General features: G+C 60.5%; 49 protein-coding genes (1 of these 49 running past the window's edge). 26 read left to right on the plus strand and 23 right to left on the minus strand.

The genetic code is table 11. From position 1 onward, the window contains the following. The 3 genes from MHK04_RS06540 to purT form a co-directional block, all read left to right on the plus strand. Nucleotides 1–2,099: VaFE repeat-containing surface-anchored protein (locus MHK04_RS06540; protein WP_239227029.1), on the plus strand; the 2,099-nt coding region annotated here is incomplete at its 5' end. Nucleotides 2,100–2,254: 155 nt separating this feature from the next. Next, nucleotides 2,255–3,109, plus strand: coding sequence for a class F sortase (locus MHK04_RS06545; RefSeq protein WP_239208113.1), 855 nt, complete (start codon nt 2,255–2,257; stop codon nt 3,107–3,109). Between the two features lie 151 nt (nt 3,110–3,260). After that, nucleotides 3,261–4,613, plus strand: coding sequence for a formate-dependent phosphoribosylglycinamide formyltransferase (gene purT / locus MHK04_RS06550; RefSeq protein ID WP_239208112.1), 1,353 nt, complete (start codon nt 3,261–3,263; stop codon nt 4,611–4,613). A 23-nt stretch (nt 4,614–4,636) separates the two neighbouring features. Here purT and MHK04_RS06555 read toward each other — a convergent pair whose 3' ends face one another. Continuing rightward, nucleotides 4,637–5,119 (minus strand): GNAT family N-acetyltransferase, encoded by a 483-nt coding sequence (locus tag MHK04_RS06555; protein WP_239208111.1) that lies wholly within the window; start codon nt 5,117–5,119, stop codon nt 4,637–4,639. A gap of 3 nt (nt 5,120–5,122) precedes the next feature. Then, a complete protein-coding gene (locus MHK04_RS06560) occupies nt 5,123–6,484 on the minus strand; it encodes an FAD-dependent oxidoreductase (RefSeq protein WP_239208110.1) in 1,362 nt (453 codons plus the stop codon). Nucleotides 6,485–6,712: 228 nt separating this feature from the next. Here MHK04_RS06560 and pta point away from each other — a divergent pair, with 228 nt between their 5' ends. Beyond that, nucleotides 6,713–8,074 (plus strand): phosphate acetyltransferase, encoded by a 1,362-nt coding sequence (pta, locus tag MHK04_RS06565; protein WP_239208109.1) that lies wholly within the window; start codon nt 6,713–6,715, stop codon nt 8,072–8,074. Beyond that, nucleotides 8,075–9,298 carry an acetate kinase gene (locus tag MHK04_RS06570; RefSeq protein ID WP_239208108.1) on the plus strand — a complete coding sequence of 408 codons (1,224 nt, stop codon included), beginning with the start codon at nt 8,075–8,077 and terminating at the stop codon, nt 9,296–9,298. It abuts the gene before it with no gap. 131 nt (nt 9,299–9,429) lie between these two features. On the opposite strand, the gene MHK04_RS06575 is transcribed toward MHK04_RS06570, so the two are convergent. Genes MHK04_RS06575 through MHK04_RS06585 form a run of 3 tightly spaced genes read right to left on the minus strand, consistent with a single transcriptional unit; the run spans nt 9,430 to nt 14,458 of the window. Beyond that, nucleotides 9,430–12,003: a serine/threonine protein kinase gene (locus MHK04_RS06575; RefSeq protein WP_239208107.1), complete on the minus strand. Its 2,574-nt coding sequence runs from the start codon at nt 12,001–12,003 to the stop codon at nt 9,430–9,432. Then, a complete protein-coding gene (locus MHK04_RS06580; RefSeq protein ID WP_023019976.1) occupies nt 12,000–13,013 on the minus strand; it encodes a glutamate ABC transporter substrate-binding protein in 1,014 nt (337 codons plus the stop codon). Before MHK04_RS06580 ends, MHK04_RS06575 begins: the two co-directional genes overlap by 4 nt. Next, a complete protein-coding gene (locus tag MHK04_RS06585) occupies nt 13,013–14,458 on the minus strand; it encodes a GlnX family signal transduction membrane protein (protein ID WP_023019975.1) in 1,446 nt (481 codons plus the stop codon). The genes MHK04_RS06580 and MHK04_RS06585 overlap by 1 nt, the downstream gene beginning before the upstream one ends. Nucleotides 14,459–14,528: 70 nt before the next feature. On the opposite strand from MHK04_RS06585, the gene MHK04_RS06590 reads away from it, so the two are divergent. Genes MHK04_RS06590 through MHK04_RS06600 form a run of 3 tightly spaced genes read left to right on the plus strand, consistent with a single transcriptional unit; the run spans nt 14,529 to nt 16,834 of the window. Further along, nucleotides 14,529–15,023, plus strand: coding sequence for an NUDIX domain-containing protein (locus tag MHK04_RS06590; protein WP_023019974.1), 495 nt, complete (start codon nt 14,529–14,531; stop codon nt 15,021–15,023). Between the two features lie 29 nt (nt 15,024–15,052). After that, nucleotides 15,053–16,048 carry an ABC transporter ATP-binding protein gene (locus MHK04_RS06595; protein WP_239208106.1) on the plus strand — a complete coding sequence of 332 codons (996 nt, stop codon included), beginning with the start codon at nt 15,053–15,055 and terminating at the stop codon, nt 16,046–16,048. Between the two features lie 6 nt (nt 16,049–16,054). After that, nucleotides 16,055–16,834 carry an ABC-2 transporter permease family protein gene (locus MHK04_RS06600; RefSeq protein ID WP_200288607.1) on the plus strand — a complete coding sequence of 260 codons (780 nt, stop codon included), beginning with the start codon at nt 16,055–16,057 and terminating at the stop codon, nt 16,832–16,834. 131 nt (nt 16,835–16,965) lie between these two features. On the opposite strand, the gene cls is transcribed toward MHK04_RS06600, so the two are convergent. From cls to MHK04_RS06620, 4 genes are all read right to left on the minus strand, one after another. Continuing rightward, entirely contained in the window at nt 16,966–18,429 is a 1,464-nt protein-coding gene (gene cls / locus MHK04_RS06605) for a cardiolipin synthase (RefSeq protein ID WP_023019971.1), read from the minus strand. Next, nucleotides 18,430–19,239 carry an exodeoxyribonuclease III gene (locus tag MHK04_RS06610; protein ID WP_239208105.1) on the minus strand — a complete coding sequence of 270 codons (810 nt, stop codon included), beginning with the start codon at nt 19,237–19,239 and terminating at the stop codon, nt 18,430–18,432. Between the two features lie 88 nt (nt 19,240–19,327). Continuing rightward, complete coding sequence (locus MHK04_RS06615; RefSeq protein WP_023019969.1) at nt 19,328–20,317, minus strand: N-acetylglutamate synthase, CG3035 family; 990 nt, start codon at nt 20,315–20,317, stop codon at nt 19,328–19,330. Continuing rightward, a complete protein-coding gene (locus MHK04_RS06620; RefSeq protein WP_023019968.1) occupies nt 20,317–20,940 on the minus strand; it encodes a peptide deformylase in 624 nt (207 codons plus the stop codon). Before MHK04_RS06620 ends, MHK04_RS06615 begins: the two co-directional genes overlap by 1 nt. On the opposite strand from MHK04_RS06620, the gene MHK04_RS06625 reads away from it, so the two are divergent. The 3 genes from MHK04_RS06625 (at nt 20,939) to MHK04_RS06635 (ending at nt 23,358) form a co-directional block, all read left to right on the plus strand. Continuing rightward, nucleotides 20,939–21,214 (plus strand): DUF3263 domain-containing protein, encoded by a 276-nt coding sequence (locus MHK04_RS06625; protein WP_239208104.1) that lies wholly within the window; start codon nt 20,939–20,941, stop codon nt 21,212–21,214. The genes MHK04_RS06620 and MHK04_RS06625 overlap by 2 nt on opposite strands. Before the next feature lie 23 nt (nt 21,215–21,237). Beyond that, complete coding sequence (locus tag MHK04_RS06630) at nt 21,238–22,041, plus strand: LytR C-terminal domain-containing protein (protein WP_239208103.1); 804 nt, start codon at nt 21,238–21,240, stop codon at nt 22,039–22,041. 180 nt (nt 22,042–22,221) lie between these two features. Then, entirely contained in the window at nt 22,222–23,358 is a 1,137-nt protein-coding gene (locus tag MHK04_RS06635) for a glutamate--cysteine ligase (RefSeq protein ID WP_023019965.1), read from the plus strand. 35 nt (nt 23,359–23,393) lie between these two features. Here MHK04_RS06635 and MHK04_RS06640 read toward each other — a convergent pair whose 3' ends face one another. From MHK04_RS06640 to MHK04_RS06675, 8 genes are all read right to left on the minus strand, one after another. Then, a complete protein-coding gene (locus MHK04_RS06640) occupies nt 23,394–24,863 on the minus strand; it encodes a glycosyltransferase 87 family protein (protein WP_239208102.1) in 1,470 nt (489 codons plus the stop codon). Nucleotides 24,864–24,878: 15 nt separating this feature from the next. Beyond that, entirely contained in the window at nt 24,879–25,259 is a 381-nt protein-coding gene (locus tag MHK04_RS06645) for a monovalent cation/H(+) antiporter subunit G (protein WP_023019963.1), read from the minus strand. Then, nucleotides 25,256–25,531, minus strand: coding sequence for a monovalent cation/H+ antiporter complex subunit F (locus tag MHK04_RS06650; protein WP_023019962.1), 276 nt, complete (start codon nt 25,529–25,531; stop codon nt 25,256–25,258). Before MHK04_RS06650 ends, MHK04_RS06645 begins: the two co-directional genes overlap by 4 nt. Next, a complete protein-coding gene (locus MHK04_RS06655; RefSeq protein ID WP_239208101.1) occupies nt 25,531–26,058 on the minus strand; it encodes a Na+/H+ antiporter subunit E in 528 nt (175 codons plus the stop codon). The genes MHK04_RS06650 and MHK04_RS06655 overlap by 1 nt, the downstream gene beginning before the upstream one ends. After that, nucleotides 26,051–27,877 (minus strand): Na+/H+ antiporter subunit D, encoded by a 1,827-nt coding sequence (locus MHK04_RS06660; protein ID WP_239208100.1) that lies wholly within the window; start codon nt 27,875–27,877, stop codon nt 26,051–26,053. Before MHK04_RS06660 ends, MHK04_RS06655 begins: the two co-directional genes overlap by 8 nt. Further along, a complete protein-coding gene (locus MHK04_RS06665; protein WP_023019959.1) occupies nt 27,870–28,370 on the minus strand; it encodes a Na(+)/H(+) antiporter subunit C in 501 nt (166 codons plus the stop codon). Before MHK04_RS06665 ends, MHK04_RS06660 begins: the two co-directional genes overlap by 8 nt. Continuing rightward, complete coding sequence (locus MHK04_RS06670) at nt 28,371–31,352, minus strand: Na+/H+ antiporter subunit A (RefSeq protein WP_239208099.1); 2,982 nt, start codon at nt 31,350–31,352, stop codon at nt 28,371–28,373. It lies immediately after the preceding gene. Between the two features lie 330 nt (nt 31,353–31,682). Then, on the minus strand, nt 31,683–33,050 hold the full coding sequence (locus tag MHK04_RS06675; protein ID WP_239208098.1) for a M20/M25/M40 family metallo-hydrolase: 1,368 nt from the start codon (nt 33,048–33,050) through the stop codon (nt 31,683–31,685). Nucleotides 33,051–33,278: 228 nt separating this feature from the next. On the opposite strand from MHK04_RS06675, the gene MHK04_RS06680 reads away from it, so the two are divergent. From MHK04_RS06680 to MHK04_RS06705, 7 genes are all read left to right on the plus strand, one after another. Further along, the gene (locus MHK04_RS06680; RefSeq protein ID WP_239208097.1) at nt 33,279–35,249 is read left to right on the plus strand and encodes an OPT family oligopeptide transporter; all 1,971 of its coding nucleotides are present in this window, start codon (nt 33,279–33,281) and stop codon (nt 35,247–35,249) included. A 232-nt stretch (nt 35,250–35,481) separates the two neighbouring features. After that, nucleotides 35,482–37,128: a chaperonin GroEL gene (gene groL, locus MHK04_RS06685; RefSeq protein ID WP_023019954.1), complete on the plus strand. Its 1,647-nt coding sequence runs from the start codon at nt 35,482–35,484 to the stop codon at nt 37,126–37,128. 662 nt (nt 37,129–37,790) lie between these two features. Continuing rightward, complete coding sequence (locus MHK04_RS06690; RefSeq protein ID WP_239208096.1) at nt 37,791–37,964, plus strand: hypothetical protein; 174 nt, start codon at nt 37,791–37,793, stop codon at nt 37,962–37,964. A gap of 44 nt (nt 37,965–38,008) precedes the next feature. Further along, nucleotides 38,009–38,143: a hypothetical protein gene (locus tag MHK04_RS12200; RefSeq protein WP_023019952.1), complete on the plus strand. Its 135-nt coding sequence runs from the start codon at nt 38,009–38,011 to the stop codon at nt 38,141–38,143. 171 nt (nt 38,144–38,314) lie between these two features. Beyond that, nucleotides 38,315–39,214, plus strand: a complete 900-nt coding sequence (gene ppk2 / locus MHK04_RS06695) for a polyphosphate kinase 2 (RefSeq protein ID WP_239208095.1) — start codon at nt 38,315–38,317, stop codon at nt 39,212–39,214. Nucleotides 39,215–39,459: 245 nt separating this feature from the next. Further along, nucleotides 39,460–40,632, plus strand: coding sequence for an alpha/beta hydrolase (locus tag MHK04_RS06700; protein ID WP_239208094.1), 1,173 nt, complete (start codon nt 39,460–39,462; stop codon nt 40,630–40,632). Between the two features lie 106 nt (nt 40,633–40,738). Then, nucleotides 40,739–42,385: a metallophosphoesterase family protein gene (locus tag MHK04_RS06705; RefSeq protein WP_239208093.1), complete on the plus strand. Its 1,647-nt coding sequence runs from the start codon at nt 40,739–40,741 to the stop codon at nt 42,383–42,385. 22 nt (nt 42,386–42,407) lie between these two features. Here the strand turns inward: MHK04_RS06705 and MHK04_RS06710 are convergent, their stop codons facing one another. The 3 genes from MHK04_RS06710 to MHK04_RS06720 are packed head-to-tail and all read right to left on the minus strand — an operon-like array spanning nt 42,408 to nt 47,103. Continuing rightward, complete coding sequence (locus MHK04_RS06710) at nt 42,408–46,310, minus strand: Pls/PosA family non-ribosomal peptide synthetase (RefSeq protein WP_239208092.1); 3,903 nt, start codon at nt 46,308–46,310, stop codon at nt 42,408–42,410. Then, nucleotides 46,311–46,769, minus strand: a complete 459-nt coding sequence (locus MHK04_RS06715) for a MarR family winged helix-turn-helix transcriptional regulator (protein ID WP_239208091.1) — start codon at nt 46,767–46,769, stop codon at nt 46,311–46,313. A 37-nt stretch (nt 46,770–46,806) separates the two neighbouring features. Further along, entirely contained in the window at nt 46,807–47,103 is a 297-nt protein-coding gene (locus MHK04_RS06720; RefSeq protein ID WP_005325643.1) for a rhodanese-like domain-containing protein, read from the minus strand. A 433-nt stretch (nt 47,104–47,536) separates the two neighbouring features. Between MHK04_RS06720 and MHK04_RS06725 the strand changes: the two genes are divergently transcribed. Continuing rightward, nucleotides 47,537–48,364 (plus strand): hypothetical protein, encoded by an 828-nt coding sequence (locus MHK04_RS06725; RefSeq protein WP_239208090.1) that lies wholly within the window; start codon nt 47,537–47,539, stop codon nt 48,362–48,364. A 290-nt stretch (nt 48,365–48,654) separates the two neighbouring features. On the opposite strand, the gene MHK04_RS06730 is transcribed toward MHK04_RS06725, so the two are convergent. Then, nucleotides 48,655–49,311: a LuxR C-terminal-related transcriptional regulator gene (locus MHK04_RS06730; protein ID WP_023019944.1), complete on the minus strand. Its 657-nt coding sequence runs from the start codon at nt 49,309–49,311 to the stop codon at nt 48,655–48,657. 3 nt (nt 49,312–49,314) lie between these two features. Next, nucleotides 49,315–50,007 carry a sensor histidine kinase gene (locus MHK04_RS06735; RefSeq protein ID WP_239208089.1) on the minus strand — a complete coding sequence of 231 codons (693 nt, stop codon included), beginning with the start codon at nt 50,005–50,007 and terminating at the stop codon, nt 49,315–49,317. A gap of 110 nt (nt 50,008–50,117) precedes the next feature. Between MHK04_RS06735 and MHK04_RS06740 the strand changes: the two genes are divergently transcribed. From MHK04_RS06740 to MHK04_RS06750, 3 genes are all read left to right on the plus strand, one after another. Further along, on the plus strand, nt 50,118–50,804 hold the full coding sequence (locus tag MHK04_RS06740; protein WP_023019942.1) for an ABC transporter ATP-binding protein: 687 nt from the start codon (nt 50,118–50,120) through the stop codon (nt 50,802–50,804). Then, nucleotides 50,801–52,201, plus strand: a complete 1,401-nt coding sequence (locus MHK04_RS06745) for an FtsX-like permease family protein (RefSeq protein ID WP_023019941.1) — start codon at nt 50,801–50,803, stop codon at nt 52,199–52,201. Before MHK04_RS06740 ends, MHK04_RS06745 begins: the two co-directional genes overlap by 4 nt. Nucleotides 52,202–52,367: 166 nt before the next feature. Beyond that, nucleotides 52,368–52,730, plus strand: coding sequence for a S41 family peptidase (locus MHK04_RS06750; protein WP_239208088.1), 363 nt, complete (start codon nt 52,368–52,370; stop codon nt 52,728–52,730). 210 nt (nt 52,731–52,940) lie between these two features. Here the strand turns inward: MHK04_RS06750 and MHK04_RS06755 are convergent, their stop codons facing one another. Continuing rightward, nucleotides 52,941–53,414, minus strand: a complete 474-nt coding sequence (locus tag MHK04_RS06755; RefSeq protein ID WP_239208117.1) for an inorganic diphosphatase — start codon at nt 53,412–53,414, stop codon at nt 52,941–52,943. 82 nt (nt 53,415–53,496) lie between these two features. Between MHK04_RS06755 and dacB the strand changes: the two genes are divergently transcribed. The 4 genes in view from dacB to ftsH are tightly spaced (at most 12 nt apart) and all read left to right on the plus strand, a layout consistent with a single transcriptional unit that may run on beyond the window. Beyond that, complete coding sequence (gene dacB, locus MHK04_RS06760) at nt 53,497–54,783, plus strand: D-alanyl-D-alanine carboxypeptidase/D-alanyl-D-alanine endopeptidase (protein WP_239208087.1); 1,287 nt, start codon at nt 53,497–53,499, stop codon at nt 54,781–54,783. After that, nucleotides 54,773–55,723 (plus strand): tRNA lysidine(34) synthetase TilS, encoded by a 951-nt coding sequence (tilS, locus tag MHK04_RS06765; protein ID WP_239208086.1) that lies wholly within the window; start codon nt 54,773–54,775, stop codon nt 55,721–55,723. Before dacB ends, tilS begins: the two co-directional genes overlap by 11 nt. 12 nt (nt 55,724–55,735) lie before the next feature. Next, nucleotides 55,736–56,323, plus strand: coding sequence for a hypoxanthine phosphoribosyltransferase (hpt, locus tag MHK04_RS06770; RefSeq protein WP_023019936.1), 588 nt, complete (start codon nt 55,736–55,738; stop codon nt 56,321–56,323). A 12-nt stretch (nt 56,324–56,335) separates the two neighbouring features. Further along, nucleotides 56,336–57,671, plus strand: partial view of an ATP-dependent zinc metalloprotease FtsH gene (gene ftsH, locus MHK04_RS06775; protein WP_239208085.1) — the 5' portion only. 1,022 nt of this gene lie beyond the right edge of the window; the window shows 1,336 of its 2,358 coding nt (coding positions 1–1,336); it begins with the start codon at nt 56,336–56,338; the stop codon falls past the right edge of the window.

The raw sequence follows: 57,671 nt of genomic DNA on the forward strand, positions 1-57,671 counted from the left end.
CGTTTGAGGAGTTGACTTCTACTGCGGTCGATGAGTTCGGTGAGGAGACTCCGGATGCTTCTTCGGATAATCCGAATGAGATTGCTGAGCACAAGGACATCGATGATGAGGATCAGACTGTAACTTCTAAGCAGACTCCGAAGATCAGCACGAATGCTGATTTTGAGGATGGTTCTCATGAGGTTGTTGCTGGTGCCAAGATTGTTGATGAGGTTTCCTACGAGGGTCTGGTTCCGGGCAAGGAATACACTCTGAAGGCTGAGCTCATTTCCAAGGCCGATGGCGAGACTGTCCTGGGCAAGGGTGAAGCTACCTTCACTCCGGAGAAGTCCGAAGGCAAGGAGCCTGTCACCATCACCGTCAACGATGATGTGACTGAGCCGGTTGAGGCTGCGGTTGCGTTTGAGGAGTTGACTTCTACTGCGGTCGATGAGTTCGGTGAGGAGACTCCGGATGCTTCTTCGGATAATCCGAATGAGATTGCTGAGCACAAGGACATCGATGATGAGGATCAGACTGTGACCTCCGAGGATGAGCCGGAGACCTCTGCTCCGGAGACCACCACCTCGAAGGAAGAAGTTCCGGGTACGCCTGGTGACGGCGACGAGACTTGTGAGTCTGAGGAGCCGGGTAACTCTGAGAGCGAGAAGCCTTCCGAGTCTGAGGAACCGTCTTCCTCTGAGTCCAGCGAGCCGTCTGAGTCTGAGTCTGTAGAGACCACGTCCTCTGAGGCTTCCGAGACCTCTGAGTCTGACGAGCCTTCGGATTGCGGTTCGACTACTCCGGAGAAGCCGGGCGAGCCTTCTGAGTCGACCGAGCCTAACGAACCGGGCACCCCTGGTGACAACGACGAGAAGGACACCCCGAAGGTTTCCACTAATGCGGACTTCGAGGGTGACCTGCGTGAGGTTGTTGCTGGTGCCAAGGTTGTGGACCAGGTTTCCTACGAGGGTCTGGTTCCGGGTAAGCAGTACACTCTGGATGCCCAGCTGATTTCCAAGGAAGACGGTAAGACTGTTCTGGGTGAGACCAAGGGTCACAAGTTCACTCCGGATGAGGCTAATGGCACTGAGGCTGTCACCATCGTTGTCGATGAGAAGGTAACTGAGCCGGTTGAGGCTGCGGTTGCTTTCGAGACGCTGACTTCCACTCAGGTGGATAAGCACGGTGAGGATAAGCCTGCCGATGAGGACAACCCGAATCCGGTTGGTGAGCACAAGGACATCAACGATGATGACCAGACTGTGACCTCCGAGGGCTCTGAGAAGACCCCGAAGATCACCACTAACGCTGACTTCGAGAAGGGTTCCCACGCAGTTATTGCTGGTGCCAAGATTGTTGATGAGGTGACCTACGAGGGTCTGGTTCCGGGTAAGGAATACACCCTGAAGGCTGAGCTCATTAACAAGAAAAATGGCAAGTCTGTTCTGGGTACCGGTGAGAAGACCTTCACTCCGGAGAAGTCCCACGGCATGGTCCCTGTGACCATTACCGTGAACGATGATGTGAAGGAGCCTGTCCAGGCTGCGGTTGCCTTCGAGGAGCTCACCTCCATCGAGGTCAACGACAAGGGTGAGGAGACTCCGGGTACTACTCCGGAGAAGCCGAACCACATCGCTGAGCATAAGGACATCGACGATGATGACCAGACCGTGATTTCCCACGAGGTTGAGGATCAGGACAATCCTGACGATGACACCTCCAACGGTGGATCCTCTAACGGTTCCTCCAAGGACAATAAGTGGTGGCTCATCCTGATTCCGGGCATCGGCTTGGGCAAGATCATCAAGGATCACTTCGACCACAAGGATCATGGCAACCACAACGGTGGCCACGGTGACAACACCAGCAGCCACAATGGCGGCCACGGTGACAACACCGGCAACCACAATGGTGGCAATGGTCACGAGGTCAAGGGTCAGGACGCTCCTAAGGGCGGCAACTCTGACAATGGAAACGGCCGCGGCGTCGAGGTCCAAGGTCAGGAACCTGAAGAGACTGGTAACGCACTGCCATCCAACGCCGAGCGCGTTGAGATTAAGTCCGTACCGTCCGGCGCAACCGAGCTTGAGCCGGGTATGCAGGATTACATCAAGTAGTCCATAAGCATCGGTGAGGCGGCCTGCGGGTCGCCCCACCGGGGTTGAGACTTAAACACCAAAAATCCCCTCCAGGGTGTGACTGCACACGCTGGAGGGGATTTGCATATAACCTGCACAGGGTAGACAAATCGAGGAAGTAGAGGAAGCTAGCTATGGGAAAGCACAGGGAGCCAGAGCAGCCGGAAGACAATGGAATGTCGCAGTTTCCGGCGAGTGGGGAAGAAGGGGGCGTCGGCAAGCGGGGCATGGGTCGTGGCAAGCTGATCGCTATTATCGCGGCCATCATTGTGGTGGCATTGGTCTTGTTGCAGGTAGTGCTGTACCTGGCGCGCGATGATGAGGATGAGGCCGGCTCGGCGCCGGAGACGGTGGCCAGCGAGAGCGCACAGGACTCTGCACCGAAGTCCGATGCTTTTGTGGATGATTCGGGCCAGCAGGAGCACGAGTATGAGGCCGCGCCTGGTGAATTCAAGGGCTTTGAAGGCATGTCCGTGGGCATCGATGGCGAGTACGCGGCCGTAGACCCCGTACAGGTCACGGACCAGGGCGTGCTGCTTCCGCCGCACGACGTCACCCGCGTGGGCTGGTACTCCGCCTCCGCAGTGCCGGGTGAGCCGGGCAATGTGGGCTCGAGTGTGATTACCGGCCACATTAACTACCAGGGCCAGGGCACCGGCTATGCGGAGAAGTTCACCAAGCTGAAGAAAGACCAGGAATTTACCGTGGTCATCGACGGCCAGGAGCGCACCTTCCGCGTGACCGAAGCACCGTACCGCCTGCCTAAGGGTTCCGGCTTCCCGGACGTGGTCAACGATAAGCAGGGTAAGAACCGCCTGGTTCTTATTACCTGCGGCGGCCAGTTCGTTGGCGGCGCGCTGGGTTATGAGGACAACATCATTACCGTGGCGGAGCCAGTCGGCGAGCCAGAGCAGCCCGCCGAGCAACCGGCGGGGGAGGCGCCGGCTGAAGCCCCAGCCGAGGCCCCGGCTGAGGCCCCTGCGGCCTAGGCGGAAGCCTTTCAGGCGCCCTGTGGAATTGCCCACAGGGCGCCTTTTCTTATCCGTGGCACCTGGCATGTGGGTAGTGGGGCTGGGGCCTAAATATGAAATAATTTAAGGCAGTAACCGCCGCTGCCTGCGGCTTAGAAGGAGCATTTTCATGGATAATCCAGGCGAGATCGCCGGTCATATTGGCACGCCGCTGACCAGCAATGCCACCAAGGTATTGCTGCTGGGCTCAGGCGAGCTGGGCAAGCAGCTGGCCATGTCCTTCCAGAACCTGGGCCTTGAGGTCCACGCGGTGGACTCGTATGCGGGCGCGCCGGCGCACCAGGTGGCGCAGTATAGCTACGTCGCCGATATCAAGGACGCCGGGCGCATCCTGCAGCTAGCGAAGGAGATTCGGCCGCATTTTGTGGTTCCGGAGGTAGAGACCGTAGCGGTAGAAGCGCTGGAAGAGATGGAAGCGCAGAGTGACGCCATCGTGGTCCCCTCGGCTCGCGCCTGCGCCATGACGCAGGATCGCCAGTGCGTGCGCGAGGTGGCCGAGAATATTGGATTGCCGGTCTCCGCGTATCGCTTTGCTAGCTCATTGGAGGAGCTAGAAGAAGCAGTCGGGGAGCTGGGCTTTCCGTGCATCATTAAGCCGGATGTCTCCACCTCCGGCAAGGGCCACATGATTGCCCGAGATGAGGACGATGTGCGTGTGGCCTGGGAGACCGTGCGGCGGGTGTCCTCGGACTCGCAGCGCGTGGTGGCCGAGCGTTTCGTGGACTTTGATCTTGAGGTCACCCTGCTAGCTATCCGCTCCATCGACCCGGCCACGGGCAAACTGGCCACGTGGTTTAGCGAGCCCATCGGACACCGCCACGAGCGCGGCGACCTCGTAGAGGAGTGGCAGCCTACTGGAATGAGCGAGATTGCGCTGGAAAATGCCCGCTCTGTGGCGGCGCGCATCTCCAATGAGCTGGGTGGTCGCGGCGTGTACTGCGTGGAGCTTTTTGTCGCCGGCGATGACGTGTACTTTTCCTCCGTCTCCCCGCGGCCCTCGGATACAGCGATGCTTACCGCCTACACGCAGCGCTTTTCCGAGTTTGACCTGCACGCGCGCGCGATTTTGGGCTACCCCATTGACGCCACCCTGGTCACCCCGGGTGCCAGCGTGGTCATCCACGCGGACGAGGAGCTGAATGAGGTGGCCTATACCGGCGTCGCCGCGGCCCTTAGCTATGCGGAGACGGACGTGAAACTCTTTGGCAAGCCGGGGGCCTACAAGGGCCGCCGCATGGGTTTGGTCTCTTCTACTGCAGAAAATGTGGAAGAAGCGCGCGACCGTGCGGCTCTAGCGGCACACAAGATCGAGGTGACCACCACGCCGGGTCTGCTGGCGCAAGGCGGCGCCCGCGGCATCGATCCAGAAACCGAGAATGTTCCCGATATTGAGGTCGTGGAGTACGAAGGCGGCGTGGAGCTCGATCCGAAGCTCGCCTCCGGCGTGGACGACGCCGACTAGGAGGCGGCCAGCTGTCCAAGCGTCTAGCTGGCGGGGCGCAGCATCGGCTGGTGGGGGACTCCTTCGTCGTCGAATAGCTCGCCTACCGGAGTAAAGCCAAAGCCGGCGTAATAGTCCACGAGGCCGGCCTGCGCCTCTAGGTAGAGCGGCTTGCCTGGGTGCATGCGGTCGCCTAGGTCGACGGCCGCCTGGAGAAGTTCGCGGCCGAGGCCCGTGCCGCGCGCGGCGGGCGCGAGCGCGAAGCGGCCGATTTGTGCGCCGGTGGCGTCGGCAAGCGCGGCGTCAGTAGGCGCAGCCGGAAAGACGCGGGCCGTGCCGAGCAATTCGTGGGAGTCCGTATCCCAGGCCAGCAGGTGCACGGTCTGGGGGTCGGCGTCGGTGGCGTCAATCTCGGCATACGGGCAGCGCTGCTCGTGCACAAAGACATCCACCCGCAGCTTGTAGAGCTGGTGGACGTCCAAGGCTGCCAGTTGACCCAAGGGCGCGGCGGAAATGAAATGCGGCATGGGCTAGGCCTGCGGACCGGCGTGCTTGACCATCTCGTCCCACTCGACGATCTTGATGCGCTCGCGGCCGTGCGGTTCACCGGCGGCGCGCTCCGCGGCATCCAGGCGGTGCCAGCCTTCCCAGGTGGTCACGGCGATATCGCGGGAAGCCAGGAAGTCCAGGATGTCCTGCGGATCGCGCTTGGTGGCAGGCTCCAAGTCACCGGCCTTGTAATCGGCGATGAGCATGGTGGTGGTGTCCTTGGCATCGGACTTGGTATTGCCAATCAGGCCTACTGGGCCGCGCTTAATCCAGCCGGTGGTGTAGAGGCCAGGCAGCTTTTCGCCGTCGACATTGGCCAGCACATGGCCGCCGTCGTTTGGCATGGTGGCCTTGGTCTCGTCGAAGGGCACACCGTCGACGGACTGTGGGTGGTAGCCCACCGCGCGGTAGACGGCCTGGACCGGCCACTCGGTGTACTTGCCGGTACCGGTTACGGTGCCATCGCCGTTGAGCTCAGTGCGCTCGGTCTTGATGGCGGTGACATGACCGTCTTCACCCAATACCTCTACCGGGGATTCGAAGAAGTGAATGTAGAGCTTGTGCGGGGCATCGCCCGGCTCGCGCATAGCGTAGGACTCTAGCGTCTGGCATACCAGGTCGGTGGACTTGGCGGCGCGGCGTGCCTCCTCGGAGGCGGCGTCATATTCGATGTCCTCGGGGTTGACAATGACCTCAATGGTCGGGGACTCGTCTAGCTCCTTGAGCTCCTTCGGCGTGTACTTGGCCTGTGCCGGGCCGCGGCGGCCGAAGACGTGGACCTCCTTGGCGCGGTTTTTCTTCAGCGCTGCGTAGACATTATCCGGGATCTCGGTAACGAGCAGCTCGTCGGCGGTCTTGGCCAAGATACGAGAGACGTCGAGGGAGACATTGCCCACGCCCACGACGGCGACGGATTCTGCGGAGAGATCCCAGTCGCGCTCGAAGTTGGGGTTGCCGTCATAAAAGCCTACGAACTCGCCCGCGCCGTGATTGCCCTTAAGATCCTCACCGGGGATGCCCATGCGCTTATCGGCGGTGGCGCCGGTGGCGAAGATGATGGCGTCGTAATACTCGCGCATCTCCTCGACGGTGATGTCCTTGCCCACCTCGATATTGCCCAGGAAGCGGATCTCTTCTTTTTCCATAACGTTGTGCAGGGACTGCACAATGCCCTTAATGCGCGGATGATCTGGTGCCACGCCGTAGCGGATCAAACCGAACGGCGTTGGCATCTTTTCAAAAAGATCGATCTGCACATCGAGGTCGGATTTCACTAGAAGGTCAGAGGCGTAAATGCCTGCCGGGCCGGAGCCGACCACGGCGACGCGCACTGGGTTAGTCATGTGCTTAGGGTGTCCTTTCTTTCGTTGTGCTGCATATTCTACGCGGTCACTATGCGATAAAAACCACAGCATTACTAACCCCAGTTTAGGGCGGTCACGATAGGGCATAGGAGGGGGTAAATCGCGTACAGTGGAAGAGTCACCGCGTGTTAATAACTGTGATGGAGGACATGAAGTTATGACACGCGTTAATTGTGTTCAAGTGACCGTGAATGAAAGGTAATTTGCATGTCTGCATCCCATTCCGCAGTTATCAGCACTATCGGCCGTGGCTTTGATGGCCTCGACGTGTCGGCCCTAGCCCAAGACTTGGGGGCGGAGTTCATCCGCCTCGAAGACTTTGACGCCACCGTCGCCGCTGTACTCGCTGAGGCGCCTGCTGCCGAGAACCTCGTGGCGCAGGGCACCGGCGATATCGCTTTTGATGCTGAGGTAGCTGCCGCCCTCGGCCTGCCTCTGGCCATCATTTCCGGCGCCCCGCAGCGCACCGGCGAACTGGCCCAGCAGAATGCGGAATCCTTGGGTGCCACCGTCGCTGGCATCTTCACCGATCTGGAGGCGGTTCCGGGCGCACTTGCCTCGCTTGGCGACGTCACCCCGGTCATGTCCGCAGACCTCTTCCAGAAGCAGCTCATTGACCAGGCCCGCGCGGCTGGCGCACACATCGTCTTGCCGGAAGGCGACGATGACCGCATCCTCGAAGCCGCTCATGTGCTGCTGCGCGATAAGGTTGCCAAGCTGACCATTCTGGGCAACGAGGCCGATATCAAGGCCCGCGCCGAAGAGCTCAAGCTCGATCTGGCTGGTGCCGAAATCATCAATCACCTCGAGTCCCCGCTGGCGGAGGAATTCGCCGCCGACTTTGCCGAGCTGCGCAAGAAGAAGGGCGTTACCCTCGAGCAGGCGCGCGAGACGATGCAGGATATCTCCTACTTCGCCACCATGATGGTCCACAAGGGCTTGGCCGATGGCATGGTCTCCGGCGCTGCTCACACCACCGCCCACACCATCAAGCCTTCCTTCCAGATCATCAAGACTAAGCCGAATGCTTCCGTCGTCTCCTCCATCTTCCTGATGGTCATGCGCGGCCGCCTGTGGGCCTTTGGTGACTGTGCCGTCAACCCGAACCCCACCGCCGAGCAGCTGGGTGAGATCGCGATTGTCTCCGCACAGACCGCTTCCCAGTTCGGCATCGACCCGCGCGTGGCCATGCTGTCCTACTCCTCCGGTACTTCCGGTTCCGGCCCGGACGTCGAGCGCGCCGTGGCCGCCGTAGAGGCCGCCAAGAAGCTGGATTCCTCCGTCAAGGTGGATGGTCCGCTGCAGTTCGATGCCGCCTGCGATCCAGGCGTTGCTGCGAAGAAGATGCCGAATTCTGAGGTTGCCGGACAGGCAAATGTTTTCGTCTTCCCGGACTTGGAGGCTGGCAATATTGGCTACAAGACGGCACAGCGCACCGGCGGCGCGCTCGCCGTGGGCCCGATTCTGCAGGGTCTGAACAAGCCGGTTAACGATTTGTCGCGTGGTGCGACCGTTCCGGACATCATCAACACCGTTGCAATCACCGCTATTCAGGCTGGAGAGAAATAAATGTCATACGTTCTGGTCCTTAACTCAGGTTCTTCCTCCGTTAAATTCCAGCTGGTCGATCCCGAATCCAGCGCCACGGATACCCCGTTGGTTTCTGGTTTGGTCGAGCAGGTTGGCGAGCCCCTCGGCGCTGTCACCGTGAAGACTGGTGGCGAGAAGTACAAGGAAGAGCTGGAAATCCCTACTCACTCCTTTGGCCTTGAGCGCGCTTTTGCCATCATGAGTAAGCACAACGTGGGCCCGACCGACGTGGATGTCATCGCCGTTGGCCACCGTGTCGTCCACGGCGGACGCCTCTTCTCCGAGCCGCAGCTCATCGTGGACCAGATCGAGTCCATGATTGAGGACCTCATCCCGCTGGCTCCACTGCACAACCCGGCTAACTTGGACGGCATCCGCGTGGCTCGCAAGATGCTGCCGGATATCCCGCACGTTGCCGTCTTCGATACCGCCTTCTTCAACACCCTGCCGCCGGCAGCCGCGCTGTATGCCATCAATAATGAGGTGGCATCCAAGTACGATATTCGCCGCTACGGCTTCCACGGCACATCCCACGAGTTCGTCTCTCAGCAGGTTCCAGGCCTGCTGGGCCGCGATCCGATGCACACCCACCAGATCACCCTTCACCTGGGCAACGGTGCCTCCGCTGCGGCCATCCGCAACGGCCGCGCCATTGATACCTCGATGGGCCTGACCCCGCTGGCCGGTTTGGCCATGGGTACCCGTTCTGGCGATATTGACCCAGGCATCATTTTCCACCTTGTCCGCCAAGCGGGCATGAGCGTAGATGAGATTGACAACCTGCTCAATAAGCAGTCCGGTGTCAAGGGCATCTCCGGTGTCAATGACTTCCGTACGCTGCGCGAGCGCATCGACAACGAGGACCAGGACGCGTGGCTGGCCTACAATATCTACATCCACCAGCTGCGCCGCTTCATCGGTTCCTACATGATTGCCTTGGGCCGCGTTGACGCAATCACCTTCACCGCTGGTGTGGGTGAAAACGATACCGAGGTGCGCCAGGATTCCCTGTACAACCTGGATATGTACGGCATCCACTTTGATAAGGAGCGCAACCTGGTCCGCTCCGACCAGCCGCGCATGATTTCCACTGAGGACTCCCCGGTTAAGGTCTTTGTCGTTCCGACCAATGAGGAGCTGGCTATCGCCCAGAAGTCTGCCGAAATCGCCGCTATGGCGCGCGAGGCTGGGCTCTACAAATAAGAAGGTTCCTCCCCGGCCAGTGAAAACGGCCGAGCAGTGAACAAGGGGGCGTGCGGTAAAGAAGACCGCACGCCCCCTTCTTTTGTTTTCTGCGCTGTGCGAGCAGATGCGAGCAGATGCAAGAACGCAAGCTAGAAGGTGGTCACGGGACGGACCTGGTTGGCAAGGTCCACGAGGGCGTAGCGGTGGCGACTAAACGGTGCCTGGCGGGCGAGGGCGCGGAGGGTCTCGGACAGGCCGGTGCGCAGGCCGCGTTGGGTGAAGGCGTATTCGAAAAGATCGTTGGGGGAGGCGGCATGGGAAAGATCCGCGTTGCGCAGGAAGTTTAGGCCGGCGGAGATGACGGCGATCTTAATCTGGAGGAAGCGCGGCTCGTTGGTGGGGACCTCTTCGAGGCGTCGGGCAGCGCGGCGGATGCGGGACTCGGAGAGATCGTGGACGATGAGCTGAAGGATCGTCGTCAAGCGGGCCATGCGGTAATGCCGCGAGGCATTAGGAACCTTGTCTAGTACGGTGACGGCGACCTCCACCTCTCCCTCGGAGCGCAGCTGGCGGCCGAGGCCAAAGGAGGAGGACACGGTCGTGGGGTTGGTGGACCACACGATTCCGTAGAGGCGCATGGAGTTAAACCGCAGGGCAGCGGGGTCTTGCGTGACGTGGTTCCAGATTTCTGGCTGGCCCTCAAAGGCGGAGTTGGGGAGATCGGCCAAGGTGGAATGCATATTGGAACAGGCCCGGGCCACCGTGGGATCAATGAGCGAGATATCGCTGTAGTCCAGCTGCTGCAGGATGAGTTCGTTGATGGCGGCGATGGCGAGTTTGGGTGCCGCCTCGCCCGGAAGGAGATCGAGGACGGCGGAGAAGTATTTCTGGGCGTCGCGGTAGTCATCGAGGAGCAGTTCCGTGATGCCGGCATACCACTGGAAGCGCCAGTCCCGGCCGAGGCGGTCTTCGATGGAGCTGAGCCACTGCCGCGCCTGGCCGGTATAGCCCAGGTCGATCATGGAGCGCACCACGCCGAGTGGAATTTCGGCCGAGTGCTCGTACTCGGGGGTCTGCATGGCCTGGCGGAGGGTTTCGAGGGCTTCTTGTGGCTCCGCGTAGGAAGCACCCTGCAGCAGGCCGGCGCCCACATCGTCGCGGTCTAGCAGCGGGGTGGGCAGGGCGGAGACTACCTCGGGGGCGGTGATCTGGACGGTGCGATCGATGCCGTCGATAAGCTGATCCGTGCGGAAAACCAAGTGCTTGGTGCCAAAGGTGGTACGTTGCGGCGAAAAGAGCGAGTGCTGGGAAGGATATTGCAGGCCGTCGCGGATGGCAATGACCTCGCGCAGCACGCCGTAGAGCTGGGTGCGCAGCTCCTTGATGGAGGTAAAGCGGCGCTCCGGATCCGGGTCCGTGGCGCGCTGTAGCAGGCGGTATAAGGACAAGAAACGGCGCAGTTCCGGCTCCTCGGTGGGGGTGGGGATACCTGGCAGATAAACGCCGTCTTCGGTAGGAAGCTTGAGGCACAGCGAGGCTAAGGTACGGCCGATGGTGTAGATATCGCTGGCGATGGAAGGCCCCTCGGTGGCGACTTCCGGGGCCTGATAGCCCTTGGTGCCGTAGATATAGCCAAAGGCGCCGATGCCGGAGACCGCGCCCAGGTCAATGAGTTTAACCTGGTCCTCGGTGACGATGATGTTATCGGGCTTTAAGTCGTTATAGACCACCCCGCGCGAATGCAGGTACTCCAGCGCGGGCAGGACTTCCAGGATATAAGCGATTGCGATATCGACCGGCAGTAGTTTGTCCGTCTGCTTTTTCCGCCTGTTTTTAAGCGACGGCCCGCCGACGTACTCCATGACAATAAAGCCGCCGGGTACCCGGGGGTCATCGATGAAGTTGAAAATCTTGACGATGCCCGGGTGGGTAATATCCGCGAGGAACTCGCGTTCTGCCACCGCAGCGGCGGTTTCATCGGCCGATTTTTGGGCCTGCATACCTTTGAGGACCACCACTCTTCCAGAAACAAAGTGGTCATTGGCCAGGTAAATCCAGCCCATGCCGCCATGGGCGATGACGCCCAAGATTTCATATTGGCCGGCCACCATGTCACCAGGCTGTAACTGCGGTGGCGGGATCTTTTTACCGGAGGATGCCTCGTGTGGGTCGATCAGGGCGTCGGTCGGCTCGGAGGGGGTGATAAACGGCAGCCGCACCATGCCATCGGCCACGCGGCGCTCGGTGCGGTGGGTGCCACGGCGCTCGCGGAAGGTATCGAGTGCGCGGCGGCGCGAGCGCTGCGAGGAGTCCTCCTGGGCCTGCTGGGCGCGCTGCTGTTCGCGCTTAGCCCGGATATTGTCTAGGTCCGCCAAGAGGCTAGAGATATGGTCCGGGTCGATGGAACCATCGCCATCCTCGTCATCGTCTGCGAAGGGATCGAAGGCTACCGCGGAGGTGCCGGTATCACCGTCTGCTTCATCCTCGTCAGCGAAGGGATCAAAGGCCACCGCCGCGGTTGCTTCCTCGTCTTCGTCCGCAAACGGGTCAAAAGCTACGGCTGCGGTGGCGGGGCCGTCGTCCGAGGGGGCATCGCCTAGCGCATCCGGCTCCTGCGCGGAATTGGTGGCATTGGTGGGCTGGCGGAAGGCACGCTGGGTATCAAGGTTTTCCGGCTCGATGTATTCGAGCTCATCATCGCTAAAGTTCGGGTTATGGCTCATGGTTTAGCCTCCTCCTCGATATACTTTCCGGCCGGCAGCGTGGGCTCTTCTAAGTAGGCACCGAGCCACTCCTCAAAAAGGGAAGACCACGTGCCATCGCGGCGTATGCGCTCTAGCGTGGAATTTATTTGGCGCAGCAGTGGGCGGGTGTCATGCTGCTTGCTGGGCAGGCGCACGGCCACGCCGTAGTTTTCGGTTTCCAGCGGTTCGCCCACGATGGAGGTATAGGAATCCTGGGCGGCCATGCCGGAGAGCAGGGCATCATCGACGACGATGCCATCGGCCTGGTTGAGCTGCAGTGCCATGAGGCAATCGCCCCAGGAACGGGTGACCAAGATATCGGCTTTCGGGGCGTGCTCGCGGATGGTATCGAGTGCGGTGGATTCGCCCACACCGCACAGCGTCTTCCCAGCGGTGTCCTTGATGGATTTGATGCCAGATTTGCTGAGCACCAGCATGCGGGTTTGGGTACGCATATAGGGGATGGAAAAGGCCACCTCCCGCTCTCGCTCCGGGCTAATAGTCATCGTGCGCACAATCATGTCCACCGCGCCGGAATTAAGGGCATCGACTCGGTTGGAGGATTCCACGAAGCGGAAGTCCACCTTATTGGGATCACCAAAAATATCGCGGGCAACCTCGCGGGCGATATCTACCTCGAAGCCGCGTACTTCACCCGAGGCGGCGTCGCGGTAACTCAGCAAGTTATTGGAACGGTCCACACCCACGATGAGCCGGCCGCGCTTGACGATGTCCGGCACCCGTTCTTTCGCTTTCTTGTCATCTGGGCGGTAGCTGCCTTTAATGTCTTCACCAGAGGCGCGGTGCGCGGGGGTGGTTCCTGCCTTTTCAATCTTTGCCCCATCTGGCAGCGGCGGGCCCGGCTTTGCGTCAAGGGCCTGCTCGGCGGGCGCCTCCAGTGGCGGGGTAGAGCGGACATCGCAGGAAGCCAGAGGCAGCGCGGCGCAGACGCAGGCAAGCGAAGCGAGGACGAGGCGTGGGCGGCGCATTAGAGGTACTCCTGCAATCGGGGACGGATGCCCAGCCACACGGCGATAATGGCGCATAAGGTCAGCAAGAATACGGCCGAGGACACCGCGGTCATGGCGGTCAGGCCGCGTTCCAGGTAGCTGCGCATAGCGACGCGCGCCTGACTAATGAGATCGGAGAGCTCCGCGTCGAGCTCGTCATAGGAACGCGCCGTGGTCATCTCACCGTCCTTGGGCTCGGTGGCCGTGGCCTGGTAGATGGCTTCATCATAGTCGCCGTCTTTCAGCGCGCCCATGAGCTTATCGTGGGTGCCACGCCACTGCTCGGCGGCCGCCCGGGCGCTGTGGATGAGTTCGGGGTCGGTGACCTCCACGTCCTCATCATTGAGGGCATCCTCATAATCCTGCAAGGCCATTTCGATGGAGTTAATCGAGCTGGAAAAGCGCACCATCGTATCCTCCTCGGAGGAACGCAGCACCAGCGCCAGGGTTTCAGAGGTGCGCGCCTGCTGCGCCTCAATACGCGAGGCCGTCAGCGAATCCCATGGGCGCGAGGCTGTCTCAAAGCCCTGGTGGCCGGTGGACCAGGTAGCGAGGTTGGATAGTGCTACCCAAGAAATGGCTAGGAAGAGCAGCACGCTGGCCGTCAAAAAGCCACGATTAAAACGCCGGCGGGTCTGGCGCCACAGCCACCACTGGGCCACAACGAGGAAAAAGAGCGCGGCAAAGAGGCCGGAGAGCGGCACCCACTGCGGCGAAGTGAGCTTTTGCTGCTGCTGGTTTACCTTGGCGGTGGTCAGTTGGAAAAGCTCGGAGGCGGCCGGCAGGATATGCTCGCGCATTAGTGCAGAGGCATTGGACATATAGGAGTTAGCTACCGCATTGCCCGCCCGGTGATTAGAACGGGCCTTTTCCACCATCGCGGTATAGACGGGCAGCTCGCGCTGGATAAAGGTCACCAGCTCGCGCACACGGCCATCTTCCTGTGTGGTACCCAGCACGGATTCGGTGGCTGCCACCGAAGCGGCATCAATAGCTTCGTTATAGCTATCGCGATTTTGCTCTGATTCCACACCGGCCTGTACGAAGCCGGTGGTGGCCACGGTATCGGCCACCGAAAGCGAACTATAAAGGTGGTGCGCCGCATTCGACATCGGTTCGGTAGTGCTTAGCAGCTCGTCCAAATCGGAGTGGCGGGCGGCGGAAGATTGGGACATCGATAAGCCGGCAGCGCCCAGGGCCACGGTGAGGATGAGCGTGACCGTAAAAAGCTTGCCCGGGGTGGTGGAGGCAAAGTAGTAAAAGCGGCGCATCAGGCGCGCCGGGCCTGCGAACCATTGCATGGCGCGGCTGCTGAGCCCGCTGAAGGCCGGGCCGGTGGGCGCGGTGACCTCATCGAGCCAGTGATCGCTCGGGTGAGCGTGCTCGTTGTGCACGCTTTCTGCCCGGACTGCCTGCTCGGTCATTAACTCAGAATAGCGTCCGCAGTGTGCTGGGCGCCACCATATACCCGCGTGTGTGGCTAGGATAGGCAGCATGCATAATCCTCACAGTGGAGACGGCTGGGCGGCAGGTCCTGGCGGCATTCGGGTCTGGGGAAAATTCGGTGCCGCTGGCCTCTTTCTTGTTGCCGGGCGCAAGGTGCTTCTCCAACACCGTGCCGCGTGGACCAATCACGGCGATACATGGGGGATTCCGGGTGGCGCCCGTGATTTTACGGAGACGCCGACCCAGGCCGCGTTGCGCGAAACTCAGGAAGAATGCGCGATTGCGCCCCACGATGTAGAGGTACTCGATGCGCAAGTCACGGCCGGGCCTTATCCCGCAGCGGGGGATCTACCGGGGGAGTGGACCTATACCACCGTGCTCGCGCGCACGCGCACCGGTGTTCCGCTTCCTACTACAGCTAATGAAGAGTCCTATGAGCTGCGCTGGGTGCCTTTCGACGAGGTGGAGACCCTCCCATTATTGGCTGCCTTTCGTCGCTCCTTTCCCACCCTGCGGGAGAGTATGGAGGCATTGAACAGGTAAAGTTGCCAGATTTATGGCACTCTAGTGCCATGATCGAAGTAGAAGGACTGACTAAACAATATAAGTCTGTCCGCGCCGTTGATGATCTCACCTTTCAGGTAAAACCCGGCATGGTCACCGGGTTCCTAGGCCCCAATGGCGCGGGCAAATCCACCACCATGCGCATGATCCTCGGCTTGGATGCTCCTACGGCCGGCAAGGCGCGCATTAACGGCAAGCACTACCACGAGCTCAAGCAGCCCCTGCGTGAGGTGGGTGCCTTGCTCGATGCCAAGGCAGTGCACCGCAACCGCAGCGCCGCTAATCACCTGAAATGGATCGCACAGTCCAATGGCATTTCTACTTCCCGCGTTGACGAGGTCTTGGGGCTGGTAGGGCTTTCCGACGTCGCCGGTAAGAAAGTCGGCGGCTTCTCCCTCGGCATGGGCCAGCGCTTGGGCCTCGCCGGCGCACTGCTCGGTGACCCGGGCATCCTCATTTTGGACGAGCCGGTCAACGGCCTTGACCCGGAGGGCATTCGCTGGGTCCGCCAGCTGGTACGTGCCCTAGCCAAAGAGGGCCGCACCATTTTGATTTCTTCCCACCTGCTGTCGGAGATGTCCCAAACCGCAGATCACCTCGTGGTCATTGGTAAGGGCCGCTTGGTAGCGGACCAGCCCACCTATGACTTTGTGAAGGACCACTCGGAGTCCTCCGTGCTGGTGCGCTCCGATCACCTCGATGCCTTTGGCTCTGCTCTGCGCGCCGAGGGAATCTCCTTTACCGAGTCCACCGACGAGGAAGGCCGCCCCCGCTTGGTGATTGCCAACCAGACCACGGATTTCGTGGGCCAGCTGGCGTACTCCACCGGTGTGCCGCTTAATGAGCTAAGCCTCAAGAGCGCCTCCCTAGAGGACGCTTTCATGGAGCTTACTGGCGACGCCGTCCAGTACCACGGCTCCACTGGTGCCCCCACCGCCGGCGGTGCTACTGCCGGTGCCGGTGCTGCCACTCCGTTCGCTCGACCCACCCAGCAGGAGGTTTAAGTCGCCATGCTGAATACTTTGAAGTCCGAATGGACCAAGCTGCACACCACCCGCTCCTTCTGGTGGACCACCTTCATCTTCCTCTTCTTTGCGTGGGGTTGGGCCATCCTCAATGCCCGCCTGACAAAACCGGCAGAAACCCCCGAGGATGCAGCGTTTGGTATGGGTGTTATCACCCCGGATGGCGCGGTGTCTTTTCTTTTGGCCCTCGGCCTGCCCGTGCTCATGATCCAAGCCATTATGATCGTGACCACCGAGTACCGCTTTGGTACGCAGACCATCACGTACATGGCTACCCCGCGTCGCTGGTCGGTGGCCTTGGTCAAACTGCTCATGTACGCGGTCATCGCGGCCGCGCTCAGCTTCATCGCGGTGGCCGGTTCCTACTTGCTTACCGAGCTTTTTGCCTACGATGAGGTAGCCGCGCAATTCCAGCCTTGGGACGATGAGATGGGGCAGAAGCAGCTGTGGAAGTACCCACTGGCAGCGGCTCTTATCGTCCTTTTCTCCCAGGGGCTCGGCCTGTTATTGCGCTCTACCGCCGGCTCCGTGGCCATCGGGTTGATCCTCTTCCTTGGTTTGGACGGTTTCGTGTCTATGATCCCCAAGGTGGGCGGGAAGCTGGTGAACTACATGCCATTTAGCGCGTTTCAGTCGTGGCTAATGGATCAAACTCCCGCAGATGCTCCGTGGAAGGAATCCTGGGGATTTGGGCTGGTATTCCTCGCTTGGGCTCTCCTTTTGTGGGTCCTAGGCGTCATCGTCCTGCAAAAGCGCGACGCCTAAACACCTCCAACGCTTAAGCCCCCATTGCTTAGGCGCTTCACCGCCTCGGCCGGCAGCTCATTCGCTGCTCACCGGGGCGGTGTCTTGTTTCCGGACCGTTTTCGTTGCAGCCGCGGTGGTCCGTGTTCGCTCTACTGCAGCGCGGAGGTAAGTCGCATGACATTATCCACGTAGCGGCGGATAAAGCCGCGCTCATTCCATTCCTCCAAAGTTAGCTCGTGACACACGGCGCGGTAATTGGCTACGAGCTGGTTGAACTGGTCAATGAGGTCTCCCTTGGCCACCAGCATGGTGGACTCATAGTTCAGACCAAAGGAACGCGGGTCCATATTGGAGGAGCCGAACATACACAGCGGATCGCGGCCGGGATCGTCCGGGTCGGTAATAATGAACTTGGAGTGAAGCACAAAGGGGTAGGGGAATTGGTAGATGTGTACGCCGGCCTCTAGCAGGGCCTGGTAGTAGGAGGACTGGGCATGGTTGACCATAAATTGGTCCGCCTTTGCCGATACATAAAGCTCCACATCCACGCCGCGGTAGCAAGCGGTGGTCACGGCCTCTAGCAGGGACTCATCCGGGACAAAGTAGGGCGAGCACAAAACTAGCCGGTCCTTGGCGTGGTGAACCAGGGAGTTGAACATGCGCAGGTTTGGCTCAGTGGTATAACCAGGTCCGGAGGGGATGATTTGGAGGTGATTGGCGTCGGCAGTCTGGGCGTCGTCATAAGGCAGCTCATCGAGGGGAAGGTTCTCGTCTGCCTCTAGGTACCAATCCACGGCGAAGACCGCGGACATAGAAGTCACAATTGGCCCAGAGAGTTCCACCATGTAGTCGATCCAGTAGCGGTCCTTGGTTTTGTACTGGCGCTTAATCATATTCAGCGAGCCGATAAAGCCCACCTTGCCATCGATGATCACCAGCTTGCGGTGGTTGCGCAGGTCCGGACGCCGGAAACGGCCCTTGTGTATCTGAATGGGCAGCATGAGATGCCAGTCCACGCCTATCTCTGTCAGCTGCTTGCCCAGCTTGAAATAGCCCTTGTACTTAAAACTGCCGATCTGATCCAGCAGTAGCCGCACCTTCACGCCGCGGGCGGTAGCCCTGCGCAGTGACTCGAAGAAGACGTCCGTGACCTCGTCCCAGGACTGGATGTAGATCTCGATGGACACGTACTTCTTGGCGCGGTCAATGGCGGCGGCGATAGCGCGAATGGATTCGTCATAATCCGCGTGCAGACCCAGGTTGTGGCCCACCAACGCTGGGAATCCGGTCAGCTCGCGGTTGAGCCGGATGACCGACTCAGTTTCTGCCGAAAGTATGCCCTGTGGGTGGTCAGGGGTGTGGGCCGTGACGTTTTCAATCTTCTCATTTGCTTGCTGCTGGATGCGGTGGCGGCGCCGGTTGATATACGGCGAGCCCATAAGCAAAAACAGCGGCAGACCGATAAACGGCAGCACCAAAATAGCCAGCAGCCACGCGGTGGAACTGGACGGGCGGCGGCCTTCGGGCACGAAGCCGACGGCAATAATCTTGATGCCGTAATCCAGGATTAGGAATAAAAGCTGCCAGAAGCTGAGATCAAGCGACCAAGACATTTATCGCACGGAATCGAAATCGGGCAGATTGAAATCTGCGAGAAGCGGGCAGTGATCGGAAGTTTTATCGCCGGCGCGCTCAACCAGGTCTACCTGTGCGCCGGTTACGTGTTGGGCAAGTGGGGCGGAAGCCAACTGGAAATCGATGCGCATGCCTTCGTTCTTTTGGAAGCGCATGCCCTTGTAATCGAAGTAGGTATAGCGTTGGTCCTCCGTGAACCGGCGGGTGACCTCCTCGAGCCCGGACTCTTCCAGCATCTGGAATGCGGCGCGCTCTGGCTCGGTGACATGCGTCTTGCCGCGGAAGGCTTCGATGTCCCATACGTCTTCATCGCGCGGAGCAATATTGAAATCACCGGTCAAGAGAAGTTTAGACTGCGCATTATTTTCCGCATAGTGCGCCAGGTGATAGAGAAAGTCCAGCTTGTAGTCATAGTGGCGGTCCGTGATCTCGCGGCCGTTGGGCACGTAGAGGGACCACATTTCTACGCCACGGATTCGGGCCCCTAGCGCTCGTGCTTCACGGTCTTGTGGCTTATCTGGATCTTTGGCAAAGCCGGGTTGTCCCGGGAAACCTACAAAGACCTCCTCGGGCGCGTCTGTGGACACGATGGCCACGCCGTTCCACTGGTTGAGCCCGTGGCACGTGACGTGCAGACCCGCTTCCTCGAAGGGCTCGCGTGGAAACTTATCGTCTTTTACCTTAGTTTCCTGCAGGCACAAAACGTCGATATCGTGCTTGGAGATAAGGTCCAGCGCCCGCTGTGTGCGGGTACGAACGGAGTTAATATTCCACGTGGCGATGCGCATGCCACATACAGTACCTGCCCGCTGCAGCGAGGTCAGTGGGCAGTCCCATAAGGCTCACCACCCAGCCCGAAAGGGTGCTGCGCGGGGCCTAGCCCCGCAGGCGGGCGTAGACGCGGCGGTGTTGCTCGATGAAGCCGAGCTTCTCAGCCAGCCGCACTCCTGCGGTATTGGAAGCCGGAACGGTGAGGTAGGCATGCTCCGCGCCATTATCGCGGCCCCAGCGCAGCAGGTGCTGGCCTAGCAGGGTGCCGAATCCGCGGCGGCGGGAGTTCGCAGCTACCTCCACATTAGAAAGGCCCAGCCACGCGGTGCCATCGCCGGATTCGCTAATGGCACCGCGGGCAATGGCGACGGTTACGCCTTCGAGCGCTAGGCGGCCAAAGCCAAGTGTGCCCTCGATGGGGGCGCTCAGGTGCTTCAGTGCCTGAGGCGAAAGGGTTCCGCTGCGGGAGTGATACATCTCCAGCCACTGGTCATCGGGGTGGTCTTCGACATGGAAGGTGGGGGAAGCAGAGGGGGCTTCGGCAAGCGCGGGCAGATCGCGCAAGACCATAGCGAGCGTTTCTGGTTCGGTTTCCGAGGCGGCGTCGGCAAGCAGGCGCTCGGCGGGTTTGCCAATGCGCTCTGGAACCAATAGGCGCACCGGCAGGTCGCGGCGGGCGAAGAAGTCCTTAATCTCTTCCATCGGCACCGGGGTAAAGCCGGCCGAAGGGCCCAAAGGCACGGCCGAATTGGAGCTGCCGGTAGCCCCGTCGCCGGCGCGCAGGAGCCAAGAACCATCGCTAGTCCAGGCGTGCTCCCCGCCGGGGAAAGCCGCGGCCGCCGCAACCTCCACGGCGCGGATATCGGAATTGCGGACCATGCGCGGGGAGAGCCGCTTGATGATTTTCAGCTGTTCCGGCGGGATCTCTACCGCATCCAGGTCAGAGGGGAAACCACCGACCTCCTGCGGGCGGATAACCAGCGGATTGAGGCTCAGCACGTGCCCGATGACGTCGCTATGCACGCCGCCGAAATCGCGCCGGGCCACCACGCGCTCGCCCACCTGGACGGCATCGGAGCGGAAAATACGTGACATTAGTCGTCGTGGCCGAAGGGATCGGCGTCCTCGCCCGGTACCCAGGAATAACCCGGCTCGGTCCACCCATTGCGTTTGATGGCCTTTTTGGCCTGGCGCTTATAGCGGCCGATGAGGGTATCGGTGTACAGGAAGCCATCGAGGTGGCCGGTCTCGTGCTGCAGGCAGCGGGCGAAGAAGCCATAGCCTTCGACGGAGATGTCGTTGCCGTTTTCGTCCTTGCCGGTCACGCGCGCCCAGTCGGCGCGGCCGGTGGGAAAGCCTTCGCCTGGAACGGAGAGGCAGCCTTCGTCATCGGAGCCGTCGTCGGCCGGCATGGTCTCCGGAATTTCGGAGGTCTCCAACACGGGGTTAATAACGCAGCCCTTGCGCATGCCTGCCTTTTCGGACGGCAGCTCGGTGCCATTGGGCCCGTCCGTATCGGGGCAGTGGTAGACAAAGAGGCGCTTGCCAATTCCTACCTGGTTTGCAGCTAGGCCCACGCCATGGGCGGCATCCATGGTTTCATACATGTCCGCGATGAGTTGCTGCATTTCCGGGGTGGAAATTTCGGATTCTTCCACCGGTTGGGTGGGATTGTGAAGCACGGGCTCGCCGTGGATAACGATGGGGCGAATAGTCATGCCTTACAGTTTAGGCATGGACCCCTTGTCTGACCTAGACGCCGCCATTTTGGACTTTGAAGAAAACGCGCCGCGCAGCATCGGCCGCAAGGAAGAGGCCATCCGCGCGCAACTGGATATCTCCCCGGTGCGCTACCATCAGCGCCTTAACCTGCTTCTCGACGCCCCCGCGGCCGCCCAATCCCATCCCCTCCTAGTCGCCCGGCTGCGCCGCCTGCGCGAGGAGAGAGAAAACACGCGGCGCGCCGCGCGGGGAAATACCCCTTCTAGTTAATTCTGGGTACTAGTGTTGCGTATGTGACTAATGTGAATCCGGAAAATTCGACCGACAAGGTACCCGACGAAACCCGCGCCGGCTCCGCTGCCGGTGCGTCCGCTTCCCGTGCCGCTAAGCGCCCCGCTGGTGGCGGCGCGCACGCTAAAAAGGGCGGACTCCCGCTGCGCGGCCTGGCGATGGTCCTCATCGCGGTGGCCGTCATGCTCGGCCTCTGGGCTTTGTACTCCATAACCTCGGGCGACGATGATTCCACCGTGGCCTCCGAGAGCAAGCAAGAAAACTCCACCGGTTCCACCATTGGTGCCGCACCCGAAGGCTCCGCTGGTCCCGATGCCGCAGGTTCCCGTGCCCCCGGTGCCCCAGGCGCTTCCGAGGGTGCAAGCGCTCTTTCCCCTGCACCGGCGCCAGGAAAGGGCGATGCCCCACGTGATTCGGCTGCTTCCGGTGCTGCCGACGAGGCTGCTGCGCCTCAGGGCAATGACGCTGCAGGAGAGGAAAACGCCCACTCCGCCGCGCGCGACCGCAAAGATATTAAGGTCAGCGTCCTCAATAACTCCGGTGAGGTAGACAAGGCCAAGAAGGAAGCCGATTCCCTCAAAGGCGGCGGCTTCAAGGTGGGCTACGTGGGCAACCTGCCTGGCGATGTCCTTACCGTCCCGAAGACCACCGTCTTCTACCCGGAAGGCGATACCTCTGCTGAAGCACTGGCCAAAGAGGTAGCCGCTCGCTATCAGGCCGATATCGCGCCCATGAATCGCGACCTGCCTAAGGAAGCAACCGATGACGGCGCCGTCGTTGTCGCCCTAGCGGTGCCGCAGGCCTAAGCTAGCTGCGTACCTGACCTAAAGTCCAAGGGCATCCGGCCAGAAAGAAACTTTATTGTTCTGTGGCCGGATGCCCTTGGACTTTTATGATCTGAGATATTGCCTACCCGCACGGCCGCCGCTGAGAATGGGTTAAATAAAATTCACTTCTTAATACCTGTCAGCCGTTAAGCTGAATGGGTGAAGATCCCGGCAGAACAATTCGCCCGCTCTCCCGAACCAACGCTAGGTGTGGAATGGGAGGTAGCGCTCGTGGACCGCGAAACGCGCGACCTCGTCCCGCGCGGTGCGGAACTTATCGATCTGGCCAATGCGACCTATCCCGATATCCATCTGGAAAAGGAATTTCTCCAAAATACGGTGGAGCTAGTTACAGGCATTTGCCACACCGTTCCGGAAGCAATCGCTGACCTGAAAAATTCCCTGAACGCGGTGGAAGAAGCCGCCGATAAGCTGGGGGTAGATGTCTGGGCATCCGGTGGGCACCCATTTACGGATTTCCGCGAGAATCCGCTTTCGGATAAACCCAGCTATCAAGAAATCATCGCGCGCACCCAGTACTGGGGCAAGCAGATGTTGCTTTGGGGCACGCACGTGCACGTGGGCATTAGCCACGAGGACCGCGTGTGGCCCATCATCAATGCGCTAATGACCAAGTACCCCCACTTGCTGGCCTTATCAGCGTGCTCGCCGGGGTGGGAGGGCCTGGATACCGGCTATGCTTCCAACCGCACCATGCTCTACCAGCAGCTGCCTACCGCAGGCATGCCATATCAATTCCGCGATTGGGCCGAGTGGCAGTCCTATATGCGCGACCAAGCGATTTCCGGCGTTATCAACCACACCGGCTCCATGCACTTTGATATTCGGCCGGCCGCCAAGTGGGGCACGGTGGAGGTGCGCGTGAGCGATGCGACGTCGAATCTGCGCGAGCTTTCCGCCATCGTTGCGCTTACTCACTGCTTGGTGGTCTACTACGACCGGCTTATCGACGCCGCGGAACCCCTTCCCACCCTGCAGCCCTGGCACGTGGCAGAAAATAAGTGGCGCGGCGCCCGCTACGGCATGGATGCGCTGGTAATTACCTCCCGCGAGACCGATGAAGCCTGGGTCAAAGACGAGCTAGCGCAGATGGTGGAAGAACTCGCCCCCATCGCCCGCGAGCTGGGATGCTTTAATGAGCTGCAGCTTATCCACGAAATTATTGATGGCGGCGCCGGCTATGAGCGGCAGCGCCGCTTGTTCAAAGAAACTGGCAGCTGGCGCGAGGTGGTTGAGGAGACCTGCCGCGAGCTGCGCACCTTCCGCCCGCTCTAAAGCGGGAGGGCAGGGGGCCGGTAGCCGCCTCGGGCTTAGTCCTCGGAGCGCGAGTGGCGCCCATAAGCCGGGGTATCGGGGATATCGGTGATGTCCTGGGACGCGGGGAAAGCGCGCGTTTCGGGACCCACCGCGGGCATTTCTGCCGTTTCATCGCTGATAGTGCGCGCTGCCAGTGAATGACCACCACGGGTCGTAGACTCGGTGTTCACTGAATGCGCCGGATGGGCCGCGGTCGTGGTGGCAGCAGGTTGCGCGGCAGCGGGCTGCTGGGGGCTACCAGGGGTGGTCGTTTCCTTGGCCGGTTGGGTGCCAGGGATAAATCCCCACACCGCGTAGAAGGCGATATAGATAACGCCGGCGCCGGTAAAGGCCAACATGCCCCAGGGCTGCAGATCCCAGTGGTTGAGCGAGCGGCTAGCAGCAGACAACCACACGGCTGCGGAAATGAACGGCATGGTTACCGCACACATGGCCAGCACCGATACAAAGCCAGCAAGCTGTGCGCCGAGGAAACCGTGCAAGCGCCTGCCCAGCGCCTGGTTAACGGAAACCAGTACGACGACGGCCAAAGGCACCGTCCATACCCAGTGGTGATACCAGGAGAAGGGGGAGACCAAGCAGGAACTGATACCGGCGAGCGCAAGCGCGGCCGAGTTATTACGGTGCTTCATCGCGGTACGCAGCGCCAAGCAGGTCAGAATAAAGACCACGACCACGGCGGCAAGCCATACCCAGCCGCCGTCGATGCCCCATGCGCGGACCATCACGGAGCGGATGGACTGCGCACCTGGGTTAGTGTGCTCGCCCACGCGGGAGGATTTAAAGATGGCATCGGTCCAGAATTCGGCGGCATCCGGGATGGTTACAAAGCCAATGGCAACGGTTACCGCGAACGTCAAGATGGCGATAATCGCCTGCCACCAGCGTTTTTGGAAGAGCAGAACCAGTCCCATATAAGCGGGGGTAAGTTTCATACCCGCAGCCAAACCGATGCCGATGCCCGGCAGGGCCCGCTTGCGCGGGAGGAGGTCCAAGGCAACCAGCAACATCAAAAAGATGTTGATCTGGCCAAAGAATAGGGTGCCGTGCACCGGTTCATTTGCCGGGGTGCAGCACAAAAGCAAGATGCCCAATAACCACATTGCCGGGGAGAGCTTGAGCCCGCGCTCGCGCAGAACCAGCATGATGACCGTAAACAGGGCAAGGGCGGTGCCGCCTTGCCAAAGGAGGATCAAAGGGTCGTCGGCAAGCGAGGAAAGCCACGTGAAAAGAGTGCCGGAAAAGGGCGGATAGGTAAAAGGCAGGTCACCAATATAGGCGTTATCGTACAAGTTTGCGCCCTGCGCTACCTCACCACCGGCGAGCCAATAAATCTTCAGATCTAGCGGAACGCGCCACACAAAGGCGCTATTGCCATCGTAGATGCTGAAGCGATAGACAATGACGCCGATGAGGGCGGCGAGCAAAGTCACCACAGTGGGAAGCCCATAAAGCTTTTTCACGGTGAAAAGCGTCTCCTACTTGCGGCGCAGCGACTTCGCGGCGGGGCGGTCGTTGCGGGACATGGTTTCCTCGGTGCCGTATAGGCCCTCACGGCGTGCAATACGTGAGGTGCGCTGCGCGGTTACCGGGCTAGTGAACATGGCAAACAGTACCAGCAAAATGAGCATTCCTAAATCCCCCCGCTCGGCCACGCTGAAGGATTCCGCGCCCGTGAGGCGGATGATCGCGCCCAGGATGGTGAGGATAAGACCGGTGGTCTGCGGCTTGCTCACCGCGTGTACGCGCGACATTGTGTCTTTGAATCGAGCGATACCGATGGCTGCGGCCAAGGTGAGGAGGCTGCCGCTAATAATGAGGATGAGCGAGAGTACATCAGCGATAAAGGACCAGCTCATTGGTTATCCCTCTTCCTAAACCTTGTAACCGACACGGTAGAGATAAAACCCAAGAGCGCAATGACCAGCATGGCCGAGGCCACCGTGGTGTTGAGCGACCAGCACATGTAGGTAGCAAGCGCGCACTGGAACATCGCGGTAAAGCCATCCATACCCACCAAACGGTCCAGCGAATTAGGCCCGGTGATAATGCGCCAGACGGTAATGAGGAAGGAGACGACCAGCAGCGCGGCGGCCACCAGCAAAATCGCATTGTAGATCTGAGGATCCATTAGGGGTGGCTCCTTTCAAAGATTTCGATGAATGAGGCCTCCATACGGGCCACGGCATTGCTCTCGCGCTGGATTTGCTCCTCATCGTGGGCATCTAAGATGTGGACGGTGAGCATGCGGTTAGCAATATCAATATCGGTTACCGTGCCACCCGGTTGCAGGTTGTACAGCGTCACCGCCAAAGAGATGGCAAACTCATTATCCAAGCGCATGGGCAGCTCCAAGATGGCGGTCTTGGGCACCGGCTGCGGGCGCACGGCCAGCCATCCCACCTTGAGCGAGGCGTAGAACAACTCCCAGAACCAGCGGAGCATAAAAGCAATGAGCTTGCCCCAGGAGACGTCGATGCCGGTAATCGGCATGGCCGGCAGCGGTAGGGCAAAGACAATAACGACGCCGATGATAAGTCCCGCCACCAAGTTTCCCACGGTGACCTCGCCCATCAGCATGCACCACATGATGATGAGCCAGACGATGAACCACGGACGGAAGCGGTGGTGCAGGCCGGAAAAGCGCGAGTTAGTCATCGCTAATATCCTTCCTCTTGGCGGCGTCCGGGGACTTTACGGTGGTGGAATGCGCATCGCGTCCACCGGCTTCTGGATCGGTGCGGGAATCCAGGCCCGGCGAGGCCGGGGGCTCCGCCTCAGGAGAGTGGCTGCGCCTATTTTCATAGGAATCAGCGCCGCCGGTGTAGCGCTCCTTCTGGTTGAGGTGGCGGGTGGGATCATCCGCGCGGTTGCCCAGCACGGCGTACTGGTAGATGGACGTATCCTGCGCGGATTCGGCCGCGCGCGAGGTTACCCCGGAAATCGGTCCGGCCAGGAAAGTAATGGACGTAGACGCGGCCACCAGCAGGGTCGTAGAGGCGATCATGCCAAAGGGCACCCTGCCCACATCCTGGCGGGAGGAAAATTCCACCTCATCGGTGATATCGGAAAGCGGGGCCGGGCGGGCGAGCGCCACGTTGCCTTCAGGGGCATCGGCGCGGTCGCGTTGAAAGCCCTTAGCCCACACCAGCATCATCACGTAGAGGGTAAGCAGGGAGGTAGCCACGGCTCCAACGATAAGTACCCAGGCCATCCAGGATCCTTCATTCGCACCGGCTTGCAGCAAAATGACCTTGCCCAGGAAACCGGAGAACGGCGGGATGCCGCCCAGGTTGATGGCGGGGATGAAATACAAGATTCCGATGAGCGGGGCGGAATACATCAGCGAGCCCAAACGGCGCAGCGAAGATGTTCCGGCCTGGCGCTCAACCAGTCCGACCACCAGAAATAGCGCAGTCTGGACCAGAATGTGGTGTACGGCGTAGAAGATGGCGCCAGAAAGCCCCTGCGCGGTACCCAAAGAGACGCCGAAGATCATATAACCAATGTGGCTGACCAGGGTAAAAGACAAAAGGCGCTTAATATCGGATTGCGCGATGGCGCCCAAAATACCCACCAGCATCGTGGCGAGGGCTACCCACATGAGCACGGTATCGAGCCCACCCGCAGTAAAGACGGAGGTGCGGGCGCGGATGATGGCGTAGACACCCACCTTGGTCAGCAGGCCGGCAAAGACGGCCGTGACCAGCGAAGGTGCCGTGGGATAGGAGTCCGGCAGCCAGGCATCCAGCGGGACCACGGCGGCCTTAATGCCAAAGGCGACGAGCAACGTGGCAAAGATAGCGGTGCGAGTTCCTTCCGGAATGTCCTGCATGCGCTGGCCAATCTGTGCCATGTTCATCGTGCCCACGGAGGAATACACATACCCCAACGCGAGCAAGAAGATCATGGATGAGGCCATCGACACCATCACGTAGCCCACGCCGGCGCGCACTCGACCAGCCGAGGCCCCCAAGGTCAACAGCACATAGGACGCCACGAGGAAGACCTCGAAGCCCACGTAGAGGTTGAAGAGATCGCCAGCCAAAAAGGAGATATTAACGCCCATGGTCAGCAGCATGTAGGTGGGCAAGAAGACGGCCACCGGCTCGTCCTTGGTGCCGTCGCGAACGCCCTGAGAAATGGCGTACCAAATGACAGAAAACAGCACCACGGAGGACGTAAAGAGCATGACCGCAGAGAGGCGATCCGCCACGAGCGTGATACCCACCGGGGCGTCCCAGCCTCCTACCTGCAGGGTTTGGATGCCTTCAAAATCTGCGATGAGGATGAGTACGGCATTGACCACGGCGGTAATGAGCAGTGAGAAAAATACGATCTGGCGCTGCACATTGGGAATGCGGCAAAAGATCAAGGCGAGGGCCGCGGCCACTGCCGGGATGATAATGGGCAGCGGAATGAGGTAGCCGATGTAGGGAAAGAGGGCATCGACAAGCGGCTGTACGGTCTCACTCATCGCGGGCCCCCTTTACTGGTTCCTCGAAGGATGCAGGGCCGAAGTTATCGCCTTGCTTGGTGGCGCGGCCGGTAGCCGGATCATTGGACGCATCTTGGTCCGGGCTGGCGGCCGCATTGCCGGGGCGCGCGGCCTTGGCGGCAATAGCGGTATCTTCCGCGTCATCTTCAATGACATCATCCGTGCGGTAGCGGTACTGGCGGTAGGCCAGGGTAAGGATGAAGGCCGTCAGCGCCATGGAAATGACGATGGCAGTCAGAATCATTGCTTGTGCCAGCGGATCTGCAATCTCGGTGCCGAAAGGTTCCGAGTCGCGGCCATCGATAGGCGGAGAACCGGCCGAACCGCCGGACTGCAGCAGGAAGAGGTTTGCGCCATTGCCCAAAAGCAGCAGTCCAAGCAGCATTTTGGTCATGGCGCGGTCCAGGAGCAGGTAGACGCCCGCGGCTACGAGCACACCGGCGGCCAAGAGGAGGAAGAGGTTGGCTTCCATTTATTTCTCCTTCCCTGTGGTGGCGGTTGTGCTTGCTGTAGCGGCTTGTTTCTTTTCCTTGCGTTGGGCCCGTTGCGCTTTTTGCTTGGCGGTGCGTTGGCGCTGCTGCCGGGCCAGCGAGCGGGCGCGATCGCGGGCACGTTGCTTACGCATATCCTCTTCTTCATCCAGCTTGGCGCCCAAGGAATTTAGGATGTAGAGCGTGAGCCCCACGACGATGAGGTAGACACCTGCGTCAAAGACCAACGCTGAAGGTAGCGAAACCTTGCCGATGAGCGGAATCTCCGGTGAGGTGTATCCGCTGGTAAGCGGCGGGTGACCAAAGAACATCGGGGTCACCGTGGCTAGTGCGGACAGCAAGAGACCGGTGCCCATGGTGCGGCCGGCGTCAATAGGCAGGGTTTCTTCCAGCTCCGCGCGCCCACCAGCCAGGTAACGCAGGATGAGTGCTAGCGCTGCCACGAGGCCGCCGGCAAAGCCACCGCCAGGAGCATTGTGGCCGGAGAAGAAGAAATAGAAGGACAGTGCGACCATGGACGGGAAGAGCACGCGGGTGGAGACATCGATCATCAGCGAGCGGTTGAGTGCTTGCTCAGATTCCACCCCGGCGGCCAGCCACCGCCGGCCGGTAACCCGCAGGGTGGGGCGGCGGCTTTCACGGCCGAAAGATTGGGTGCGATAAATCAGCGAGACCACGCCCAGTGCGGCAATGATAATCACCGTGATTTCGCCAAAGGTATCCCAGGCGCGCAGGTCCACCAGCAAGACGTTGACAGTATTGGCACCGTGTCCAATCTCTTTGGCCAGATCCGGCATGAACTCGGAGATGGGCTTGGACTGACGCGCGTTAATAGCAAACATCGCTACTACGGTGACGGTAAGACCCGTGCCCACGGAAAGCCAGGCACGCAGGCGGCCCATCTTGGGGTCCTGCTTCCATTCGGTGGAGGCCGGCATGCGGCGCAGAACCAGCATGAAAAGAACCATCACGATGGTCTCGGTCAACAGCTGCGTCAGCGCCAAGTCCGGCGCACCGTGCAGAGCGAAGATGAAGGCGAGCGTATAGCCAGTCACCCCGACGATGATGACGGCTGATAAACGATTATCGGTGACCGTGGCAGCCACGGCGGCCACCATGATGATGAAGGCGGCGACGATCTGCCAAGGATTTTCCGCCACTATCATGCGGATATCAGTGAGATCGCCTTTGATGATCATAGCCAGTGGCAGCAGCATCAACGTGGCAAAGATAACCGTCAAGTTCAGCTGCAGGGAGCCGCGCTGCGTGGTTGCCGTCGTGCGCAGCGAGAGCTGGCGCAAAAGAGCGATGACCGAATCGTAGGCGTCATCCGCATTGCCCAGTGCGGGGTAGGAGAATTGCCACTTGACCAGGACCTGGCGTTGCCAGTGCATAATAATACCGGCCACAATAATGAGTGCGGAGAGGCCCAGCGCCACCGTCAAGCCATGCCACAGGGCTAGCTCGCTATGCTCCTCCGGGCCGAAGGTGGAATTGAGGTGTTGGTCAAAGGCTGCCGAAAGCGGCTTGGGGAATACACCAAGTACCACTGTCAGGACGGTAAGTAAGACAGGGGAGAGCCATAGCCCCAGGTTGACCGGATGCATCTTGGCGACGGCCTCTGCCAGCTCCGTTCCATTGACCTCCTTCTTGGTGGCAAAGGCACCCCACAAAAAGCGCAGCGTATAGGCCATCGTGAGGATAGAACCGAGGACATAGGCCACAAGCATCATATTGCGCGGCATGCCGGCCAAGAGCTCTTCGTGCATGGTGGCTTCCAGCACGGCCTCTTTAGCCACGAAGCCAAACAGTGGTGGGACGCCGGCCATGGAGAACCCGGAAATGATCGCAATACCGAAAAGGAAGGGCTCCTTGCGCCCCAAGCCGGATAGCTTGGTGATATCCCTCGTGCCCGAGCAGTGATCGATAGCTCCGACGACCATAAAAAGCGCCGCCTTAAATAGCGAGTGCGCAAAGGTCAGCGCGAGGCCGGCCTGCATGGCTTCCCGCGAGCCTACGGCCATGATGGAGGTGATAAAACCCAACTGGGAGACGGTGCCATAGGCCAAAATCAGCTTCAGGTCGCGCTGTTTGAGCGCCATCCAGCCACCGAGCAGCATGGTAACTACGCCGAGGGAGATAACCACCACGTGCCAGGTGGCCACCTCATACATCGAGGGTGCCAAGCGCCCAACGAGGTAGATGCCGGCCTTAACCATCGCGGCGGAGTGGAGATAAGCGGAGACCGGAGTCGGCGCCGCCATCGCGCCGGGGAGCCAAAAGTGCGCCGGTACGATTGCGGACTTTGTCAGCGCGCCCGCCAAGATGAGCACGATGGCCACCGTGACATAGGGTGTTTGCGCAAAGTTCTCATAGGCGGAGATATCACTAAAGGTCCACGCCCCAGTTTGCCGCCCGAGCAAGATAATGCCCATGAGCATGGTTAGCCCGCCCAGCGCGGTGACCATCAGCGCCTGCTGGGCCGCGCGGCGGGAGGAGGCTCGTTCCGCATAGTAGCTAACCAAGAGATAAGACAGCAGGGAGGTAATCTCCCAGAACACGTACATCAGCAGGAAATTATCCGCGGCCACTAGACCAAACATGGCGGTGGCGAAGCCCACCATTTGCGCCGCGAACATGGCCAAGCGGCGTCGCGTGCCGTCGAAATAGCCCCAGCAGTAGATCAATACCAGCGCGCCCATGCCCAAGATGATGAGGCTAAACAGCGCGCCTAGTCCGTCTAAGCGGAGGTCAAAACTTAGGTTCGCGGAGGGCATCCATTCCACGGTGTTCTCAACCGCGCCACCGTCTGCGAAGGTGCCGCGCAGAAAGTGCATGAGCGTCCACACAAAGCCTGCGCCGGGGACTAGGGCCAAAATTCCAAATGCCGGGCGACCCATTCGCATGATGAGCAGCGGTGCCACCACGGTGGCGGCGATGAGAGTACCCAGGAGTATTAGCACGTTGGTTACTGCGCTCCTTTTGGTTGTATCGCGTTCTCTTGCCCCGCTGCCGCGAACACCACGAGCATCACAACTACTGAGAGACGAGAACATTCACGAGCCGCACGCCGCTGAGTACGCCGCGGGGGCATAGTGCAAGCAACATGGCCGAGCGCGGGGCCAACTTTTTGCCACTTTACCGGCTTTTCTACGGCTTTGAAAGAACTATTTTTGGCGCTGTATTATATGCTGCTGTTTTGCGGCATAAAGAAACCCCGCTCCGTGGGGAGCGGGGTACGCCGCAGTGCCGCGGCAATAGCCAGGACCCAGGCTGGGCCAGGGGCGCAAGCCTTAGGAGTAGCGCTGCAGGAAGAGTGCCTCGGCTGCGGCAATATTTTCGATCTCGGTGGGATCCACCGACTCATTGGCGGAGTGAATGGTGCACTTGGGCTCCTCCACACCGTAGAGGGCGATCTCCGCGTTAGGATGCGCCTCTTGCAGCTCGGTGGTTAGCGGAATGGAACCGCCCATGCCCTGAGCGGCGGTCTCTGCGTTATAGGCCTCGGAAAGGCATTCGCCTAGCAGGGCAGCGGCTGGCTTTTCCGGATCGGTGGCAAAGCCGGCATTGGACTCGAGCACCTCGGCCTTGACGTGGGCGCCCCAAGGGGTGTGGCTGCGGAGGTGCGCACAGACGGCGTCGGCAATCGCAGCGGCATCGGCGCCAGCTGGAACACGCAGGTTGAGCTGGGCGGAAGCGGTAGCGGGCACGGCGTTGACTGCTTCTGCAACCGGGGTAGAGGTAAAGCCGGTCACGGTAATGGCTGGGCGGGACCAGACCATATTTGCCACCGGGGTGGCGCCAGCCGGGTCATCTTCGCCCATGATCTTGGTGCCCTCCAGCAGCTGTGCATCGGCACGGAAGGCCTCGGCCGAGTATTCCTGGCCGGACCACTCGGCGGTGGTATCTACGCCATCGATAACGGTGCGGCCGTACTCATCGGATAGGGAGTCGATGGCGCGCATCAGGGCTTTGGCGGCGTCCGGGGCCGCGCCACCAAATTGGCCGGAGTGAACGCCGGCGGCCAGCGTATCGACCTGCACACCAATCTGCGCGCCGCCGCGTAGGGAAGTGGTCAAGGTCGGCTGGCCTACGGCGGAGTTGCCGGCATCGGCGATGAGGATGGCATCGGCCGCAAAAAGCTCCGGGCGGTCCTTGATGAGCTGGGACAGGCCCTCGCCGCCGCGTTCCTCAGAACCCTCGATGAGGTACTTCAGGTTGACCTTGGTGCCGCCGTTATTGTCCACCGCGCGCAGGGCCGCTAGGTGCATGGCCACGTTGCCCTTGCAATCGGCGGCGCCGCGACCGTACCAACGAGTAGAGCCATCGGCGGCCTGGCGCTCAGTAAGGGTAAAAGGATCAGAATCCCACGCTTCGCGGTTGCCCGCCGGTACTACGTCATAGTGGGAGTAAAGCAGGACGGTTTTGGCCCCCTCGTCGCCCTTGCGCTCGCCCAAGATGGCGGTGGAGCCATCGGCCGTGGTGATGGTTTCCACGCTCACTCCGGCTTCTTCGAGTGCGGACTTAACCCACTGGCTCGCGCCCTTGGTCTGGTCCTCCAAGCCTTCCTCATTGTGGACGGAGTTGAAGGCTACGAGCTCGCTGAGCTGGCGGAAAATGGTCTCGCGGTCGTTGCGGATGCTTTCATTAAGTGCAGTCATGTGTACTACCGTACCCGCCCTGCCCAAGCTATAGAGCAACCGGAATAGGAAAACGCTGGGGTGGTGAACTAAAATTTATTCATTCCACCCTGTGCGGATTTTGTCCGTTCGGACCCTATTCCGGCGAGGAATCGGGGCCAAACAGACAGGAACGGACGTGGCAGGCTGCGGTTTGTTACGCGGGGTGAAACGAGAAACTTTCATAGCCGAGAATAGAAAGGACCTGGCATGGCGAACGCATCATCCGCCGCAGGTTCCAAGGCCACCCTGCCCGAGCTGACTCTGCGCGGCATTATCATCGGCGGCCTGATTACCCTCATCTTCACCGCTGCCAACGTGTACCTAGGCCTGAAGGTGGGCTTGACCTTTGCTACCTCCATCCCCGCTGCCGTGATTTCCATGGCAGTCTTGCGCCATTTCAAAGGTCATAACATTAAAGAAAATAATATTGTCCAGACCATCGCCTCTGCTGCGGGCACCTTGTCCGCCATCATCTTCGTCCTCCCGGGCCTAGTGATGGTGGGGTACTGGCAGGGCTTCGGCTTCCTGCAGACGGCCGGTGTGTGCATCATCGGCGGCGTGCTGGGCGTGATGTATTCCATCCCGTTGCGCCGCGCTTTGGTAACAGGCTCCGATCTGCCCTACCCGGAGGGCGTGGCCGCGGCCGAGGTCCTCAAGGTGGGCGATGAAAATGCTTCCGGCGCCAGCCAGGAAGAAAATGCCAAGGGTCTGCGCATCATCGTCGCCGGCGGTATTACCTCGGCCGTCATGGCGCTGCTGACCGCAATGAAGGCGGCCGCCTCTGAGGTCACCGCCTATTTCAAACTCGGCGCCGGCGCGACCACCCTGGGCACGAGCCTTTCTACCGCCCTTATCGGCGTGGGCCACTTGGTGGGCCTGCCGGTGGGCATCGCCATGCTGGTTGGCGTAGTGATTTCCTATTTCATCTTGCTGCCCATTTTCACCACCGGTGATATTTCGGGCGCCACCGCTCTTGCCGACGTCGTCGATACCACCTTCTCCGATGATATCCGCTTCATCGGCGTGGGCACCATGGCCATTGCCGCTATCTGGACCCTGCTGAAGATTGCCGGGCCCATTGCGCTGGGTATCCGCCAGTCGCTAGCCTCCTCGCGCGCCCGTAAGTCCGGTTCCGCCGTGGATGTGACCGAGCGAGATATTCCCTTCCCCTATGTTGCCACCACCATCGTGGCGTTTATGGTGCCCATCGCGCTGCTGCTGTGGGACTTCGTGCAGGGTACCGATATCCATGACCATATGGCCGTGCTCATTACCGTCTCCGTGCTCTTTACGTTGCTGGTAGGCCTCATTATCGCCTCTGTGTGCGGCTACATGGCGGGCCTGATTGGTGCGTCTAACTCGCCGATTTCCTCCATCGGTATCATTGCCGTGCTTGCTGCCTCGCTGCTCATCGCCGCCGTTACCCGCGGCACCAGCGCTGATCCTTTGTCCTTGGTGGCGTATACGCTCTTTACCGCGGCCATTGTCTTTGGTATTGCCACCATTTCCAATGACAACCTGCAGGACCTGAAGACCGGCGCACTCGTTGGCGCTACCCCGTGGAAGCAGCAGGTAGCGCTCATTATCGGCGTGGTCTTCGGCTCCCTAGTCATCCCGCCGATTTTGCAGGTCATGCTCAACGGTTTCGGTTTCCAAGGCATGGAGGGTGCGGGCGAAGACGCCTTGGCCGCCCCACAGGCCGCCTTGATGTCTTCGGTTGCCTCCGGCATCTTCGATAGCTCGCTGGATTGGGACCTTATCTTTATCGGCATGGCCATCGGCGCTGTCCTCATTATTATTGACGAGCTCCTGCGCAAGTTCACCGATAAGTACTCATTGTCCCCGCTGGCAGCTGGCATGGGTATGTACCTGCCGGCCGCGCTGACCATCGTCATCCCCATCGGCGCCATCCTGGGCACTTTCTACGATAAGTGGGCCGCGAAGCAATCCCGCCCCGAGTTTGCCAAGCGCATGGGAACCCTCCTGGCTACCGGCTTGATCGTGGGTGAGTCCCTCTTTGGCGTGGTCAATGCCGGCATCATCGCCGCCGCTGGCGGCGAGAGCCCGCTGGAAATCTTTGAGGGTGGTGCCTCCGCCACCGTGGTAGGCGTGATCCTCTTCATTATCGCGCTAACGTTCATCTACCGCTGGACCAAGCGCACGGTGAAGAGCTCCTAGTTCCTGATCCATTCCTTATATAATGGCGTCCCTTCGCGGGGGCGCCATTTTTTCTTGCAGTCGCGGTGGGAGAGTGCCAGAATGGTCGTTAGCACTCGCACAGTATGAGTGCTAGATAAATCTACATCGTTGTGGTTGAGGTTGGTTCACACTCACCAGCCATGCCGTCGCGGGCGTCCGCAGCGAGAAAGACGTGAGTGTCGTCCTCAATAAACCAAGGAGCACAAACACAATGGCAAAGATTATCGCTTTTGATGAAGAGGCCCGCCGCGGCCTTGAGCGCGGCCTAAACACGCTTGCCGACGCCGTCAAGGTCACCCTCGGCCCTAAGGGCCGCAACGTCGTCCTGGAAAAGTCCTGGGGCGCCCCGACCATTACCAACGACGGTGTTTCCATCGCTCGCGAAATCGAGCTCGAGGATGCTTACGAGAAGATCGGCGCCGAGCTGGTCAAGGAAGTTGCCAAGAAGACTGACGACGTCGCAGGCGACGGCACCACCACCGCAACCGTGCTGGCACAGGCTCTAGTACGCGAGGGTCTGCGCAACGTAGCCGCAGGTTCCAACCCAATGGGCATCAAGCGCGGCATCGAGACCGCAACCAAGAAGGTTGTGGACTCCCTGCTGTCTTCCGCCAAGGAAGTAGAAACCCAGGAGCAGATTGCTACCACCGCTGGCATCTCCGCTGCTGACCCGGCCATCGGCGAGAAGATCGCCGAGGCTATGTACACCGTGGGCAACGGCTCCGTAAACAAGGACTCCGTTATCACCGTGGAAGAGTCCAATACCTTCGGTGTTGACCTCGAGGTAACCGAGGGCATGCGCTTTGACAAGGGCTACATCTCCGGCTACTTCGCTACTGATATGGAGCGCCAGGAGGCAGTCCTGGAGGACCCATATATCCTGCTGGTCTCTTCCAAGATCTCCAATATCAAGGACCTCGTTCCGCTGTTGGAGAAGGTCATGCAGTCCGGCAAGCCGCTGCTGATCATCGCCGAGGACGTTGAGGGCGAGGCCCTGTCCACCCTCGTGGTGAACAAGATCCGCGGCACCTTCAAGTCCGTTGCCGTTAAGGCTCCTGGCTTCGGCGATCGCCGCAAGGCCACCCTGCAGGACATGGCCATCCTCACTGGCGGCCAGGTCATCTCCGAAGAGGTCGGCCTCTCCCTCGAGACCGCCGAGCTCGAGTACCTGGGCCAGGCACGCAAGGTCGTTGTCACCAAGGATGAGACCACCATCGTTCAGGGTGCTGGCTCCCAGGAGCAGATCGACGGCCGCATCAAGCAGATTCGCGCTGAGATCGAAAGCTCCGATTCCGATTACGACCGTGAGAAGCTCCAGGAGCGCCTGGCTAAGCTCTCCGGCGGCGTTGCCGTCCTTAAGGTCGGCGCCGCTACCGAGGTCGAGCTCAAGGAGCGCAAGCACCGCATCGAGGATGCAGTCCGCAACGCAAAGGCTGCCGTGGAAGAAGGCATCGTTGCCGGCGGTGGCGTAGCCCTGCTGCAGGCTGCTTCCGTCCTGGATTCCCTGGATGACCTCAAGGGCGATGAGGCTACCGGCGTCAAGATCGTCCGCGAGGCCCTGTCCGCACCGCTGAAGCAGATCGCGCACAACGCTGGTCTGGAGCCGGGCGTTGTTGCTGACAAGGTTTCCTCCCTGCCAGCAGGCGAGGGCCTGAACGCTGCTACCGGTGAGTACGTCAACCTCATGGAGGCTGGCATCAATGACCCGGTCAAGGTCACCCGCTCCGCACTGCAGAACGCTGCTTCCATTGCAGCTCTGTTCCTGACCACCGAGGCCGTCGTTGCCGACAAGCCTGAGCCGGCCGGAGCCAACAACGGCATGCCGGACGCTGACGCCATGGGCGGCATGGGCTTCTAACGCCCTATACCCCATAGGCCGCCAATAACAACGGGCCTAGCATCAGCCTGAGCGCCCCGTTTCTGTGCTTTAGAGCGCATGAAACGGGGCGCTTCGGCGTGTCTGCACCATTTTCTTTAAGTGATGCGATATGTGAACGCTGCGTCTTTACGAGATGACTTTCCGAATGTGCTCGTCATAGTCGGTTTCAATTGGGGCTGGAGATCGGAGAGCTTTTGGGAAATTCACCGCGCTATATGGCTCGCGATTCTCCGCCACAGCTTTTAACATGCGAACCATGCACCCCAGTGACCCCGTATAGGGGTAGCTGAAGGGGCGGAATTTAAAAAGGTTTTTCGCTCTCGGAGAGTGGGTTTTGCGCCTACCTATCGTTCGTTACTCCGGAAGCGTTACAGTGTTAAGCCTGAGCTAACCTAGCTATTTAAAGCGTAATGTAAAAGCCCAGTTTAGTAGCCTTTCAGTTAAGGTAAAAAATTTTAATGCCTCCAAAAGCCATAAACTTATCCCTATCAAGTTGCCTGCGTGATGGGGCATCTATGCAAATTTGACTTGATTTCGTTCAAACTTGTGTCAAAATATCTTTTGTGACGCCCGCTGAGGGTGTCTGCAAACTGCAAACCCCTCCGCGGCAGTAGCTTCGGATCTATTTTAGGAGTTCAAACATGGATCTCTCCACCATTCAGATGCACTTGGATAACTTCGTAACTACCTGGGAAGGCTGGGGCAAGATTGTTCAGGGCATCCAGGACTGGAAAGGCGTCGCTGAAGGATTTGAGGCCCTGAAGAAAGCTTTCGAGACTTTCGGTAACGGCTTGGAAGAACTGAGCTCCAAGTAAGCAAGACCTTTCCATCAACCAACCTTCAATAAGGAGACACTAAAATGCAGGAACTTTCCTCCAACTTCGGCAGCTTCGTAGAATTGAGCAGCAATTTGTTCAACTCTATCCACGAGGTTCTTTCTCCGCTGCTGTCCATTGCTGAAGGCGCTTCCAAGCTGATCGGCATGTTCGTATAAGAACATCCTCCAGTTCTGAGCTTTAAAGCTCACTGAAGCAAGAAGGTCTACCGTCTCGGTAGGCCTTCTTTTCGTTTTGGTGGCTGTTTAGGGAAGGGATAACTTCTTAGGGAAGGGATAACTTCGAAAGTTTAACGCGCTTGCTGTCTATATTCGGGTTACACTTAATGCATGGCTGATGTTAAAGACGACGATCTTCCCGAGATTGACCTGGCAAAAACAGACGGCTACGTCGTCGACGGAACCGATGAGGATGACCCTTCGCTGATCATGCCGGATGGTTCCCCGGTTCAGACTTGGCGTGAAAATTACCCCTACGATGAACGCATGACTCGCGATGAGTACGAGTCCGTTAAGCGTGCGCTGCAGATTGAATTGCTGAAGTGGCAGAACTGGACCAAGGAAACTGGTCAGCGTCATATTATTATCTTTGAGGGGCGCGACGCAGCCGGTAAAGGCGGCACTATCAAGCGCTTTAACGAACACCTGAACCCGCGCGGTGCCCGCACAGTGGCATTGGAAAAGCCGTCGCCGCGTGAGTCCACCTCGTGGTACTTCCAGCGTTACATCGAGCATTTCCCGGCCGGTGGTGAAATCGTCTTCTTTGACCGCTCTTGGTATAACCGTTCCGGGGTGGAGCGGGTTATGGGCTTTTGTACCGAAAGTCAGCACGCGGAATTCCTTCGCGAGGTTCCGATGCTGGAGAATATGATTCTGGGCTCGGGTATCTCCCTGACCAAGCTGTGGTTCTCGGTTACTCGTAAGGAGCAGCGCACTCGCTTCGCTATTCGCCAGATTGACCCAGTGCGCCAGTGGAAATTGTCCCCGATGGACTTGGCCTCGCTGGATAAGTGGGACGACTACACCCGTGCTAAGGAAGAGCAGTTCCGTTATACGGATACGGAAGAGTCGCCGTGGATTACCATTAAGTCCAACGACAAGAAGCGTGCCCGCATTAACGCTATGCGCTATGTACTGTCCAAGTTCGAGTATACGAACAAGGATCACGAGCTGGTGGGCGAGGTTGATGAGAATATTGTTAAGCGTGGTCGCGACCAGATTGGTGACTAAGCTTTAGCTGGATTAGCCATCACGACGGCGGGAAACTCGGAAACTTCGAGTTTCCCGCTTTTTGTATTAAGGGGGTAACGGGGGTGGATTTGGGCAATAGTTTTGGCAAAATTTGTTCTTCCTAAAAGTCCGTTTCCGTGCGGTTATTTTACGGAACCGTAGGTTACATAATTGGAAGTTATTTGTGCTTTATATCGTCGCGTATTTAGCATCACTGTTATCTCAATCTCATCCAGGAAAGCACTATGAGATACAACACTAAAGAGGAGACGGTGATGATGAAGAAGCATGTAACCGCTTGCTTGACGGCGGCTGCTGTCATGGCGGCACCAGTGGCGGTATCTGGAACGTTTACAGTTGGCGCAGCTGCTCAAGAGGCACCGGCCCCAACGGCAGACCAGAAGCCAGATGTATTGGGACGCCCGACCGTCTCTGACAAGCAGGTTTCTGACGAGGATGGCTACTTCGATAGCCAGCGCGGTCAGGGTGTAAAGATCTACTACCGGAAGCAGAAGGTGGCAAACCCACGCGGTGCGGTGGTTTTGGCGCACGGTGTATCTGAGCACTCGGGGCGTTACGATTACGTCGCCAAGCGCTTGCTCGATGCAGGCTACAACGTCTACCGCGTAGATCACCGCGGCCACGGCAAATCCGCCGGCGGCAGCGTACCGATGGGGCATATCGATAATTTCCAGTACATCCTCGATGATTTCGACCGTGTCGTGGACATGGCGAAGGAAGAAAATCAGGGAGTAAAGACCTTCCTGCTGGGCCACTCGATGGGCTCGCTGACCGTGGAGGCCTATGGCATTCGTGAGCCGGGCAAGGTCGATGGCATCATCACTAACGGTGGCGGCGCGCCGCTGAACCTTTCGGGCAAGAATGTTGCGGGAAAGAACATCACGCCGGATGATATTTCTGAGACCCAGAAGAAGCTGGATCCCACCATCTTTGAACGCTTGCCGCTAGCCCAACTCACCAGCTTTAATGCGAACTATGCGCAGAACCTGATTCCGCACCGCACCGAAATCGGCGCACAATCGCCGGAGTGGAGCAAGGACATTCAGCTGTCTAATCCATTTACGGATGGTATCTCCACTAACCAAGCGGTGAAGGACGAGTATGCCTCTAGCCCGCTCATTGCGCAGAAGACCAGTGCCGGCACGGCCTTGCAGCTGGCGGCAATTGCGAATTACGACGCCGTCAATGCGGACCTCTTCACCGCACCGACGCTCATCATGCACGGCACCAAAGACGGCATCGTTCCGCCGTACTTCTCCCAGGATTGGTATAACTCCATCTCCTCCAAGGACGTGGAGTACGTGACCTGGGAGGGGCAGAAGCACGAGGTCTTTAATGAGCCGGCTGCCGATCAGGCTCTCGATACCGTCGTGGACTGGCTCGACCGCCACGCCTAAATTCACGCGGACCTCAAAGTGAGGACTCTTGGCAGGCATGTAGTGCTTGCCAAGAGTTTACGTATATGTAACCGCGTCGTTGCCCAGGACGGATAGAAATTGAATTATGAAAAATAAACTCTGTGCTTTCTCATCTATCCTGGCGCTCACCGGAATGGTGGGCGCACCTGTTGCGGCGGCCCAGTCCTCGCTTCCGGGTTCCTCCTTTGGTTCTTCTTTGGGGTCATCGTTAGGCTCTTCTTGGGGGTCTTCCCAGAGCTCGTCCGAGGGGTCCTCGGCGGGAGACGATGTGCAGCCGGGGGAAGGCACAGAATCGCGGGTGCTGTGGCTGGAAAGCTTCGACGGGGTGGATACCCCGGCATGGTTTACTCACCGCGCGCCGGAGGGGTGGAAGACCGACGTGCACGGCGTGGACTCGGGCGAGGCCCGCTGGAAGGGCTGGACTTTTGGCGATATGCGCCATTGGACCTGGGCATCTGGTACCGATATGCGCCACTATTTCACCCAGGCGCATGACACCTTCGCCATCATCGACAACAAGCAGCAGCGCTTGGCCGAAGGCGATTCCATGACCGCGGGTCTAAAGAGCCCGGCCATCCCGGTGGCGGGGCAGGAGCGGGTGAATGTGGAATTCGACCACCATTACCGCCAGGGCAAGGACGGGCAAAATGCCAAGGTGACTGTCTCCTTCGATGGCGGGGAAGCCCAGGAAATCGCCGTCTTTGATAAGGATGTCTTCTCCAAGCACGAGTCCATTGGCGTGGACGTGCCAGCCGGCGCGAAGAATATGCAGGTTAGCTTCAGCTACAACAACGGCAATGATGACTGGTGGTGGGCGGTGGATAACGTGGGCGTCGTCAAGCCGCTCGGTGAGCTTCAGGGCTCGCCGCAGGCTACCGTGGACGTGCTTTCCGACGTCCAGGGCGACCCCCAAGACTACAAAGAAGCGGTCCGCCAGTTGAACGGTATGGAGGACAAGGCCGGGGCGCTGGTGCTCAACGGCGACCTCGTGGACGATGGCTCGCAGCAGCAGTGGGATGATTTCTTGGCCGCGCACAGCGAGGTGCCGCACGATTCGGGCAAGGAATTGTGGACCATCGGCAACCACGAAATGTATGGCAAGGAAGGCTCTAAGACTTACCTGGATCGCTTTCTCAAATACTCCGGCCAGGATAAACCGTGGAAGGAAGAAGTGGTGGATGGGGTGCCGCTCATTTCGGTAAATACCGAGTTTTATTCCGATATTCTGCGCCACGGCAAGGAGCCGTTCCAGCGCATCAGCAAGGAGCAGCTCGATTGGCTAGATGAGCGCCTGGCTTATTGGGATGCTAAGGGCACTCCGGCGTTGGTCTTTAGCCATCCGCTGCTGCCGCAGACGGTATCGATGTCTCATTCGGCGTGGTACCAGAATGACTTTGAGGACCTCGAGGCGCTATCCAACGTGGTCAATAAGTACAACAACATCGTGTGGTTTAGCAGCCACAGCCACTCTTCGCTGCGTCAGAATAACTGGTGGGGAACCCGCCGCTATGACGGCACTGGTGAGGCTGGCCGTACCGGCTTCCCCGTGGTCAACACCGGCGCCATTCTCAATGAGTACCTACCGGATGGCGATAACGACGAAAAAATTGTTAAGGAAAAGGAAGAGGCCTCCACCGGACTGCGGGTCAAGGTGTTTGCTGACCGTGTCCGGGTGGAGGCCTGGGACTTCAAGTCCGGCGAGATGATTAAATACCAGGACTTCGCGCGGTAGGGCGCAGATTATGGCCGGCGACCTATCGCTCCCACGGCTCGATGGGGTTGCCCTGCCATACGGCGTTGGTGGGCACGCGGTCACCGCGCATAACCAGCGAGCCGGGACCCACGGTGGATGCAGTGCCGATGAGCGAGGCAGGCAGCGCCACCGAGTGGGCGGCCAGGGTGGAGCCGTCCTGGATGGTGACGGTATCTAGGCTCATCACGCGGTCCTGGAAAAGGTGGGTTTGCACCACCGTGCCAGGGCCCACGGTGGCGGCCTCACCGACGCGGATGAGGTCCGTTTCCGGGAACCAGTAGGAATCGATCCACGCACCGCGGCCGATTTCCACGCCGAGGGCGCGCAGCCCCAGGTTGATCTCGCCGGAGCCGTAGGTGTGCTGGAAGAACCACGGCGCGGCGACGACCTCCACGAAGGTATCCTGCAGCTCATTGAGCCAGACAAAAGCGGACCACAGCGGGTGGTCAGCCGCGCGGTGCTTGCCCACGCAGATCCACTTCACCGCGACGGTGACGGCCATGGCCACCGCACCCATGCCCATGAGCACGAGGCCGGAGAGGAGCCAGGTCAGGGGGAAGCCGAGGGCGTCGAGAAGCAAGTCGTAGACGCTAAGGGTTGCCGCGAGCAACATGGCAGAAAACATCGGTGCCAAAAGGCGCATGGTTTCCACCACGCCGCGGGCGGCCTTTACCGCAAAGCCCGGGTTATAGGTCAGTGCCTCACCCGAGTTGGCAGGGGAGTCTACCTCCACCGTCACGCGGCGCATGCGTTCTGGCGGAGCACCCCACCAGTTGGCGCCGGCCTTGGTTTTCTTCGGAGTAGAAGAAAGCACGGCAACGAGCGAGTTCTTCGATAGCTTGCGGCCGGGCGCGGTGATGCCGGAGTTACCCACGAAGGAGCGCTTGCCCACCTTGGTCTCGCCGGTGCGCATCCAGCCGCCGCCGAGCTCGTAGCCGCCAATCATGGTGTCATCGGCCAGGAAGGCGCCCTCTTTGACCTCGGTGAGCTTGGGGATCATCACCGCGGTGGAAATTTCCACGTTAGTGCCGATCTGCGCGCCGAGCGCGCGCAGCCACGTCGGGGTGAGCTGCGAGGCATAGAGCGGGAAAAGCTTGGTGCGCGCCTCGTCCATGAGGCGTTCGATGGCCCACAGGCGCCAGCCCTTGACCGAACGCACAGGCGATACGCCCGGGCTAATGCCGAGCGAGAGTATGCGCACACCCAGCCAGATCTGCAACATATAGGTGGCAAAGGCTGCCAGCGCACCGATAGGTGCGAAGAAGATCGCGCCGATAAAGCCATCGCCGCCGGTGGACTGCACGAGGGCGAGAACAAGGGCCGCGCCAACCGCCAGCGCCACGACCGGCTGGATGGCCAGCAGGACGGAGGTGGCGTCATAGATGGCCACCCACCACGGCCGACGCTTTGGCGTATGGGACGGGAAGCGGTGCTTGGAGCGGCCCACCTTTTGGGCAGGCGAGCCGGACCAGCGCTGGCCGTCCTTGATCTTCTTTCGGCCGGTGACGGTGGAACCGGCCTCCACGTGGGCGTACTTGCCCACCACGGTGCCAGGCAGCAGCGTGGAGCGCGCGCCCACGCGGGCGCCTTCCTTCACGTCGATGGCGCCCACGTGCAAGATATCGCCGTCTAGCCAGTAGCCGGAAAGATCCACCTCGGGCTCGATGGCGGCGTGCTTGCCCAGGGTGAGCAGGCCGGTAACTGGCGGCAGGGAGTGCAGGTCCACGCCGCGCTTGACCTTGACTCCGAGCGCACGGGCGTAGTTATTCACGCGCGTGGCACCGGCCAGGGAGCTCGCGCCAGCGGCATTAGCCCAGCGCTCAGCCGCCCAGATGCGCAGGTGCGTCGACCCGCCGCGCGGGTAATCGCCCGGCTTAATGCCGGCCGTAATAAGACGCGCGCCGTAGCCGCCAATGGGGATGCGGCCGACGGGGGTGACAAAGACGATGAGCAGGGCAATGACCAGCCACCACGGATAGGCCGCGGCCCACTCAAAGCCCAGTGATGCCGCCACGGTAGAACCCAACATGAGCCAGGCCAGCCAGCTGGAGGCGGCCAGTGTCATGACGGGGATCTGAATCAGGGTCTGGGCGAGGCGGGTGCCGAAGCCGACCTTGGTGACCTCGCGCATGGGGACGTCAGCAGCAGCGGGGCGCGGTTCGGCTCCCGCAATGAGCTCGGCCAGCGAGCCCAAGCGTGGGTGGTCGTAGAGGTCGCGCACGGCCACGGTGGGGTAGCGCTCCCTGATATGACCCACGAGGGTCGCGGCCGCGAGCGAGGTGCCGCCGAGAGAGAAGAAATCGGCGTTCTCGTCCTCCACGGATACGCCGAGCGTTTCTACCCACAGCTCCGCGAGCCACTTCTCGGTCTCGGTCAGCGTGGTCGATTCCACGCCCACTCCAGGCAGCGGCCACGGCAGGGCCTTCTTATCCACCTTGCCGGAGGTACGCACCGGCAGCTCTTCCATCACGCAGATGCGCGGGACGAGCGCGGCCGGCATGGTATCGGCCAGGCGAGCGTGCGCGGCCTCGTGATCGAAGCCCTTGGCCTCATCCTCGAGGGAGACATAGCCCACCAGAACGGACTCGCCGCCGGGAGTCTTTTGCACGGCCACGGCCGAGTTGTAGACGTTATCTAGCGCCGCAACATTAGCTTCGACCTCGCCGAGCTCGATGCGGCGCCCGCCAATCTTTACTTGGTCATCCACGCGGCCGACGAAGTACAGCCCGTCTTCTTCCAAGCGAACGTGGTCACCGGTGCGATAGGCGCGCTGCCAGCCCATGGACTCCAGCGGTGCGTATTTTTCCGCGTCCTTGGCCGGATCCAGATAGGACGCCAGTCCCACGCCGCCGATTACCAGCTCGCCGACGCCGCCCATTTCCACGGGCATGCCCTGCTTATCGACGACCACCAGGTCCCAACCGTTAAGCGGCAATCCAATGGACACCGGCCGGCCCGGCAGCATCTGCTGCGCACAGGCGACGACGGTGGCCTCGGTGGGGCCGTAGGTATTCCACATCTCGCGGTCCTCGGTGGCCAAACGGTCCACCAATTCTTGCGAGCAGGCCTCGCCGCCGACGATGAGTAGGCGGATATTGTCGAGAGCCTCGGCCGGCCAGAGGCCCGCCAGGGTGGGCACGGTAGACACGACGGTGATGTCGCGGCGGATGAGCCATGGGCCCAAATCCATGCCGGAACGCACCAGAGACCGCGGTGCTGGGACCAGGCAGCCGCCGTGGCCCCAGGCCAGCCACATCTCCTCGCAGGAGGCATCGAAGGCGACGGACAGCCCGGCGAGCACACGATCCTCCGGGCCGAGTGGCCCGTGCGGGTGATTGACCAAAAAGAGGCTCGCTTCCGCGTCCACGAAGGCGGCCGCGGAACGATGGCTGACGGCCACGCCTTTAGGCTTGCCGGTCGAACCTGAGGTGAAGATGATCCACGCAGTGTCCTCCGGGCGCGGAGCATTCGTCTCCTCGGCAGGGGCGTCCGGGCGCGCGGAGTCCCGCAGGAAGCGGAATCCGTCGTCCGTGAAAACGCCATCGATATCGGCTTCGCCGAAAACCATCTCGGCGCGCTCGTCAGGGTCATCGGCGTCGACAGGCACATAGGCTGCGCCTGCCGCCAAGGTCGCCAAAATGGCGAGGTAGAGCTCGCGCTTGCCGGAGGTCATCCTAATGCCGATGCGATCGCCGCGGCGCACGCCATTGGCGTGCAGCTCGGCAGCCCATGCCTCGACCTCGTGGATGAGCTCGGAATAGGTGATGATTTCGCCGTCATCAAGCGCGGCGGCATCGGGGTTCATTTCCGCGGTGGTGGTAATGATGTCCCACAGCGTGCGCGGCCGCGGTGCCGCGCTTCCTAGAAGGTACTGCTGTGGGACGAGCGATTCGGGACCCGCCATTTATGCCTCTTCTTCGTCCGCGGCAATGATGGACTTAGCCAACTTTCGCAGATGCTTGAGCTGCTTATTGGTGGACTCATCCAATGCCTCGTCCTCGGCGGTAGCGACCAGCACCGCCAGGTCCTTGTGGGCCTTTGTGCCCTTTTTGGTGGAAGCGACGATCTGGCGGCGGCGATCCTTGGGGTCGCGTTCGCGCTTTGCCCAGCCGCGGTCCTCGAGGGCGTCGATAAGACGCACCATGTCAGAGGCGTCAATGGCCAGGGTTTCGGACAGATAAGACTGCGACGCGGCATCCGCGTCGACCAGACAGGTAAGGACCCAGTACTCGCGCAGCGTTGTCTGCTTGGTCTGCAAAGCAGCCTCTACGCCATCGCGGGTGCGGCGGCGGAGGCGCTCCAGCTGGAACGACGGGGATTCGAGCAGGGCAGTTGGGATTACAGAATTATTCGTGGAAGCCATACCATCATAATAATCCCAAAAGATTGGTTAAGGCCAATTAATCCGTTTCGATGGGAAGTCCGGCAGCCTTCCACTTATCCGTGCCACCATCAACGTTAATAGTGTCCCAGCCCAGCGCATGCTCCAGATACTGACAGACCTGCATACTGCGGCCGCCCGCGTGGCAGATGACGTAAATATCCTTGTCCGGGTCGATTTCCTGGATGCGACCCGTAATCTCGCTCATCGGGATATGGGTCGCGCCCTTCGCGCGCTCCACCGCCCACTCATCATTCTCGCGGACATCAATGAGCTGAGCGCCTTCTGGTACTTCGGTTGGTTGAACGTTTTTCATGCCTCATACCCTAGTCACGCATAGGTCCTTATGCTGCTCCCCGTGCCGCGTCCGAGAAGAGCCGTGAGGAACTAGGGACGGCGACAACATGCGAGCTCGGCCCGTTGCGTCAATTGTCTGTTCCAGCAGCTTTAGCTCTTGTCTCGCCAGATTTGTAGCCCAAACAGTTATCTGCTTCGGCGTTTAACCCCTTGTAGTCGAGGCTTAGAGTATGCCTTGGTCCAAATCCTTGGCATCCGCGGCGGATGTGCGCAGGGCATTAATTTCCAGCGGCAACTGAGATGAATTCAGGCGAACCTGTCTTGGTTGTGATTAGAGTGGCGTACAGCCCACGGTACGGCTTTCTGTTCATGGCGAGAGTGGGGCTTCTCTGCCACGCTTTCAACGCTCATCTGAATTGAAAGGGAAATTTTTGATGCAAAGTCTTACAGGGATGCGGACAGAGCTTCGACAAGGCACGCTTGAAATCGACGGCATCACCATCAAAAGCCTTATCGGTGTGGACCTCGAGCCACACAGCGAATATAGCCTGAGCCTCGAATTTGCAGTTCGTCCAGGAACAGCTCCCAGCGCGATGAGGCTTAAGGCTTTAGACGCTGAGTTCGTACTCTTTGATAACGAGACAGAAAACAGCATTCGTCTCACCGACGGCGTTAGCAATAGTACAAGCTTTCTCCTTCGCACCGGACAGGAAGATGGCAGGCTACTCGTCTTCAACGAGTACCTGCATAGTTACAAGGAAGGTGTCGAACCCGCCTACGAATACATGACTGGCGATGCTGGGATTGTTATCACTGAGAGGGAAGGTGACACCATTCACTTTGCCTGCAACAACCGCAGTCCACGGGAGCAGCTAGCTTTTGAGGACGTCACCGGGATGCTGACACTTAGAAAAGTTGGTTCAGCGGAAGAGCATTCCATCGCTCCTGTAGAGGATGGATCGCCAATTCAACAATATTGCTTCATCGACAGCGGCGATGAAGCAATCGATGAAAAGAAGCTCGTTGATATTGCTACTGCGCTTTCGGGCAAGACCTCCCCGAGAAGCGAAGCGGTCACCACCTTAATTGACAGGCTTGAAGGGCTTAACTACACCATCATTTCTTCCGCAGGCAATGCTGTCACCATCGAAGTGGACATCTCGGATGAGGACACCACCGAATTCGCTATGGTCGATGAGGCTCGACTGTGGAATCTCAACCTAGTGAAGGTTAAAACTCGCACCTTGCTGAATCAGAGCACAAACCGGCCAGAAAGTTAGGCCACACCTGCCCGGAATAAAAATGTGAAGGACCGCGTGATTCGTCGTGTTGAAGAACGGGTTCTGGCGGAGAGCACGCAGGTGCAAGCCGCGGATCTGGCTGTGGCACTTAAATCGTCGGTTCGTGTGAGGAGTCGATGTCGTTTTCTGTAAATAGCGTCGGAAATTGGGGGGGTTCGCGCTCTATTTACCGTGAGCGTCGTGCGGGCTGCCCGCGGCGATTCTTGTGTGGCGCATCGGGTCAAAGTGACACACACGGCGCTGGCCCCGCGGAGGCCTGCGTGCGCGTTTTAACGGTGCGCGGAGAGGTACTCCAGAATCGCCTTGACGCGGCGGTTGTCCTCGCTGGGGTCTAAGCGAAGCTTGGTGAAGATGTTGGAGACATGCTTGGCCACCGCGGCGGCGGATAAAACGAGCTCGGCGGCGATGTCCTTGTTGGACTTGCCGCGGGACATTAATTCGAGAACCTCGCGCTCGCGCGGGGTGAGCTCGCCCAAGCCGCTGCGTCCGGAGCTCATGAGAGCTTGAGCCACGGTGGGGTCGATGACGGTGCCGCCCTGGGCCACCACGTCCAGGCTGGCCAGGAAGTCGCGCACCTCGGAGACACGGTCCTTCAAAAGGTAGCCGGTGCCGGCCTCGGGGGAGTCGAAGAGCTCCACCGCATAGGCCGGGGCCACGTATTGGGAGAGCACCATGACAGGCAGGCCCGGGTAGGCGTTTCTCAAATTCACGGCGGCTTTCAAACCATCGTCGCCCATGCCCGGCGGCATGCGTACGTCCGTGATGACGATGTCTGGCAGGTCGTCGCGCAGTTTATCCACCACAGCCTCGAGCGAAGGGGCAGAGGAAGCCTGGTCCACTACAGAGTGCCCGCGGCGCTCCAACAGGCCGGCCAGGCCCTCGCGCAGAATGGCGGAGTCATCCGCTACCACAATCCTTAAGCTCATCTTTTACACTCCTGGCTGTCCGCGATCGAGAAGAAGGGGAATGGACCCGGCCACCCGGGTCGGGCCGCCAGGCGGTGAGGACAAAGACATTTCTCCGCCGAAGGCAGCAAGACGCTCGGCCATCCCCGCCAGGCCGCGCCCGGGGACGACCTGTGCGCCGCCGGGGCCCTCATCCACCACGGTGATGCGCAGCGAATCGTCCGAGGTCACCAGCACCGAAACCGGCGCGCCCGGCGCATGCTTGGCCGCATTCGTCAAAGCTTCCGTGCCGAAGAAATAGCCGCAGGCCAGCACGGAGGCGGAGAGCTCAGGCAGAGAATGCGGGGCAAAGACGCTGACGTGGGGGCCGTGGGAGGAGGCGGCGTCGGCAAGCGCGGCGACCAGGCCGTGATCCTGCAGCACCTGTGGGTGAATACCGTGCACCGTGGCGCGCAGGGAATTCAGGCCGCGGTCCACGTCTTGCTTTGCGGCGGTGAGGAGCTCGGTGAGGCCAGCGGGGGCGTCGAGAAGAGCCTCGCCCAACTTCATGCTCGCGGCCACGAGGTATTGCTGTGCGCCGTCGTGCAGGTCGCGCTCGATGCGGGCGCGCTCGACCTCGTAGGCGTCCGCGATGGCGCGGCGCGAGGCCGTGAGCTGCGCAATCTGCTGCGCCTGCTGCTGCTCGTGCGTGGTGGGTTGGGGATTCTTTCGGAACACGGTTCACAGCATATCGGGTGTCCCGAACTACAGGGGTAGTGCTGGCACTACCTTAAAGAGCAACGCTAGGGCTGTTCTTTCCGCGGGCCCGGCACGGTGAAATGAGAGACATGGCACAGATACTTTCCCTGACAGACATCACCAAGGACTTCGGCGGCGGCCCGGTGCTCGCCGGAATTTCCCTCGACATTGAACCGGGCGAGCTCGTGGCTGTCATGGGGCCGTCTGGCTCCGGCAAGTCCACGCTGCTGCACTGCATGTCCGGCGTGCTCACCCCCACGCACGGTAGCGTGCGCTACGGGGACGAGGAGCTCTCCGCGCTTTCCGACACCCCCCGCTCCCGCACCCGCCTGCGCAACTTCGGCTTCGTCTTCCAGGATGGTCAGCTGCTGCCGGAGCTCAGCAACGTGGATAACGTGGCGCTGCCGGCCATGCTTAACGGTATGGGGCGGGGTGCGGCCCGCAGGCGCGCGATGGAGCTTCTTGATCAGCTGGGCCTGGGTGGCCTGGCGGACCGCCGCCCGGCGCAGGTCTCCGGTGGCCAGGCTCAGCGCGTGACCATTGCGCGTGCGCTAGTGGCGAACCCAGGCGTTGTCTTCGCCGACGAGCCGACCGGTGCGCTGGATCAGTCCACCGGCCACGAGGTCATGCAGATGCTCACCACCATCGTGCGCCAGGCCGGGGCGAGCCTGGTCATGGTCACGCACGACCCGAAGGTGGCCGATTGGATGCAGCGCCGCGTGGAGATTCGCGATGGCATCATTCACGACGACCGCCGCCTGGGGGTGATTCGATGAACACCGCCACCTTGGTCTATGACCTGCAGCGCGAATCCATTCGCGCGCGCTCGGGCACGGGCATCGTCTCTCTATTGGCGATTGTGAGCCTGACCATCGGTTCCGCCATCGCCTTTTTGGTTGCGGGCGGTACCTGGATGTTTTGGGAGCGCGCCCAGCACGTCGAGGACGCCGCGCCCGCCCTCAAGGAGGCCTTTGGCAACGAGATGGAGGCCTTCCTCTATCCCTGGTTCGCCCTGGCTCTCTTTTCCTGCGCGTTCATCCTTCCCGCGCTGTTTAACCTCACCTCCCAGGCCGCCGTCCTGGGTGCGTCCGGAAGGGAGCAGCGCCTAGCCACCCTGCGCCTGCTGGGCTTAAGCTCCCGCCAGGTGGAGCGCATGGCAATTGTGGAAACCGGCCTCCAGGCGGTGATCGGCATCGTGCTCGGCGGGTTGATTAGCCTACTCGTCGCACCGGTCTTTACCCAGCTGGACTTCCAAATGCGGCCCATTGACCTGACAGAGATTCTGCTGCCCTGGTGGGGATATATAGCCGTGGCCGGCGTGCTCTTCCTCCTGGCCATCGGCGCGGCACTGTACGGCATGCGCCGCGTGCGGGTGAGCCCGCTGGGCGTGGCCAAACGCCAGATGCCCGCGGCCTACCGCTGGTGGCGCGCCATCGTCTTCCTCATCATCGTGGCAGTCGGCGGCGTGTTCCTCACGGGCAAGGCGGGCCCGCCCACCGCTATGGTCATCGTGGTCATGTTTGGCATGCTGATGAGCATCAACCTCATCGCGCCTTTCATCCTGCAGTTGGGCGCGCACGTCTTCTCCCTCTTCCCCGGAACCGCGCACTTCGTGGCCTGCCAGCGCGTGGCGGGCAATGCCCGCCCGGCATGGCGGCGCAGCGCTGCCATCGGCTTCTTCGGCTACCTGGCCGGCTTCCTCGTTGCCGCGCCCCTGGGCTCCGATGCCTTGGCCTCGGTGCTCGAAGAAGATCCCGGAATGAACGTGGTGTTCAAGGACATCTCCACTGGCGTTGTACTAACCCTCGTTTTCGGCTTCACGTTGACCACCATGTCCATCATCCTGGGTCAGGTTTCCGGCATCTTCGAGGACAAGGAGCTCATCCGCTCTCTGGATTTGATGGGCGTGCCGCGCGGCTTCCAGTTCCGCTCCGGGGCGCTGACCGTCATGGGGCCGGTCGTGGCCTTGAGCTCCTTCGGTTTTCTCTTCGGCGGCGGAATTGCTTCGCTGATGTTCTTCTCCAACGTCGAGCAAAGCGACGTCGATGTGAGCGCTCGCCTGCTTATGGCCTTCGGCTTCCTGGCGGTGGGCTGGGTGGTCACGCTTCTTGCCATTGTCCTTGTTGAACCGTTGCGCGGCTACGTGCTGCGCACAGGAGGTCGAAAAGAATGAAAAAAGAATGAAAACTGTACTGAAAATTCTTGGCGGACTCTTCAGCGTTGCCTTTATCGCGGTGTTCGCCGCCGTGTACTTCCTCGGCCCCTCCTATGGCGGGGCGCTGCTGGGCTAGCCCTATTTTCTTTTCAACGCCAGCGAAAAACACATCAACACCGCGGTGGTGGATACCGCAGCGTATACCAGAATCTATGGCGAGAGTGAAGAATTTCAGCGCGCCCGCGAGGCTTTGAAAGAGGACCCGACCAACGCGGAGCTCCTCGATGCCGCCATCGACGCCGCCTCCTCCGCCGAAGCCATCCTCCTGACCTTCCGCGGCCTGGACAACGTGCGCACCTTCGGCGAGCCGACCGCCGGCTACGCCTCCGCCAACGTGGTGCTGGATTACCCGGACGGCCGCTCGCTCATGCTCACTACTGCCAAGGACAAGGCGTGCACAGGTGAGGAGTTCGTCGAGGACCCCATCGCTCCTGATGCTCCGGAATCTGAGCTCGACGGCTGGCTTGCCTCCCATTGTGGCTTCTAAGGCGCGGTTTTCGTCCACAGGTGCCTTTAACGTTCACGGCAAATAACGCCCCGAAACACGCTATTTTTCGCCACTATGTACCGTGAACGACAGTGATTAGTCGGAAAACGCGAAAGGTACGCTTCGGCGCGCGGTGGGAAACCTCTTCGGTCCCCACCGTCTGCGGAAACGTACCTTCACAGTGCCGCCGTTAGCGTGCGGCAGAAGCGCTTACTTGAAGCGAGCCTTTGCCTCGTCAAGGATCTTCTCTGCCTCGGCCTTGTCGCCCCAGCCGGAGCCGGAAACTTCCTTGTTCGGCTCCAGGTCCTTGTAGTGGACGAAGAAGTGCTCGATTTCGTCCTTGATGTGCTGCTCCACATCGTTGATGTCTTGGTAGTGCTCCCAGCGTGGGTCATCGATGACGGCGAGCAGCTTGTCGTCGCCGCCGGCCTCGTCGGTCATCTTGAACACGCCGACGATGCGGGCCTCAACGACAACGCCCGGGAAGACCGGCTCCGGCAGGATGACTAGGGCGTCGAGCGGGTCGCCGTCCTCGCCCAGGGTGTGGTCGATGAAGCCATAGTCAGCCGGGTAAGCCATCGGGGTGAACAGGTAACGGTCGAGGTAGACCTTGCCGGAATCGTGGTCAACCTCGTACTTGTTGCGGGAGCCCTTCGGGATTTCAATGGTTACTTCAACGCTCACAGCGATGTCCTCCATGGGGGATTGGGTATCAATTACTGCCCATAGTCTAGCGCGTTGCGGATTCGCGCTAGGGTTAAAGGCAATGAAAGCAAAGCATGTTTGGTGGTCAGCGACCGCGCTCGTGGTAGCGGCAGCGGTCGGAGGTACGGCTGCGCTGGGCGTTACCCTCCAGCGCGAATACGGCGATCTCTCGCACGGGGAGGCGCAGGCGGTCGAGGCTCCTGAGGAGCCGTTGAGCGCAGCAGAGCCGGGAGAGGCAGACCTGGATGCGCTGAGCGCGAAGCTGGATGAGCTCGCCAAGAATAAGGACCTTGCCACTTTTGGCGGCGAGGTGATCGATACCGAAACCGGTGACGTGGTGTGGCAGCGCGACGCGGATAAGCGGCTTACCCCGGCCTCGTCTACGAAGGTCCTTACCACTGCGGCGGCGACGTTGGCGCTGGATGAGAATGAGAAAATCACCACCAAGGTCTACCGTGGGTCGAACGAAAAGAACGTGGTCATTAAAGCCGCGGGCGATGTGTGGATGACGCACGAACAGCTCGATGATTTGGCCGAGCAGATTTCGAAGAACGTCGAGCAGGTCGATGGCGTCTACGTCGATACCTCAGTGTGGTCCGGCGAGGCGCAGGCCCCAGGCTGGGATCCGGAAAACGTGGACGGCGGCTTCGTCGCGCCGATGGAACCGGCCATGCTCTACGGTGGTCGCTTGGGCGCGACGACGGGGGACGTGCCGAGGAGTCATGAGCCGGCTTTGGACGTCGCTAAGCAGCTAGGCGATCGCCTCGGCGCGGGCAAGGTAGGCATGGGCTCTGTGGCGGAGAACGCGCAGGAGGTGGCGAGCGTGGATTCGCCGCCGTTAGCGGACCGCGCCCGAGAAATGGTGCGCCATTCCGATAACGTCATGGCCGAAGCCATTGCGCGTGAGCTGGCGATGTCCCGTGGCAAGGAAGCCAGCTTTGAAGGCGATACGCAGGCCACGCTCGAGGTGCTGCGGGAGCAAGGATTCGACGTCGAGGGTGTCGACATTAAGGACAATTCCGGGCTCTCGGTGGATAATCGGCTCACGGCCGGGCTGCTGACGCAACTTATTAATGGCGCGGTCAAGGATCCGCGCCTGCGCCCGCTGGTGTCCTACCTTCCGGTAGCCGGCGGCGATGGCACGCTGTACGAGCGCTACGGCGATTCCGCGGCCAAGGGTTACGTGCGAGCTAAGACCGGCACGCTGACTGGGGTCTCGGCCTTGGCCGGCACCGCGCAGGGTGATTCCGGGCGCGTATATGCCTTTGCCTTCCTGGTGAATGACGGCGATATTTTGGCCGCCCGCAAGGCCCAAGACGCGTTGGCTTCTGCTCTGCATGAGTTCTAATAAGCCCTTTTGGCCGCGGGTTTCGCCGCACTTTCTGGCGTGTCGGCGCGGCGTGCGCGCCGCTGGCCTTGACCACGCAGTGGCGGTGGGGCTGTCCGGAGGCGCGGATTCGCTGGCTCTCCTGGCGGCGCTGGTGGCGGAGGGGCACGAGGTGCTCGCGCTGTGCGTGGACCACGGGTTGCAGGACGGATCGCGGGCGCAGGCCGAGCGCGCGGCCGACCAGGCGCGAACGCTAGGCGCGCGGGCGCAGGTGCTTAGCGTTGAGGCGGACGCTGCGGCGGGGGCGGAGTCGATGGAGGCGGCCGCGCGGGCGGCGCGGTATCGGGCACTGGCCGCCGCGTGCGCGGACGAAGGATTAGAGGTTGCCGTGGCGCATACGGCCGATGACCAGGCGGAAACGCTTTTGCTCGGCGCGCTGCGCGGACGGGTGGCCGGCATGAGTGAGCGCAGCGAGGTGGAAGGCGCCCGCGTGGTGCGGCCGCTGTTGAACGTGCGCCGCGCCGATACCGAGGGCGCCTGCGCGGAATTGGGGCTTTCGGTGTGGCAGGACCCGCAGAATGCGGACACGAATTTTCGCCGCGTGGCGCTGCGCCGCGAGGTAATCCCGCAGTTGAGCCGCATCATCGGCGGGGATGCGGTGCCAGCGCTGGCGCAAGCGGCCACCGACGCCGCGCTTGACGACGCCGCCCTCTACACCCCACCCACCACGGACTGCGCGGAGCTGGCGGCAATGGCAGAACCGCGGCGTCGGCGAGCGATCGCGGCGTGGCTAGTCAGCGAAGGGGTAGAGGTGACGCGGAGGGGAGTGGGGGACGTCGCTAAGCTGTGTACCCACTGGCATGGGCAAGGGCCGGTGGCTGTGCGATCGGCGCGGCAGGTGGGGCAGAGGTTGGAAGTAGCCCGTATAGGTGGCAAACTGGCACTGTTGTCTGGTCATTAAAGGAGCCCACTCGTGCACGACAAGAAAGACTTCGCCGTTCCCGCAAACCGCTACGGTGACGATGTAGAAGCAATCCTCATTGGAGAAGAGGAACTGCAAAACCGCGTCCAAGAACTCGCGGATATGGTCTCTGAAAAGTATGCCGACGCTGAGCAAGACCTGCTTTTGGTCTGCGTGCTCAAGGGTGCGGCTTTCTTCCTTACGGACTTCGCGCGCAAGCTATCCATCCCTTCCGAGTTGGAGTTTATGGCCGTGTCCTCGTATGGCGCCTCCACTTCTTCTTCCGGTGTGGTGCGCATTTTGAAGGACCTGGACCGCGATATTGCGGGGCGCAACGTGCTCATCGTGGAAGACATCATCGATTCCGGCCTTACCCTGTCATGGCTTATCCGGAACCTGAAGGGGCGAAACCCAGCCTCGCTTGATGTGGTCACGCTGCTGCGCAAGCCGGAGGTAGTAAAGGCCGATATTGACCTTTTGGATGTGGGCTTTGATATCCCTAATGAATTCGTCATCGGCTACGGGCTAGATTATGCGGAACGCTACCGCGATCTGCCCTACGTGGGCACCCTTCACCCTGATGTCTACACCACCGACTAAAATCGCGCAGTAATGAAAAACAACAAGATTATTCGCTACGGCGGGATAGCGGCACTTATCCTTATCGCGCTGTACGCCTTTACCTTCTTTAGCAACGATGCCCGCGGCTACGTGCAAGCGGATACCTCCGTTGCACTGACCCAGCTTAAAGACAAAAATGTCGATGAGGTGGAAATTGATGACCGCGAGCAGCGCTTGCGCATCAAGCTCAAGGACGAAATCACGGTAGATGAGCGCGAAGGCGTGAAGGAGATTGTGGCCAAGTACCCGGCCCGCGCCTCCGAGCAGGTCTTTAACTCTGTTAAGGATTCTGGTGCCCAGAAGTACCAGACCAATGTCACGCAGGAATCCTTCCTCGGCTCCATGCTCAGCATGCTGCTGCCTATGCTCATCCTCTTCGGCGTGCTCTTCTGGCTCATGTCCCGCATGCAGCAGGGTGCAGGCGGCATGTTTGGCATCGGCGGTTCCAAGGCTAAGGAACTGACCAAGGATATGCCGACCAATACTTTTGAGGACGTGGCCGGCGCGGACGAGGCCGTAGACGAGTTGCAGGAAATCAAGGACTTCCTGGAAGACCCCACGCGCTACCACGATCTAGGCGCCAAGATCCCGCGCGGCGTGCTGCTCTACGGTCCTCCCGGCACCGGTAAAACCTTGCTTGCTCGCGCCGTGGCCGGCGAGGCCGGCGTACCGTTCTACTCCATCTCTGGCTCTGACTTTGTGGAGATGTTCGTGGGTGTGGGTGCCTCCCGCGTGCGCGACCTGTTCAAGCAGGCGAAGGAAAACAGCCCCTGCATTATCTTTGTGGACGAGATTGACGCCGTTGGCCGCCAGCGCGGTTCCGGCACCGGCGGCGGGCACGATGAGCGCGAGCAGACCCTCAACCAGCTCTTGGTAGAAATGGACGGCTTTGGTGACCGCGAGGGCGTTATCCTCATCGCCGCTACCAACCGCCCGGACATCCTCGATCCGGCGCTGCTGCGCCCAGGCCGCTTCGACCGCCAGATTCCGGTGACCAACCCCGACCTGGCCGGCCGTGAGCAGATCCTGCGCGTGCATGCGAAGAATAAGCCGCTGGCAGAAGAGGTCGACGTAGCGCAGCTGGCTAAGCGCACCGCCGGCATGTCCGGCGCGGACCTGGCCAATGTGCTCAACGAGGCCGCCCTGCTTACCGCTCGCATCGGCGGCAACGTCATTACTTATGACGCTTTGGAAGAGGCCACTGACCGCGTGGTGGGCGGCCCGCGCCGCCAAGGCAAGATCATCTCCGAGCACGAGAAGAAGGTCACTGCTTACCACGAGGGCGGGCATACCCTTTCCGCGTGGGCCCTTAAGGACATCGAGCGCG

Source organism: Corynebacterium nasorum (assembly GCF_022345765.1).
Classification (GTDB): domain Bacteria; phylum Actinomycetota; class Actinomycetes; order Mycobacteriales; family Mycobacteriaceae; genus Corynebacterium; species Corynebacterium kefirresidentii.

What these genes read in the sequence shown, in the direction of transcription:
- MHK04_RS06555 (WP_239208111.1), bottom strand. Translation starts at nt 5,119, where the DNA reads ATGCCGCATTTCATTTCCGCCGCGCCCTTGGGTCAACTGGCAGCCTTG.
- MHK04_RS06595 (WP_239208106.1), top strand. Translation starts at nt 15,053, where the DNA reads ATGATCGAAGTAGAAGGACTGACTAAACAATATAAGTCTGTCCGCGCC.
- MHK04_RS06650 (WP_023019962.1), bottom strand. Translation starts at nt 25,531, where the DNA reads ATGGATCCTCAGATCTACAATGCGATTTTGCTGGTGGCCGCCGCGCTG.
- MHK04_RS06545 (WP_239208113.1), top strand. Translation starts at nt 2,255, where the DNA reads ATGGGAAAGCACAGGGAGCCAGAGCAGCCGGAAGACAATGGAATGTCG.
- purT (WP_239208112.1), top strand. Translation starts at nt 3,261, where the DNA reads ATGGATAATCCAGGCGAGATCGCCGGTCATATTGGCACGCCGCTGACC.
- groL (WP_023019954.1), top strand. Translation starts at nt 35,482, where the DNA reads ATGGCAAAGATTATCGCTTTTGATGAAGAGGCCCGCCGCGGCCTTGAG.
- MHK04_RS06660 (WP_239208100.1), bottom strand. Translation starts at nt 27,877, where the DNA reads ATGAGTGAGACCGTACAGCCGCTTGTCGATGCCCTCTTTCCCTACATC.
- MHK04_RS06645 (WP_023019963.1), bottom strand. Translation starts at nt 25,259, where the DNA reads ATGAGCTGGTCCTTTATCGCTGATGTACTCTCGCTCATCCTCATTATT.
- MHK04_RS06745 (WP_023019941.1), top strand. Translation starts at nt 50,801, where the DNA reads ATGAACACCGCCACCTTGGTCTATGACCTGCAGCGCGAATCCATTCGC.
- MHK04_RS06720 (WP_005325643.1), bottom strand. Translation starts at nt 47,103, where the DNA reads ATGAAAAACGTTCAACCAACCGAAGTACCAGAAGGCGCTCAGCTCATT.
- cls (WP_023019971.1), bottom strand. Translation starts at nt 18,429, where the DNA reads ATGTCTTGGTCGCTTGATCTCAGCTTCTGGCAGCTTTTATTCCTAATC.
- MHK04_RS06680 (WP_239208097.1), top strand. Translation starts at nt 33,279, where the DNA reads ATGGCGAACGCATCATCCGCCGCAGGTTCCAAGGCCACCCTGCCCGAG.
- ppk2 (WP_239208095.1), top strand. Translation starts at nt 38,315, where the DNA reads ATGGCTGATGTTAAAGACGACGATCTTCCCGAGATTGACCTGGCAAAA.
- MHK04_RS06725 (WP_239208090.1), top strand. Translation starts at nt 47,537, where the DNA reads ATGCGGACAGAGCTTCGACAAGGCACGCTTGAAATCGACGGCATCACC.
- MHK04_RS06705 (WP_239208093.1), top strand. Translation starts at nt 40,739, where the DNA reads ATGAAAAATAAACTCTGTGCTTTCTCATCTATCCTGGCGCTCACCGGA.
- MHK04_RS06665 (WP_023019959.1), bottom strand. Translation starts at nt 28,370, where the DNA reads ATGGAAGCCAACCTCTTCCTCCTCTTGGCCGCCGGTGTGCTCGTAGCC.
- MHK04_RS06710 (WP_239208092.1), bottom strand. Translation starts at nt 46,310, where the DNA reads ATGGCGGGTCCCGAATCGCTCGTCCCACAGCAGTACCTTCTAGGAAGC.
- pta (WP_239208109.1), top strand. Translation starts at nt 6,713, where the DNA reads ATGTCTGCATCCCATTCCGCAGTTATCAGCACTATCGGCCGTGGCTTT.
- MHK04_RS12200 (WP_023019952.1), top strand. Translation starts at nt 38,009, where the DNA reads ATGCAGGAACTTTCCTCCAACTTCGGCAGCTTCGTAGAATTGAGCAGC.
- dacB (WP_239208087.1), top strand. Translation starts at nt 53,497, where the DNA reads ATGAAAGCAAAGCATGTTTGGTGGTCAGCGACCGCGCTCGTGGTAGCG.
- MHK04_RS06585 (WP_023019975.1), bottom strand. Translation starts at nt 14,458, where the DNA reads ATGACCGAGCAGGCAGTCCGGGCAGAAAGCGTGCACAACGAGCACGCT.
- MHK04_RS06675 (WP_239208098.1), bottom strand. Translation starts at nt 33,050, where the DNA reads ATGACTGCACTTAATGAAAGCATCCGCAACGACCGCGAGACCATTTTC.
- MHK04_RS06625 (WP_239208104.1), top strand. Translation starts at nt 20,939, where the DNA reads ATGCCTTACAGTTTAGGCATGGACCCCTTGTCTGACCTAGACGCCGCC.
- MHK04_RS06580 (WP_023019976.1), bottom strand. Translation starts at nt 13,013, where the DNA reads ATGCGCCGCCCACGCCTCGTCCTCGCTTCGCTTGCCTGCGTCTGCGCC.
- MHK04_RS06655 (WP_239208101.1), bottom strand. Translation starts at nt 26,058, where the DNA reads ATGACTAACTCGCGCTTTTCCGGCCTGCACCACCGCTTCCGTCCGTGG.
- MHK04_RS06610 (WP_239208105.1), bottom strand. Translation starts at nt 19,239, where the DNA reads ATGCGCATCGCCACGTGGAATATTAACTCCGTTCGTACCCGCACACAG.
- MHK04_RS06570 (WP_239208108.1), top strand. Translation starts at nt 8,075, where the DNA reads ATGTCATACGTTCTGGTCCTTAACTCAGGTTCTTCCTCCGTTAAATTC.
- MHK04_RS06615 (WP_023019969.1), bottom strand. Translation starts at nt 20,317, where the DNA reads ATGTCACGTATTTTCCGCTCCGATGCCGTCCAGGTGGGCGAGCGCGTG.
- MHK04_RS06715 (WP_239208091.1), bottom strand. Translation starts at nt 46,769, where the DNA reads ATGGCTTCCACGAATAATTCTGTAATCCCAACTGCCCTGCTCGAATCC.
- tilS (WP_239208086.1), top strand. Translation starts at nt 54,773, where the DNA reads ATGAGTTCTAATAAGCCCTTTTGGCCGCGGGTTTCGCCGCACTTTCTG.
- MHK04_RS06740 (WP_023019942.1), top strand. Translation starts at nt 50,118, where the DNA reads ATGGCACAGATACTTTCCCTGACAGACATCACCAAGGACTTCGGCGGC.
- MHK04_RS06600 (WP_200288607.1), top strand. Translation starts at nt 16,055, where the DNA reads ATGCTGAATACTTTGAAGTCCGAATGGACCAAGCTGCACACCACCCGC.
- MHK04_RS06620 (WP_023019968.1), bottom strand. Translation starts at nt 20,940, where the DNA reads ATGACTATTCGCCCCATCGTTATCCACGGCGAGCCCGTGCTTCACAAT.
- MHK04_RS06700 (WP_239208094.1), top strand. Translation starts at nt 39,460, where the DNA reads ATGAGATACAACACTAAAGAGGAGACGGTGATGATGAAGAAGCATGTA.
- MHK04_RS06730 (WP_023019944.1), bottom strand. Translation starts at nt 49,311, where the DNA reads ATGAGCTTAAGGATTGTGGTAGCGGATGACTCCGCCATTCTGCGCGAG.
- MHK04_RS06560 (WP_239208110.1), bottom strand. Translation starts at nt 6,484, where the DNA reads ATGACTAACCCAGTGCGCGTCGCCGTGGTCGGCTCCGGCCCGGCAGGC.
- MHK04_RS06590 (WP_023019974.1), top strand. Translation starts at nt 14,529, where the DNA reads ATGCATAATCCTCACAGTGGAGACGGCTGGGCGGCAGGTCCTGGCGGC.
- MHK04_RS06575 (WP_239208107.1), bottom strand. Translation starts at nt 12,003, where the DNA reads ATGAGCCATAACCCGAACTTTAGCGATGATGAGCTCGAATACATCGAG.
- MHK04_RS06690 (WP_239208096.1), top strand. Translation starts at nt 37,791, where the DNA reads ATGGATCTCTCCACCATTCAGATGCACTTGGATAACTTCGTAACTACC.